Origin of the sequence: Pseudomonas fluorescens, assembly GCF_902497855.1 — a bacterium.
GTDB classification, from domain to species: Bacteria; Pseudomonadota; Gammaproteobacteria; order Pseudomonadales; family Pseudomonadaceae; genus Aquipseudomonas; species Aquipseudomonas fluorescens_BI.
Map to the genome: position 1 here is coordinate 228796 of NZ_CABVHU010000011.1, position 47902 is coordinate 276697.

Annotated in this window: 45 protein-coding genes and 1 pseudogene (1 of these 46 cut by a window edge); 36 read left to right on the forward strand and 10 right to left on the reverse strand. The window is 56.7% G+C overall.

The window, feature by feature from the left end; genetic code table 11:
• The 15 genes from F8N96_RS22180 to fabF all read left to right on the forward strand — a co-directional run.
• Positions 1 to 70, forward strand: the 3' portion of a protein-coding gene (locus F8N96_RS22180) for an LPS O-antigen chain length determinant protein WzzB (protein WP_318187383.1). The gene continues 1022 nt to the left of window position 1, outside the view; 70 of the gene's 1092 nt are visible here — the last part of the coding sequence; its start codon lies beyond the left edge, outside the window; its stop codon occupies positions 68 to 70.
• 685 nt (positions 71 to 755) lie between these two features.
• A complete protein-coding gene (locus F8N96_RS22185) occupies positions 756 to 2057 on the forward strand; it encodes a flippase (protein WP_150799627.1) in 1302 nt (433 codons plus the stop codon).
• Entirely contained in the window at positions 2042 to 2860 is an 819-nt protein-coding gene (locus F8N96_RS22190) for a glycosyltransferase (RefSeq protein WP_150799628.1), read from the forward strand. Before F8N96_RS22185 ends, F8N96_RS22190 begins: the two co-directional genes overlap by 16 nt.
• Positions 2853 to 4070 (forward strand): putative nucleotide-diphospho-sugar transferase, encoded by a 1218-nt coding sequence (locus tag F8N96_RS22195; protein WP_150799629.1) that lies wholly within the window; start codon positions 2853 to 2855, stop codon positions 4068 to 4070. The genes F8N96_RS22190 and F8N96_RS22195 overlap by 8 nt, the downstream gene beginning before the upstream one ends.
• 151 nt (positions 4071 to 4221) lie before the next feature.
• Positions 4222 to 5490, forward strand: coding sequence for a hypothetical protein (locus F8N96_RS22200; RefSeq protein ID WP_150799630.1), 1269 nt, complete (start codon positions 4222 to 4224; stop codon positions 5488 to 5490).
• 39 nt (positions 5491 to 5529) lie between these two features.
• Positions 5530 to 6564: a polysaccharide biosynthesis protein gene (locus F8N96_RS22205; protein ID WP_150799631.1), complete on the forward strand. Its 1035-nt coding sequence runs from the start codon at positions 5530 to 5532 to the stop codon at positions 6562 to 6564.
• 3 nt (positions 6565 to 6567) lie between these two features.
• The gene (gene wbjC / locus F8N96_RS22210) at positions 6568 to 7686 is read left to right on the forward strand and encodes a UDP-2-acetamido-2,6-beta-L-arabino-hexul-4-ose reductase (protein ID WP_150799632.1); all 1119 of its coding nucleotides are present in this window, start codon (positions 6568 to 6570) and stop codon (positions 7684 to 7686) included.
• A gap of 23 nt (positions 7687 to 7709) precedes the next feature.
• Complete coding sequence (wecB, locus tag F8N96_RS22215; RefSeq protein ID WP_150799633.1) at positions 7710 to 8840, forward strand: non-hydrolyzing UDP-N-acetylglucosamine 2-epimerase; 1131 nt, start codon at positions 7710 to 7712, stop codon at positions 8838 to 8840.
• 14 nt (positions 8841 to 8854) lie between these two features.
• The gene (locus tag F8N96_RS22220; RefSeq protein WP_150799634.1) at positions 8855 to 10108 is read left to right on the forward strand and encodes a glycosyltransferase family 4 protein; all 1254 of its coding nucleotides are present in this window, start codon (positions 8855 to 8857) and stop codon (positions 10106 to 10108) included.
• Positions 10108 to 11070, forward strand: coding sequence for a UDP-glucose 4-epimerase family protein (locus tag F8N96_RS22225; RefSeq protein ID WP_150799635.1), 963 nt, complete (start codon positions 10108 to 10110; stop codon positions 11068 to 11070). The genes F8N96_RS22220 and F8N96_RS22225 overlap by 1 nt, the downstream gene beginning before the upstream one ends.
• Positions 11071 to 11072: 2 nt before the next feature.
• The gene (locus F8N96_RS22230) at positions 11073 to 12107 is read left to right on the forward strand and encodes an MraY family glycosyltransferase (RefSeq protein WP_150799636.1); all 1035 of its coding nucleotides are present in this window, start codon (positions 11073 to 11075) and stop codon (positions 12105 to 12107) included.
• A gap of 99 nt (positions 12108 to 12206) precedes the next feature.
• Positions 12207 to 14201 (forward strand): polysaccharide biosynthesis protein, encoded by a 1995-nt coding sequence (locus F8N96_RS22235; RefSeq protein WP_150799667.1) that lies wholly within the window; start codon positions 12207 to 12209, stop codon positions 14199 to 14201.
• 113 nt (positions 14202 to 14314) lie between these two features.
• Positions 14315 to 14650: a ComEA family DNA-binding protein gene (locus tag F8N96_RS22240; RefSeq protein ID WP_150799637.1), complete on the forward strand. Its 336-nt coding sequence runs from the start codon at positions 14315 to 14317 to the stop codon at positions 14648 to 14650.
• A gap of 211 nt (positions 14651 to 14861) precedes the next feature.
• Entirely contained in the window at positions 14862 to 15656 is a 795-nt protein-coding gene (locus tag F8N96_RS22245) for an SDR family NAD(P)-dependent oxidoreductase (protein ID WP_150799638.1), read from the forward strand.
• Between the two features lie 32 nt (positions 15657 to 15688).
• Complete coding sequence (gene fabF / locus F8N96_RS22250; RefSeq protein WP_150799639.1) at positions 15689 to 16963, forward strand: beta-ketoacyl-ACP synthase II; 1275 nt, start codon at positions 15689 to 15691, stop codon at positions 16961 to 16963.
• On the opposite strand, the gene F8N96_RS22255 is transcribed toward fabF, so the two are convergent.
• On the reverse strand, positions 16960 to 17517 hold the full coding sequence (locus F8N96_RS22255; RefSeq protein WP_150799640.1) for a TetR/AcrR family transcriptional regulator: 558 nt from the start codon (positions 17515 to 17517) through the stop codon (positions 16960 to 16962). The two genes, fabF and F8N96_RS22255, sit on opposite strands and share 4 nt — an antisense overlap.
• A gap of 177 nt (positions 17518 to 17694) precedes the next feature.
• Between F8N96_RS22255 and F8N96_RS22260 the strand changes: the two genes are divergently transcribed.
• Both F8N96_RS22260 and F8N96_RS22265 read left to right on the forward strand, forming a co-directional pair.
• Positions 17695 to 18348, forward strand: a complete 654-nt coding sequence (locus tag F8N96_RS22260) for a GntR family transcriptional regulator (RefSeq protein WP_150799641.1) — start codon at positions 17695 to 17697, stop codon at positions 18346 to 18348.
• Between the two features lie 15 nt (positions 18349 to 18363).
• Positions 18364 to 19215 carry an urea carboxylase-associated family protein gene (locus F8N96_RS22265; protein ID WP_150799642.1) on the forward strand — a complete coding sequence of 284 codons (852 nt, stop codon included), beginning with the start codon at positions 18364 to 18366 and terminating at the stop codon, positions 19213 to 19215.
• Positions 19216 to 19311: 96 nt separating this feature from the next.
• Here F8N96_RS22265 and F8N96_RS22270 read toward each other — a convergent pair whose 3' ends face one another.
• Positions 19312 to 19479 (reverse strand): DUF2897 family protein, encoded by a 168-nt coding sequence (locus tag F8N96_RS22270; RefSeq protein WP_150799643.1) that lies wholly within the window; start codon positions 19477 to 19479, stop codon positions 19312 to 19314.
• Positions 19480 to 19613: 134 nt separating this feature from the next.
• Positions 19614 to 20159, reverse strand: coding sequence for a dTDP-4-dehydrorhamnose 3,5-epimerase (gene rfbC / locus F8N96_RS22275; RefSeq protein WP_150799644.1), 546 nt, complete (start codon positions 20157 to 20159; stop codon positions 19614 to 19616).
• Positions 20160 to 20424: 265 nt separating this feature from the next.
• Here rfbC and kdpF point away from each other — a divergent pair, with 265 nt between their 5' ends.
• The 6 genes from kdpF to F8N96_RS22305 all read left to right on the forward strand — a co-directional run bounded on the left by kdpF (position 20425) and on the right by F8N96_RS22305 (position 28549).
• Entirely contained in the window at positions 20425 to 20514 is a 90-nt protein-coding gene (kdpF, locus tag F8N96_RS22280; RefSeq protein ID WP_007899818.1) for a K(+)-transporting ATPase subunit F, read from the forward strand.
• A gap of 8 nt (positions 20515 to 20522) precedes the next feature.
• Entirely contained in the window at positions 20523 to 22217 is a 1695-nt protein-coding gene (gene kdpA, locus F8N96_RS22285; protein WP_150799645.1) for a potassium-transporting ATPase subunit KdpA, read from the forward strand.
• A 22-nt stretch (positions 22218 to 22239) separates the two neighbouring features.
• Positions 22240 to 24300 carry a potassium-transporting ATPase subunit KdpB gene (gene kdpB / locus F8N96_RS22290; protein ID WP_412071820.1) on the forward strand — a complete coding sequence of 687 codons (2061 nt, stop codon included), beginning with the start codon at positions 22240 to 22242 and terminating at the stop codon, positions 24298 to 24300.
• Between the two features lie 145 nt (positions 24301 to 24445).
• Positions 24446 to 24991, forward strand: coding sequence for a potassium-transporting ATPase subunit KdpC (gene kdpC / locus F8N96_RS22295; RefSeq protein ID WP_150799647.1), 546 nt, complete (start codon positions 24446 to 24448; stop codon positions 24989 to 24991).
• Between the two features lie 171 nt (positions 24992 to 25162).
• Complete coding sequence (locus F8N96_RS22300; RefSeq protein ID WP_150799648.1) at positions 25163 to 27814, forward strand: sensor histidine kinase; 2652 nt, start codon at positions 25163 to 25165, stop codon at positions 27812 to 27814.
• A 36-nt stretch (positions 27815 to 27850) separates the two neighbouring features.
• A complete protein-coding gene (locus F8N96_RS22305; protein ID WP_150799649.1) occupies positions 27851 to 28549 on the forward strand; it encodes a response regulator in 699 nt (232 codons plus the stop codon).
• A 46-nt stretch (positions 28550 to 28595) separates the two neighbouring features.
• Here F8N96_RS22305 and F8N96_RS22310 read toward each other — a convergent pair whose 3' ends face one another.
• Positions 28596 to 29642 (reverse strand): patatin-like phospholipase family protein, encoded by a 1047-nt coding sequence (locus tag F8N96_RS22310; protein ID WP_150799650.1) that lies wholly within the window; start codon positions 29640 to 29642, stop codon positions 28596 to 28598.
• A gap of 222 nt (positions 29643 to 29864) precedes the next feature.
• On the opposite strand from F8N96_RS22310, the gene F8N96_RS22315 reads away from it, so the two are divergent.
• The 3 genes from F8N96_RS22315 (at position 29865) to F8N96_RS22325 (ending at position 32038) form a co-directional block, all read left to right on the forward strand.
• Positions 29865 to 30143: a hypothetical protein gene (locus F8N96_RS22315; protein WP_064678948.1), complete on the forward strand. Its 279-nt coding sequence runs from the start codon at positions 29865 to 29867 to the stop codon at positions 30141 to 30143.
• A 44-nt stretch (positions 30144 to 30187) separates the two neighbouring features.
• On the forward strand, positions 30188 to 30955 hold the full coding sequence (locus F8N96_RS22320) for a CHAD domain-containing protein (protein WP_150799651.1): 768 nt from the start codon (positions 30188 to 30190) through the stop codon (positions 30953 to 30955).
• A 285-nt stretch (positions 30956 to 31240) separates the two neighbouring features.
• Positions 31241 to 32038 (forward strand): acyl-CoA thioesterase, encoded by a 798-nt coding sequence (locus F8N96_RS22325; RefSeq protein WP_150799652.1) that lies wholly within the window; start codon positions 31241 to 31243, stop codon positions 32036 to 32038.
• A 1-nt stretch (position 32039) separates the two neighbouring features.
• Here the strand turns inward: F8N96_RS22325 and F8N96_RS22330 are convergent, their stop codons facing one another.
• From F8N96_RS22330 to F8N96_RS35890, 3 genes and pseudogenes are all read right to left on the reverse strand, one after another.
• Positions 32040 to 32405 carry an Mpo1-like protein gene (locus F8N96_RS22330; RefSeq protein WP_150764370.1) on the reverse strand — a complete coding sequence of 122 codons (366 nt, stop codon included), beginning with the start codon at positions 32403 to 32405 and terminating at the stop codon, positions 32040 to 32042.
• Positions 32406 to 32802: 397 nt separating this feature from the next.
• Positions 32803 to 33687, reverse strand: coding sequence for a methyl-accepting chemotaxis protein (locus tag F8N96_RS35885; RefSeq protein ID WP_412071821.1), 885 nt, complete (start codon positions 33685 to 33687; stop codon positions 32803 to 32805).
• A 33-nt stretch (positions 33688 to 33720) separates the two neighbouring features.
• Positions 33721 to 34284 (reverse strand): annotated as a pseudogene (locus F8N96_RS35890) (methyl-accepting chemotaxis protein); the annotation flags it as partial.
• A 179-nt stretch (positions 34285 to 34463) separates the two neighbouring features.
• Here F8N96_RS35890 and F8N96_RS22340 point away from each other — a divergent pair.
• The 7 genes from F8N96_RS22340 (at position 34464) to F8N96_RS22370 (ending at position 39816) form a co-directional block, all read left to right on the forward strand.
• Positions 34464 to 34994, forward strand: a complete 531-nt coding sequence (locus F8N96_RS22340; protein ID WP_150799654.1) for a hypothetical protein — start codon at positions 34464 to 34466, stop codon at positions 34992 to 34994.
• A gap of 83 nt (positions 34995 to 35077) precedes the next feature.
• On the forward strand, positions 35078 to 35269 hold the full coding sequence (locus tag F8N96_RS22345) for a PLDc N-terminal domain-containing protein (RefSeq protein WP_064678942.1): 192 nt from the start codon (positions 35078 to 35080) through the stop codon (positions 35267 to 35269).
• Positions 35270 to 35496: 227 nt separating this feature from the next.
• Complete coding sequence (locus tag F8N96_RS22350) at positions 35497 to 35730, forward strand: hypothetical protein (protein WP_150799655.1); 234 nt, start codon at positions 35497 to 35499, stop codon at positions 35728 to 35730.
• A gap of 219 nt (positions 35731 to 35949) precedes the next feature.
• On the forward strand, positions 35950 to 36291 hold the full coding sequence (locus tag F8N96_RS22355; RefSeq protein ID WP_064678940.1) for a ribonuclease E inhibitor RraB: 342 nt from the start codon (positions 35950 to 35952) through the stop codon (positions 36289 to 36291).
• A gap of 346 nt (positions 36292 to 36637) precedes the next feature.
• Positions 36638 to 38047 carry a circularly permuted type 2 ATP-grasp protein gene (locus tag F8N96_RS22360; protein ID WP_150799656.1) on the forward strand — a complete coding sequence of 470 codons (1410 nt, stop codon included), beginning with the start codon at positions 36638 to 36640 and terminating at the stop codon, positions 38045 to 38047.
• Between the two features lie 12 nt (positions 38048 to 38059).
• Complete coding sequence (locus F8N96_RS22365; protein ID WP_128873371.1) at positions 38060 to 39010, forward strand: alpha-E domain-containing protein; 951 nt, start codon at positions 38060 to 38062, stop codon at positions 39008 to 39010.
• Positions 39007 to 39816 (forward strand): transglutaminase family protein, encoded by an 810-nt coding sequence (locus F8N96_RS22370; protein WP_150799657.1) that lies wholly within the window; start codon positions 39007 to 39009, stop codon positions 39814 to 39816. Before F8N96_RS22365 ends, F8N96_RS22370 begins: the two co-directional genes overlap by 4 nt.
• Positions 39817 to 39932: 116 nt before the next feature.
• On the opposite strand, the gene F8N96_RS22375 is transcribed toward F8N96_RS22370, so the two are convergent.
• On the reverse strand, positions 39933 to 40754 hold the full coding sequence (locus F8N96_RS22375; RefSeq protein WP_150799658.1) for a c-type cytochrome: 822 nt from the start codon (positions 40752 to 40754) through the stop codon (positions 39933 to 39935).
• Between the two features lie 594 nt (positions 40755 to 41348).
• Between F8N96_RS22375 and F8N96_RS22380 the strand changes: the two genes are divergently transcribed.
• The 3 genes from F8N96_RS22380 (at position 41349) to F8N96_RS22390 (ending at position 45540) form a co-directional block, all read left to right on the forward strand.
• Positions 41349 to 42554, forward strand: coding sequence for an acetyl-CoA C-acetyltransferase (locus F8N96_RS22380; RefSeq protein ID WP_150799659.1), 1206 nt, complete (start codon positions 41349 to 41351; stop codon positions 42552 to 42554).
• Positions 42555 to 42579: 25 nt separating this feature from the next.
• Positions 42580 to 44724, forward strand: coding sequence for a 3-hydroxyacyl-CoA dehydrogenase NAD-binding domain-containing protein (locus F8N96_RS22385; RefSeq protein ID WP_150799660.1), 2145 nt, complete (start codon positions 42580 to 42582; stop codon positions 44722 to 44724).
• A gap of 93 nt (positions 44725 to 44817) precedes the next feature.
• Positions 44818 to 45540, forward strand: coding sequence for an amidotransferase (locus F8N96_RS22390; RefSeq protein ID WP_150799661.1), 723 nt, complete (start codon positions 44818 to 44820; stop codon positions 45538 to 45540).
• A 97-nt stretch (positions 45541 to 45637) separates the two neighbouring features.
• On the opposite strand, the gene F8N96_RS22395 is transcribed toward F8N96_RS22390, so the two are convergent.
• Entirely contained in the window at positions 45638 to 46609 is a 972-nt protein-coding gene (locus F8N96_RS22395; protein ID WP_150799662.1) for a magnesium and cobalt transport protein CorA, read from the reverse strand.
• Between the two features lie 146 nt (positions 46610 to 46755).
• The gene (locus tag F8N96_RS22400; protein WP_150799663.1) at positions 46756 to 47478 is read right to left on the reverse strand and encodes a lysophospholipid acyltransferase family protein; all 723 of its coding nucleotides are present in this window, start codon (positions 47476 to 47478) and stop codon (positions 46756 to 46758) included.
• Positions 47479 to 47902 lie beyond the last annotated feature (424 nt).

Here is a 47902-nt window from a genome sequence, read left to right on the forward strand (position 1 = left end):
GGGCAGCATGCTGGGCTTCATGATCGCGCTGGTTCGCCATTTGGTTCTGGTCAAGCTAAGCAGGGTTTGAAATATTGGGAGTGAAATGCTCATTCCGGGTCGTTCTGAGAGGTAGCGTGGGCTCAACCCGATCCTGAATGCTACCAAAAGCAGCGGGGATAGTGTCCATGCGATCCGGACTGGGGCTGCCGTTATCCGCTAAGTCGGCTAGATCGGAGTGAGACTGATACCAGACATAAAAGTTGACGCTTTGCGCATGGGAACCACAAGGTTTGGTAGAATTTCCAGCCGACATGGCGGTTGGTTGTGAGAGATGAGGCGCGGGCTGCGGTATCGAGTAGGCCTAAAAATAGCACCGGCCGGGCTTAGGAAAACCTATACCTCTCAAAAGTCAGCGACAGAATTGCTTACAGTTTATAGACATTGCGGCAACGAGTGAGTGACTTCGGTCCTAATGTCCTTGGTCGGGTGTGTTAGTGAACACGGCGTTCTCAGGAAACCGACGGTAAATCCTGGGGCGGTAGCGTGTTTTTTATTTTCTTTCCATGGTGTCCGCTCTTTTTTGGGCAGGAAGCTCAAAGGTCAGAATAACGCGGGAAGATACCTACTACCGGCGAGGCAGGTCTGTCAGTTTGGCAGTTATCGTCAAATCATCCGGTTTACCGCCAACTCGACGATGCGACTGGAATAATCAACCGGCGTCGGCAACCTTGAGTCAATTGCAGAGTCGAGAAAGGTTCACATGAGTTATTAGAATGTCTCTCAGAAAAAATACGTTATGGAATTTGTTGGGCAGCGGCGCACCATTTTTGTTAGGAGCAGTCACGATACCTTTCTTGCTCAATAGAGCGGGTGTTGAGGTCTTTGGGATTTTAACGCTCGTTTGGGTCTTGATTGGATATTTTAGCTTGTTTGATTTTGGTCTCGGTCGTGCGTTAACGCAAACCGTAGCTCAAAAACTTGCGAGAGGTACAATCGATGAAGTGTCAAGAGTTATAAATCTTGGTCTTATCATGGTTTTAGTCGCTGGCTTATTTGGAGGTGCACTTCTCGCAGTTGCTGCCATACCTTTAGGGGGTACCTGGTTAAGTGTAAGTGTTGGACTACGGCATGATGTCATTGTATCTCTCTTCATCGCATCAATAGGTATACCTCTTACTACCCTTACTTCTGGGCTGCGGGGTGTCCTAGAAGCTTATGAAGAGTTTGGGAAGGTTAATATACTGAGGGTGTTGTTGGGGCTTGCAAATTTTGGTATGCCCGCTATCACGGTATTAATTTGGGGCCCGGCTCTGCAATGGATGGTCGCGAGTTTGGTCTTGGCAAGGTTTATTGTTTTCTTAGCGCATGTTTATTTGGTGTATCAGAAAACAGAGTTTTTTTGGATACCGCCAAAGTCGCATCCAGAGGAGGCCAAAGGTTTGCTGACTTTTGGATCTTGGATGACATTATCGAATCTAATAAGTCCATTGATGGTGACGGCGGACAGGTTTGTGATTTCATCTGTAGTTGGCGCTAGTTTGGTGGCCTATTACACTGTTCCATTTGAAGTTCTGATCAGGTTTCTGATCTTGCCTGCGGCACTAACTGCCGCCCTGTTTCCAAAATTGGCAGCACTAATTGTGGTGGATATTGCCAGTGCGGAGAAGCTTTTTAAGAAGTCTGTATTGTTGATAGCAGGAGTAATGTTAGTTGTTTGTGCAATCGCTTCAGTGGGTTCATTATGGGGGATGACACTATGGTTGGGGCAAGATTTCGCGGGCCGCTCTTGGCATTTGGCATCAATAATGGCAGTTGGAATCCTGTTTAATTCAATAGCACAAGTTCCTCATGCTGCTGTGCAAGCTGCAGGAAATGTAAAAGGCACTGCCCTTGTTCATTTGGCGGAGTTTTGTATCTACTTTCCGTTGTTATTCATATCTGTACATAAATTTGGCTTGGTGGGAGCTGTCTTGGTCTGGGTATTGAGAGCCTTTATCGACATGTCTCTAATGTTTTTTCTAGCGCACAACGTATTTTCAGGGAATAAGAAGGAAGCCATATGCGCCATGAAGTAGCCGTTGGTATTGTCGTGTATAACGCAGGCGACAACCTGCTTGATCGCTTGAAGATCACCGTGTCGGCAGGCTACAGCGTCTATATTTTTGATAATTCACCTTCTAATGGTACAGTCAAAGAGTTGGCTAAACGGTACGAAGGTATTAACTATTTTACCTGCGGTAGCAACGTAGGCCTGGGATATGGTATCTCAACTGTGTGCGCCCAGGCTGAAGTAGACGATTTTAAGGCGATGGTATTTTTCGATCAAGATACGGGGTTCAGTGAAGAAACCTTAGATTTTATTGAGCAATTTTACTTAGATAGGAAAGAGCTTGCCAATAAGTACAGTGCCTTTCTTTTCAATGCAAAAGACAATGTCGGTCAGCCTCAGAATGTGGAAGGGTTGAGGGATGTCAGCTTGGCGATAAATAGTGGAAGTCTCTACTTTCTTGAGAATCTCAAGCGGCAGGGGTGGCATGATTGCAGCTATTTTGTAGATGGTGTGGATTATAAGTTCTGTCTGGATTCGGCCAGGCATCATATGAAAATAGGGGAGTGCTCTTACACGCCAGGATTTGATCATGTAACGGAGCAAGAAGATAGCATATATTCTCTGTTTGGGAAGGATTATCAACTTAGGCCTTATTCTTGGCGGCGCATCATGGATACCTCAATTTCGAGTATGAGGTTAATCGGATCTTCGGTGCTTAGTGGAGAGTGGAAGTTTTCCAAGATTTTAGTTCGGCTGTTTTCGATATACCTCGTCACCCAAATTTATGTTAGGGTTGTTAATTTCTGGAGGCGCAAGAAAAATGTCTGATTCGGGCAATGCAGAAAATATAAATTATACTGTTTTTACAGTCTGCAATTTGGCGTATTTGCCGAAGGCATTAGTTTTAGCCGAGTCATTAGCGGCCTTCAACCATCCGAAGTTGAAAATCTTTTTATTTGATAAGAAAGTTGAGGGCGAACTACCACATGAGTTGGCAGAGTTTGAGTGGGTAGAAGATCTTGGGTTAACAAATTTTAATCAATATGCATTTAAGTACGATATTACCGAGCTTAGTACAAGTCTCAAGCCGTGGTTGACGTTGAGGCTTCTAGAATCAACCAAAAAAGTAATATTTTTAGATCCTGATACATGTTTGTTCAGTTCGCTAGATCCGATTTTGGGTTTGCTCGAAGAAAAAGAAATAATACTGACGCCACATTATGTTACGCCTCATACAGACGGCGATATAGGTATGATGAGGTTTGGTTCTTTTAATTTGGGTTTTTTTGCGGTTAATAGTTCTTTAGAGAGCCTGCGATTTTTAAAGTGGTGGAATGAACGATGTCTTGATCTTTGTTATTTTGAAACTCAATTTGGCTTGTCTACAGATCAGAAATGGGTAAGCATTGCGCCGTGTTTTTTTCCGACACTACATATTTCTTTTGATCTTGGCTATAATGTTGCATTTTGGAATGCGCATGAGCGTATAATTTCAGTCAACCCTAATGGCGGATATCTGGTTAATAACAAATACCCCTTGATATTCTTTCATTTTAGCTCATTTGATGAGAAAAATCCGAACTTGTTGAGTAAGCGTGCGTTTGCCGACAGAGAATCGGGGCGTACAGATTATACAGAACTGGCTAACAGCTATAATAATTCGCTGCAGCGATTGAAGATCAAGATTTCAAAAACAAAGTATGGGTTTGACTTCATGTCTAACGGTGATTATATATCACCGACACTCCGGCGTGCCTACGCTAGTGTATTAAGTGACCTGCCGCTCGGGCATGATCCGTTCGACTCAAATGGTATAGTCGCGGATTTTGCAAAAAAGAATTATCTTGTTAGCGATAAATCAGGATATCAACCTAGTGGTTTCGGTGACGTTGAAAGTAATAAAAGAAAATTTTATTTGGTTAATAAATTGATGAAGATGGCGCTCTATGCACTCGGGCCAAACCGGTTTATGAATTTTTCTCGTTTGCTCGTTTATCTTTCAAGCTTCAGGCTGAATCGTGATATGTGGAAGCTATAGTGTTTTAATAGAATCCTAGTGGTGAGAGTTGGTTCAATCAAAGCTGGCTCCGAGAGCTGTTAGGTAATGTGGGCGCGCCGAAGGGATTCAACACATTCCCTGCGCGCTCAAGTTGCGAAGTTTTTACTATCAGAATCGTGCGGATCTGACATTGTATAATCAAATCGAAAATTCCAAAGCACCGAAGCTAGGCATACTATCAGTTTATTTATTGTGGATTGCGTGCCTGTTTGATCCGATTGGACAAATTTATCATATTAAATTTATCGCTATAGGTTTGGTTTATGTTGTTCTTGGTGTAACCGTAGCTCTCGAAAGCGCCAGAATGCGCATTGATATTTTCTATATTTTTTCTTTGGTATTGTTTGTTCTTTATCTTCCTGGATATGGTTTGTTATTGGCTGTATTGCGAGGAGGAGTTCCAGGTGAGTTTATAGACACCTCGTATATATCTGCCTCGGTCTATATGGTTTGCTCTTTGTTGTATTTGGCTCCTGGATATATGTGGTGGGCCTATCGTGCTCTCGTAGTATCGTTGCGTCTGTTATGTGTTGTGATTTTAGTAAGTTTTCTTTTTACCGCCGTCGATATTTTTACAGACTTCGTTTTCTTTTTTGTTGAGAATGGTGTGGCTTACATTGGTGAGCGAGAATATGCGGGCGTATCTTTTTACTATATCTACTTTATTGCATCGCCTATGCTGGTTTTTTTACTGTGTCATGAAACATGGAAAATGTTGGAAAGACCCTCTTTAAAATCATGCGTAGCTCTGCTTTTACCGGTATTTGCATTGTTCTTGTCCGGTACCCGGGCTAGCATAATACTATCATTCTGCGCGCCCTTTTTTGTGTGGATGTGGTATCGGTTTGGTCGAGGGGCAATTGTTCTTGTTTTTTGCACCATTGTATTGGCGATGACGGCGTTGTTATTTATCGATGTGCCTATAATATCCGAAATGTTTGGTGCTAGAGAGCAGAGTAACGCTACAAAAATAGGATATCTCAGCAGTTACAGTGAAATTTTCGCTAGTCCTCTAACAGTGCTATTTGGGCAGGGGTTCAATGCACATGTATGGTCCCCAGTTTTACAAAATATGTTGCCAGAAGGCGCCAGTAAAACAGAACTTACTTATATAGAATTGCTTAGGGTGTTTGGGTTGTTCGGTAGTGGAATGTTGGCATTTTTGCTTGCTTATCTTTCACTCAGCGGGAAAGTAGCGAGGTCAAGCTACCCATGGATTGCTCCTTCTATATTTCTATATTCTGCTGTATCTGCTATTAATCCCTACATATTTTCTTCGAATGGGATGCTTTTGATCGGTTTTGCGACTGCTGCCATTGCATTCACGCCGCCTGGAGCCATCGGAGACTCATTGCAGGATAATAGTGGCGATGGAACGATTGTTCCTAATAGGCTATGATCATACGATTAGTACTTTTGACTTTATAAGGGTTTGGCAATGTTCGAGAATAAAACGCTCCTTATTACCGGTGGGACGGGTTCCTTTGGGAACGCCGTGTTAAAGAGATTTTTGTCTACTGAGATTAATGAAATTCGGATTTTTAGCAGGGATGAAAAAAAACAAGATGATATGCGCAAGCGTTATGCCAGTTCAAAACTCAAATTTTATATTGGTGACGTTCGTGACTATCAGAGTGTTTTAAATGCAACCCGAGGCGTTGATTACATTTTTCATGCAGCAGCGCTCAAGCAAGTCCCTTCTTGCGAGTTTCACCCAATGGAGGCAGTTAAAACCAATGTCATCGGGACTGACAACGTGCTCGAAGCTTCGATCCAAAATGAAGTAAGACGTGTTGTATGTCTGAGCACGGATAAGGCTGTATATCCTATTAATGCGATGGGCATCTCAAAAGCCATGATGGAAAAGGTCATGGTCGCAAAGTCACGAAATGTCGATGAAGCCAAAACAGTTATTTGTGGTACACGCTACGGCAATGTCATGGCTTCGCGCGGTTCGGTCATCCCTTTGTTTATTGATCAAATTAGAGCAGGTCAATCGCTGTCAATTACAGATCCAAACATGACTCGCTTTATGATGACTCTGGCTGATGCAGTCGATCTTGTTCTGTACGCTTTTGAAAATGGTAACAATGGAGATCTCTTCGTTCAGAAGGCGCCGGCTGCGACGGTGGAAACCCTTGCTCTCGCTTTGACGTCCATGTTGGGGCAGCCCGAACATCCGATCCAGATAATCGGTACGCGACACGGTGAAAAACTATATGAAGCTCTCTTGAGCCGAGAAGAAATGGCGTGTGCAGAAGATATGGGCGATTACTTTCGAGTACCACCAGATTTGCGAGATTTGAATTACAGTAAATTTGTGGAGCAAGGTGAAGAGAAAATTTCTACTATGGAAGATTATAATTCGCATAATACTGAGCGTTTGGACGTTGAGGGCATGAAAAAATTACTCTTGAAACTTGATTTTATGCGTGCCATTCAGCGCGGCGAGCACGCGGTACCTGAGGAGTAAAGCATGAAAGTATTGATCACCGGTGCCAATGGATTTGTTGGCAAGAACCTTATTGCTCATCTGCAAGAGCGAAAAGACATCGAGGTGTTGCGATTCTGTCGTGAAGATGAAATCGCCAGTCTGCATTCACTCGTATCTGAGGTGGACTTTATTTTCCACTTGGCCGGTGTCAATCGTCCTCAGCATGTCGAAGAATTTAAGGTCGGTAACGCCGATTTGACTCAAACGTTATGCGCAGCGGTCGCGGCGAGTGGACGTAATGTTCCTCTACTGTATACCTCCTCAATACAAGCTGAGTTGGGCAACGCTTACGGCGATAGTAAACGCGAAGCTGAGGACGCTCTGCTGAACCTTTCTACGAAATTCGGCAATAGTGTGCATTTGTTCAGATTGCCAAACGTATTTGGGAAGTGGGCTCGGCCTAACTACAATTCGGCCGTAGCGACTTTCTGTCATAACATTGCAAATAATTTGCCTGTCAGTATCAACGACGCCAATGCGAAAATTTCACTGGTTTACATTGACGACGTAATAAGCAGTTTTATTTCTGTAATGGACGGTGAGCAGTCAGGTAATCCGTTTGTACAGGTCGAACCAAATTACTCGATAACCGTAGGTGAGCTCTCCGCGCAACTGTATGCATTTAAAGAGAGTCGGCAGTCGATGGTGACTGCACGCGTGGGTACTGGTCTCGTGCGGGCGTTGTACTCGACCTATCTCAGCTATTTAAGGCCGGAAGAGTTCACTTACGAAGTTCCTAAGTACGGAGACGCTCGCGGCGTTTTCGTGGAGATGCTCAAAACCAAGGATTCGGGTCAGTTTTCATACTTCACCGCGCACCCGGGTATTACTCGAGGCGGTCATTATCATCATACGAAAACAGAAAAGTTTCTGGTTATTTCTGGTAAAGCCTGCTTCCGATTTCGCCACATAATATCGGGCGAATTCTATGAGTTATTCACAGATGGTGAATCACCAAAAATTGTTGAGACCGTGCCAGGTTGGAGCCATGACATCACCAACGTTGGCGAAAGTGAAATGATCGTCATGCTGTGGGCGAACGAGATTTTTGATCGTGAGCTCCCGGACACCTACACTATGCCAGTGGGCACCGAAGCCTGATCGTATTAGGAATGAGTATTACAATGAAAAAGTTAAAGATCGTTACTGTTGTGGGTACCCGTCCTGAAATCATTCGCTTGTCGCGCGTCATCACCGCGCTGGATAAGTATTGCGATCACGTACTGGTTCACACAGGTCAAAATTACGATTATGAGTTGAATGAAATATTCTTCCAGGATCTAGGGATCCGCAAACCGGATCATTTTCTCAATGCCGCGGGCAGCAATGGTGCTGAGACCATAGGGAATGTGATCATTTCTGTGGACCGAGTCCTTGCTTCTGTTCAGCCTGAAGCTTTGCTGGTTTTGGGCGATACCAATAGTTGCATGGCTGTCATTCCTGCCAAGCGTCGCAAGATTCCAACTTTTCACATGGAAGCTGGTAATCGTTGTTTTGATATGCGAGTGCCTGAGGAAATCAACCGGCGGATCGTAGATCATACTGCTGACATTAATCTGACTTACAGCACTATTGCGCGCGATTACTTGCTCAAAGAAGGTCTTTCACCTGATATGGTTATCAAGACTGGTAGCCCGATGTTTGAAGTCCTGAATTATTATCGCGATGGAATCGAATCTTCGGACGTGTTGAAACGTTTGGGGCTTGAGGCTGGTAAGTTTTTTGTAGTAAGCGCACACCGCGAAGAGAATATCGATTCTGACAAAAATCTCCTGAAATTAGTCGATGTTCTCAATACCGTAGCGACAACCTTCGGTTATCCGGTCATTGTTTCTACTCATCCACGCACTCAGAAGCGTGTTGATGCCATGGGAATTGTATTTCACGAAAACGTGAAACTTCTTAAACCTTTGGGTTTCAAAGATTACAACAAGCTGCAGTTGGAATCCAAAGCGGTGCTTTCTGACAGCGGTACCATCAGCGAAGAGTCTTCGATACTTAATTTTCCTGCGTTGAATATACGTGAGGCCCACGAGCGTCCAGAAGGAATGGAGGAGGCTGCGGTGATGATGGTGGGGCTCGAGGTCGAGCGAGTACTGCAAGGACTGATGGTTCTGGATACGCAAGCTTCCGGTACGGAGCGTACCCTGCGCCTGGTCGAAGATTACAACATGCCCAATGTGTCCGAAAAAGTAGCCCGGATCGTTCACAGTTATACCGACTATGTAAATCGTATCGTCTGGAAGCGCTACTAATTCGAGTTGTGATTATGCCTGAGAAGAAACTGAGAATCTTGGTGGTTACGCAATATTTTTGGCCGGAAAATATGCGTATAAACGATCTGGTTCGTGATTTTATCGATAAAGGACATTCGGTCACCGTGTTGACGGGTCTGCCTAATTACCCGGAAGGAGCAGTATTCGATGAATTTCTGGCAGCGCCTGAGCGTTTCAATGACTACTTTGATGCCAGAATTGTCCGGGTACCGATGCTTCCGCGAGGTAAGCGCAGCATTAATTTGGCATTGAATTATCTCAGTTTCTTTACTAGCGCCTCAGTCGTTGGTGCCTACAAGTTGCGTGGCGAGCAGTTCGACGCAGTCTTCGTATATGCAGTATCACCGATCATGGCTGCCATTCCGGCATTGGTGATTGGTCGGTTGAAAAAAACCCCCGTATTTGTGTGGGTTCTTGATCTCTGGCCTGAAACACTCAGAGCTGTAGGCGTTTTGAAAAAACCTGCGCTGCTGTCGTTGGTCGGTAAAATGGTTTCATGGATTTACAACCGTACTGATTATTTGCTTCTGCAGTCGCATGGTTTTTTTGACAATGTTCAAAAATATTGTACGAAAGATATATCTCCCCAGCGACTAGTCTATTTTCCAAGTTGGGCTGAAGATGATTTTTCTGCAGTCGAAGATCGAGACTCAACCTTGCTGGCACGTGACAATACGGTCTTTACTGTATTGTTCGCGGGCAATCTAGGAGAAGCACAAGATCTTCCCGCTGTGTTGGATGCGGCCGAAGCTTTGGTTGACAAGGTAGCTGTGCGCTGGGTAATTGTTGGCGATGGGCGCATGAGCCATTGGCTAAGTCAACAAGTCCAGTCCAGAGGGCTAGGTAACGTGTTGCTATTAGGTCGACATCCTCTGGAGGAGATGCCAGCTCTTTTCGCTTGTGCAGATGCTTTGCTCGTGTCACTTAAGACCAACGACGTTTTTGAGAAGACAATACCTGGAAAAGTACAGGCTTATCTTGCCTCAGGCAGGCCGCTGTTAGGGATGATCAACGGAGAGGCAGCAAGAGTGATTGGAGACTCGGGTGCCGGTCTCACATGCTCTTCTGGTGATTCGAAAGGCTTGGCAGAGATTACGTTGGCGCTGGCGCAATCGGACGCAAATCAGTTGAAGGCAATGGGTGAATCCGGTCGGCAATATTACTTGAGTAATTATTCGAAACCCCTCCTTCTAGCCCGACTGGAAGATCTTTTCAGAAGCGCCACCTTAAGAAAGGCCAGCCATTGATGCAGTATTCTATTTTGTTGACTGGGGCGACGGGGTTCGTTGGCGGCGCCATTCTCAAGCGCTTATACAACGAAAAAAAATATCCTGTTGCTGCGGTTGTCCGAGGTGAATCCCAGCTTCCGGTACAGGACATTCCGACGGTACGCATCGGCTCCTTTGATGGCGAAACCCAGTGGAAGGAAAATCTCATAAAATTTAACGTGATTATTCACTCTGCTGCACGGGTTCACGTCATGAATGAGGCCGAGTCCGATCCGTTGGCGGCGTTTCGCAAAGTGAATGTTGAAGGTACTTTGAATCTTGCTCGTCAGGCGGCCGCCTCTGGTGTGCGGAGATTCATTTTTATCAGTTCTATTAAGGTCAATGGAGAGGGGACGACTGCGGGCGCTGCCTACACTGGCGATGATGCTCCCGCTCCGGTAGATCCCTACGGTATTTCGAAAATGGAGGCTGAACAGGGACTTCGACAGCTTTCTGCGGAAACCGGGATGGAGGTGGTTATTATCCGGCCGGTCTTGGTCTATGGACCGGGAGTCAAAGCAAATTTTCTGAGCATGATGCGCTGGCTGGACAAGGGAATTCCCCTACCTTTCGGCGCAATTTACAATAATCGTAGTCTCGTTGCTCTCGATAATCTGGTAGATCTGGTAGTGACCTGTATTAGTCACCCAGCAGCTGCCAATCAGACCTTTCTTGTGAGCGATGGGGAGGATTTATCCACGACCGCATTGCTTAGCAGGATGGCGAAAGCGCTTCACAAGCCGGCGCGACTTATTCCTGTACCCAGCTGGGTGCTTCAGGGTGGCGCAGCGTTGTTGGGTAAGAAAGCACTCTCCCAGCGTCTATGTGGATCGCTGCAAGTCGATATTTCCAAGACCCGCACTCTTTTAGGCTGGACGCCGCCAGTCAGTGTTGATGAGGCTTTGGCGGCAACTGCATTACATTTTCGGGAACATCAATAACAATGATTTACTTGTGGCTAATTCCAACTGTTGCCGTTCTTTCATTGGGGCTCACTGCAGCTTTACGTCGTTATGCTCTGAGTCGAAGCATTATCGATATCCCTAATGCGCGAAGCTCTCACTCCATCCCAACCCCACGCGGTGGTGGAGTGGCAATCGTCATCGCTTTTCTCGTATCGCTACCCGTTCTTGGTTATGCAGGGTTAGTTCCATGGTCGCAGCTCATTGCTGTAGGCGGCGCGGGTGTTTTAGTCGCCGTAATAGGGTTTATGGATGATCATGGTCATATAGCAGCTCGTTGGCGGTTGCTTGGTCATTTCAGTGCAGCTGTATGGGCGTTGTTATGGACAGGAGGCTTTCCTCCTATAGTCCTTTTTGGTCTGAGCGTAGACCTGCACTGGATTGGCCATATTCTTGCGGCAATTTATCTGGTTTGGGTTCTCAATCTCTGCAACTTCATGGATGGGATTGACGGAATTGCCAGCGTTGAAGCTTTGTGCGTGTGCCTTGGCGCCTGCTTGCTTTATTGGATCAACGGCGTTCCAACACTGATCTGGGGCCCGCTGGTTTTGGCAATGGCGGTTCTCGGTTTCCTTTATTGGAATTTCCCTCCTGCGCGCATTTTTATGGGGGATGCGGGGAGTGGTTTCCTGGGGGTTGCCCTGGGTGTGTTGTCTCTACAGGCCGCCTGGCAATCGTCAGAACTATTCTGGGCATGGTTGATTCTTTTAGGCGTCTTCATAGTCGATGCCACGTTTACTCTGTTACGTCGATTGATCCGCGGCGACAAAATTTACGAGGCGCATCGTAGTCACGCCTATCAGTTCGCCTCTCGACAGTTTGGCAAACATTTACCTGTGACCTTGGCTGTAGGTGCAATCAATCTGTTCTGGTTGCTCCCCATTGCTTACTGGGTGACCTACTGGGGACTTGATGGCGCTCTTGGTTTGGCTGTGGCGTACTTCCCATTGATCATTCTCGCTGTGAAATTCCACGCAGGGCAGCTCGAAAGCTCCGTCTCGGCGTCATCCAGTTAAGCTTTGGAGACTGATTTAGCAGGTGTCGGTTGGGTTCGGAAAGGTACAATGATCGAGTCATATCCAGTTTAGGAGCGGGACAAGGTGTTTGAAGCGTTTATGGATAGGTTACGAGCTCTTTTACTGGGGCTACCACGCCGCCAAAAGCGACTGATTCAGGTTTCGACCGACGTTGTTTTGGTATGGGCTGCTCTGTGGCTGGCGTTTGTGGTTCGTCTTGGCATTGACGAGATGGTGAACCCATTTCTCGTCCATCCTTGGCTTTTCCTGATTGCTCCAATTGTTGCAATACCGTTGTTTATCCGCTTCGGCATGTATCGTGCGGTGATGCGCTATTTCGGCAATGATGCGCTAATCGCCATTATCAAGGCCGTGAGCTTGTCATCGCTGATTCTTGGGGTAATCGTTTATTGGTACAGCAACCATCAGAATATCGTCCCTCGTTCGATCATCTTCAATTATTGGTGGTTGAGCATGATCATGATTGGCGGCTTGCGATTGGCAATGCGGCAGTATTTCCTGGGGGACTGGTTTGCTGCAGTCCAGCATGTGCCATTTGCCAGCCGGGACGATGGACTGCCAAGAGTGGCTGTTTATGGCGCCGGTGCTGCGGGGAACCAGCTTGTTGCCGCATTGCGCATGGGGCGGGCCATGCGGCCGGTCGCGTTTATTGATGATGACAATGGCATTGCCGAGCGGATTATCTCAGGTCTGCACGTCTACAAGCCAAAGCACATTCAACGAATGATCGACGTCACCGGAGCGCAAGAAGTTCTCCTCGCGATTCCATCGTCTAACAGAGGCCGTCGCCGCGAGATCCTTACTTTCCTTGAGGGTTTCCCGTTGCATGTTCGAAGTGTGCCGGGTTTTATGGATCTGGCCAGTGGCAGAGTTAAGGTCGATGACATTCAGGAAGTCGATATCGCCGACTTGTTGGGTCGTGACTCCGTGCCAGCGCAAGGAGAATTGCTCGAACATTGCATCAAGGGGCAGTCGGTCCTTGTCACCGGGGCAGGAGGCTCCATTGGTTCTGAGCTTTGCCGTCAAATACTGGCGTTGCGGCCCACAACACTTTTACTGCTTGATCATAGCGAGTTTAATCTCTACAACATCTTGTCAGAACTGGAGCAGCGCATCGCGCGCGAATCCTTGCCGGTTCGTCTGCTACCAATTCTTGGTTCCGTTCGCAATCCGGACAAGCTGCTGGATGTGATGAAAACCTGGCGCGTAGACACGGTCTACCATGCTGCCGCTTACAAACACGTGCCTATGGTCGAGCACAACATTGCCGAAGGCGTTCTGAACAATGTGATCGGGACGCTCAATACCGCTCAGGCTGCCCTTCAGGCCGGTGTTGCCAACTTTGTGTTGATCTCCACGGACAAGGCCGTGCGGCCGACCAATGTGATGGGCAGTACCAAGCGCCTTGCCGAGTTGACGCTGCAAGCACTGAGCCGTGAGGTTGCCCCGGTGCTCTTTAGTGACACGGGCAATGTGTCGCGGGTTAATAAAACCCGCTTCACCATGGTCCGGTTTGGCAATGTGTTGGGGTCTTCCGGCTCGGTGATCCCGTTGTTCCACAAGCAGATCAAGTCGGGTGGACCGCTGACCGTTACTCATCCGAAGATCACTCGCTATTTCATGACGATTCCTGAAGCTGCCCAGTTAGTGATCCAAGCGGGTTCCATGGGGCAGGGAGGGGATGTGTTCGTGCTGGACATGGGTGAGCCTGTGAAAATCGTCGAGTTAGCAGAGAAGATGATTCACTTGTCCGGGTTGAGCGTTCGTTCGGACAAGAATCCCCATGGCGATATCTCGATTGAATTCACCGGTCTACGGCCTGGCGAAAAGCTTTACGAAGAGTTGCTGATCGGGGACAACGTAGCAGCGACTCAACATCCAATGATTATGACTGCAAATGAAGACCATCTGGCTTGGGATGTACTCAAGGCTAAGCTGACCGAACTACTCAATGCTGTTGAAAAGGATGACTACGCTCGCGTCCGCCAACTCCTGCGCGAAACCGTCAGCGGCTACACCCCTGACGGCGAAATCGTCGACTGGATCTACCAGCAGCGTCGCCTCGAACCCTGATTGTTTCACATCCTGCAACAGACACATTTTTGACAGTCTCCATCCATCGCCTAAGTTTGGAAGGCAGCTTCGGAAAAAGCTGCTTTCCCAATCGATGTCATGGAGCGTCATTTATGCGTACTGGCTACTTCTATTCTCTGGTTTTCGCCCTGCTCACCAGCGCCTCTATCGCCGCTGTTGCTGCGCCAGCAGTCAAGCCCGAAGCTGGCAATGCACCCCAGGTGCAACAAATGTCCCCCGAGGCACAGTCCGGTAAAGTCGATCTCAACAAGGCGGATGCGTCGACCCTGCAGAGTGAGCTGTCCGGTATCGGGGAGGCCAAGGCCCAGGCGATTGTTGCGTATCGTGAGAGTAATGGGGCGTTTTCGTCAGTGGACGAGTTGCTTGAGGTCAAAGGGATCGGCAAAGCCCTGCTCGATAGGAATCGCGAGAAGCTTGTAGTGAACTAAGCTACTAAGACAACGCCAGAGGCCGGTCATTTGACCGGCCTTTTTGCATTTGGCGAACGGCCAAGACAGTGCACCTTCTGTCAGCCCGAGGAAAATTACGACTATCATATTCATATAATATTATGTATATAATAAATTGATCGCCCACTGACGGGTTTTGAACCCGGGCGCTTGTCTTTCCTTCGAGCCTCTTTTATCCAGGAGCACTGTCATGAACTCTGTCCAATCCCAGGGAACAGCCCTCGTCACCGGTGCCTCCTCCGGCATCGGTGCGATCTACGCCGAGCGATTGGCGGCGCGTGGTTTCGATTTGTTGCTGGTGGCTCGCGATCAGGAGCGGCTGGAAGCGGCGGCGAGCACGTTGCGCGCCGAACATGGCGTTCAGGTTGAGGTGCTCAGGGCTGATCTGACGCAAAAGAATGATGTGCTCAAACTTGAGCAGCGCCTGCGTAGCGACTCCAGTATCAGTTTGCTGCTGAACAACGCCGGTGTTGCAGCGGATGGCTTGCTGGCCAATGCCGATATGGATCAGTTGGAGCAATTGATCCAGCTGAACGTTACAACGGTGACGCGGCTGGCGTCGGCGGCGGCGGCTGGTTTTGCCAAGGCGGGCAGGGGAACGATCATCAATATCGCCTCTGTGGTGGCCTTGTTTCCCGAGCGCTTCAACGCAACTTACAGCGCCAGCAAGGCTTATGTGTTAAGTCTGACCCAGTCGTTGAACGCCGAGCTGGATGGCACCGGGGTCCAGGTTCAAGCCGTGTTGCCTGGTGTAACACGCACCGAGATCTGGGAACGCTCCGGTATCGATGCTACCCAGATCCCGGCGGATATGGTGATGGAGGCGGGGGAGATGGTGGATGCGGCGTTGTCGGGGCTGGACCAGGGTGAGTTGGTCACCATTCCTTCGTTGCCGGATGCCGCCGACTGGGATGCCTTTGTTGCAGCGCGTCACGTGATGGCGCCGAATCTTTCCAAAAGCAAGGCCGCCTCGCGTTACAAGTGAGGTGCCATCCATTGGTTTGAGGTAATTGCGGTATGAGTGATCGTCGAGTGGTTGTAACAGGCATGGGCCTGGTGTCGCCGTTGGGTAGCGGTGTAGAAGCCGTCTGGCAGCGTTTGTTGGCGGGACGTTCCGGGGTGCGCAATTTGCCCGACGAGGTGGTTGCCGATCTGGCGACCAGGGTCGGTGGTGCAGTGCCGACCCTGGCTGAAGATGCCGAGGCCGGTTTTGACCCGGACCGGGCCACGTCGCCCAAAGAGCAGAAGAAGATGGACCGCTTTATTCTGTTTGCCATGGAGGCGGCTCGTCAGGCAATCGAGCAAGCGGGTTGGCAGGCGCTGGACGCCAATGCCCAGGAGCGTACGGCGACCATTATCGGTTCCGGCGTGGGCGGTTTCGGCGCGATTGCCGATGCGGTGCGGACCACGGACAGCCGGGGCCCGCGGCGATTGTCGCCGTTCACCATTCCTTCGTTTCTGGTCAACCTCGCGGCCGGTCATGTGTCGATTCAGCACGGTTTCAAGGGGCCGTTGGGTGCTCCGGTGACGGCGTGCGCGGCCGGGGTCCAGGCGATTGGCGATGCGGCGCGGCTGATTCGTTGCGGTGAAGCGGACATTGCGGTGTGCGGCGGTGCGGAAGCGGCGATCGATCGCGTCAGTCTGGCCGGATTTGCCGCGGCTCGCGCCTTGTCCAGTGCGTACAACGACACCCCGGAGCGTGCTTCGCGGCCGTTCGACAGCGGTCGCGATGGCTTCGTCATGGGTGAGGGCTCCGGTCTTCTGGTGATCGAATCCCTGGAGCATGCCCTGGCTCGCGGCGCGCAACCGTTGGCCGAGCTGGTGGGTTACGGCACCAGCGCCGATGCCTTTCACCTGACTGCCGGACCAGAGGATGGCGGCGGTGCACAGCGAGCCATGTTGCTGGCATTGGCACAGGCGGGTATTTCACCTGCGCAGGTGCAGCATCTCAATGCCCACGCAACCTCGACGCCGATTGGAGATCTTAGTGAGCTGGCCGCCATCAAGGCGGTGTTCGGTACGGATAACAACATTGCGGTGTCCTCGACCAAATCTGCCACCGGGCATTTGCTCGGTGCGGCAGGCGGAATCGAGGCGATCTTCACGCTGTTGGCGATTCGTGATCAGGTAGTGCCGGCTACCCTCAATTTCGATAACCCGGACCCCGCTAGCCAAGGCGTCGACATCGTCCATGGTCAGGCACGGCCGATGGCCATTGAATACGCATTGTCCAATGGCTTCGGCTTTGGCGGGGTCAATGCCAGCGTGCTGTTCAAGCGCTGGCAGGGTTAATCCCCGGTTCGTTTGAGATAGGCGCGGGTGATGTCGAGAATCCGCTGGGCGAACTGCGGATTTTCGACACTGCGCGATAGCAGCAGCGCCCCGACCAGGGTCGACATGATGACAATGGCGCGGTCGGCGGCATCCTCGCTTTCGAGGGTGGCTTGCACTTGGTCGAGCCGTGCATTGAGCACCGCGTCAGAGGTCGGGCTTGGCTGACCGCGCAGGCCGAGTTCCGACGACATGGTCGGCAGCGGACAACCTTCATCCGGTGAAGTCTGGTGCCATTCGGACAAATAGGCATCAATGAATGTTTCCAGCGGTTGATCCTGGGCAAACAGTTCGGCGCAAATAACGTCTACCTGATCTCCCGCCGCTTGCAGGGCTTTTTCTACCAGTTCGTCCTTGGACTTGAAATGCGAGTAGAAGCCGCCGTGAGTCAAACCCAACGCTTTCATCAGCGGCTGCAGGCCGGTCGCGCCAATCCCATCGCGACGAAAACGCGCTGATGCTTCCTCGATGATACGTCGGTGGGTCTGAGCTTTATGGTCCTGCGAGTAACGCATTTCGAATCTCCGCAACAATGCACCATATTAACCAATGAAAATTAAATGGTGACTGTACTTCTACTGCTAAAAAGCATGCAGATGCGTCAAACTTAGTCTTAGCTACATTGTTTTAGCTGGCACGAATAGTGATTACTTGTTAACCGACGATTGTTGAACAATCAGGAGGTAACAAGCATGAGCAGCGAATTGTCCCTGGCTGACCACATTACATTTGAGCTGCGCGCCGACATTATCGGTGGGCGTTTGCTGCCTGGCATGGCGCTGGTGGAAAACGATCTGGTATCAGCCTACTGCGCATCCCGTAACACTATTCGAGAAGCGTTACATCGCCTGGGGCAGGAAGGTCTGACCCGTTATGTGCGCAACAAAGGCGTCATGGTTCGCCAACTGGGCGTCGAGGACGTGCGGGACCTGTTTAATGTGCGTCGCACTCTGGAATTGCAAGCCATCAGCGCGAGTCGGCCGTTGCGCGACGCTCAATCTGATCGGATGCTCCAAGCCCTGGAAGCCACCGAGCTGGCCCGGGAACGCGAAGATTGGCGTGCCGTCGGTACCCACAGCCTGGCGTTTCATCAACACATCGTCGGGTTGCTGCGCAGCCCTTTGTTCGATGAGTTTTTTACCAATGTCGTCGCGCAGTTGCGCCTGGTGTTCAGCACCGCCCCTGACGAATCACGATTTCAGGCGCCGTGGCTGGTGCGCGATCGACAGATACATGAGTGGCTGGTCGAAGGCGACAAACGCGCGGCCGAGGACGCCATGAGCCTGTATCTCGACGATTCCGAACAGCTCTTGCTGCAGATGCTTGCCCCAATCTCCCAACACTGATCGAGGATTCGTGCCATGTACAAAGACTATCCGGCGGCCTACCAGGTCAGCAAGGGTTCGGCCTTGCAGGTGGACACAGCGTTTTACGAGCGGATCCGCGATACGAAGGATGGGCGCACGCTGATTGAAGCCTTTGAGGTGCCGATCCGCACCGGTCGCGCGTGGAAGGTGCCAGCCGGGCATGTGTTCCGGGTCACGACGCCAGTGGGCCCGCAGGTCGGGGATTTCAATGTGTGGAATGCCAATGACCCGCGCGAACGCTTGTGGGCGGCCCGGACCCGACAGCTGCAAGGCGCGCATGTCAGTACCCATGACCGGCTCTGGTCGAACCTGCCGTTTTTACGGCCGCTGATGACCATCACCGATGACAGCCTGGCCGGTTACGGTATCGATGAGCATGGTGGTCGCTTGCACGATTTGCTCGGCACCCGATGCGACCCCTATGTGAACAAAATGCTCACCGGGGAAGACTTCCATCATCACTGTCATTCGAACCTGACCCGTGCGGTGTTGCCCCATGGTTTGACCGAGTTCGACGTGCATGACGTGTTGAATATTTTCCAGTGCACCGGCCTGAATCACGACGACATGTACTTCATGAAGGCCTGTCCGGCACAGAAGGGGGACTACCTGGAGTTCTTTGCCGAAATCGATCTGCTGTGTGCGTTGTCAACCTGTCCGGGCGGCGATCTTTCGCTGGCCATGTGGGGGCCGGATGCGCAGGATCCGCTGAGCGTATGTCGACCGCTTGGGGTGGAGATTTATCGGTTGGAGGATTCGCTGCTTGCGGGCTGGAGCCAGCCGGAGCGTGCGGCGTACAAAGGGCTGCATGGCTTGCACATTGCCAAGGCGGATTGGGAGAAATAAAAAGCGAAAAAGATCGCAGCCTGCGGCAGCTCCTACGGATTGTGAATCCCTCGCAGGTTGCGATCTTCAGATCTTCAGATCTTTTGATCTTTAGATCTAGCGGTCCTGCGCATCCTTGGCATCCGCTTGCGCGTTGCGTTCAGCGACGCGTTTGCGTTGCTCTTCGGTCAGTTCGACCTTGTGCGCGGTGTCGCGCAGCATCATCAAACCGCCAACGATCGAGCCGATTGCAACGACCAGAATCAACCAGGCATACCAGGGCATAGGGCTCTCCTTGAGGGCAGGCCGGTTGGCGGGTTTCGCCAATCGATCGTGCATACCACTTTGAGCGATTTATTTTCGCGGTGGTTCCATTCTATGCCTGTTATGCCCGATGCATCTGCGCCAATCGCTTAGGGTTACGCAAAAACCTCCGCGTCCTTTAAGAACTTCGCAGCCTGATCCTTTGCAGACAGTTGCGGAGCTTCGTCCAGTTGCCAGTCAATGGCCATGTCCGGATCGTCCCAACGGATGCTGCGCTCGGCAGATGGCGTGTAGTAGTTGGTGGTCTTGTAGAGAAACTCGGCGAAATCACTCAACACCACAAAACCGTGGGCAAAACCTTCCGGGATCCAGAGCTGGCGATGGTTGTCGGCGGACAGGCGCACAGCAACCCATTTACCGAAGTGCGGCGAGCTGCGGCGAATATCCACGGCTACATCGAGTACTTCACCGGCCGTCACGCGAACCAGTTTGCCCTGGGCGTTTTCCAGTTGGTAATGCAGCCCACGCAATACGCCTTTTCGCGAGCGCGAATGATTGTCCTGCACAAATTGAGTGTTAAGGCCAGTGGCATCCTCAAAAGCCTTGGCGTTGAAGCTCTCGTAAAAGAACCCTCGTTCATCACCGAAGACTTTCGGTTCGATGATCAGAACACCGGGCAAATCGGTGGCAATTACATTCATGGGTATTATTCCGGCAATAGTCTTCAATGGCCGACATTCTTGCTTAAAGCGTGCGCTGATGCGAGTAGCAGGTGTGGACACTGCTGACTATTTGGCGTTGACCGGTCCGGAGTCGCGGGTTGATCGCGCAGAGCTCCGCCCGAACACCACCGTAATCTTTACGCTTTCTTTATACCCCGCCACCCCCCTCGATCTCGTTCCTTTACAGCCTCCCTGCCGACAATGACTGCACACGCGGCAATACGCCGTAACACGGAGAATTTCCATGAGCGTTCTGGATGGAGTGTCGCTGCTGCTGGCAGTGGGGCTGTTCATTTATCTGTTGGTTGCGCTGTTGCGCGCGGATCGGAACTAGGGGCGGCCATGCACAGTTATGACTATTGGCTGATTCTCGCCTTCCTGGCCGTGGTGCTGATCCCGGCGCCGTTTCTCGGGCGGTTTTTTTACCAGGTCATGGAGGGGCAGCGCACTTGGCTGACCCCGATCCTCGGACCGGTCGAGCGCGGGTGCTACAAAGTGGCCGGTGTGGATCCGCAGGCCGAACAGAGCTGGCAGACCTACACCCTGGCCTTGCTCGCCTTCAACCTCGCGGGCTTCTTGTTGTTGTTCATGATCCTGTTGTTTCAGGACCATTTGCCGCTCAATCCGCAGCACTTGCCGGGTCAGGAATGGACCCTGGCGTTCAATACCGCCATCAGTTTCATGACTAACACCAACTGGCAGGCTTACAGCGGTGAAGCGTCCCTCAGCTACCTGAGCCAGATGGCCGGCCTCACCGTGCAGAACTTCGTCAGCGCCGCGACCGGCCTGGCGGTATTGGTGGCGCTGTGTCGCGGTATCGGTCGCAAGTCGACCGCAACCCTGGGCAACTTCTGGGTCGACATGACCCGCGCGACCCTCTACGGCCTCCTGCCGCTGTGCGTGCTGCTGGCGCTGTTTCTGGTCTGGCAGGGCGTGCCACAAACCTTCGCCCAGTACGTGAATGCGGTGACGATGCAGGGCGTCGATCAGGTGATCCCGCTCGGCCCGGCGGCCAGCCAGATTGCGATCAAGCAACTGGGTACCAACGGCGGTGGCTTCTTCGGCGTCAACTCGGCGCATCCGTTCGAGAACCCGACGGCCTGGAGCAACCTGTTCGAGATGGCGTCGATCATCCTGATCCCGGTGGCGCTGGTGTTCACTTTCGGTCACTACGTCAAGGACCTGCGTCAGAGCCGCGCGATCATCGCCTGCATGCTGGCGCTGTTCCTGATCGGCGGCACGACTTCGCTGTGGGCCGAGTATCAGCCCAATCCGACCCTGGACAACGTCGCCGTCGAACAGACCGCGCCGCTGGAAGGCAAGGAAGCGCGGTTCGGCACCACGGCCACAGTGCTGTGGTCGGTGACCACCACCGCGGCGTCCAACGGTTCGGTCAATGGCATGCACGACAGCCTCAACCCGCTGAGCGGGATGGTGGCGCTGGTCAACATGATGGTCGGCGAGGTGATCTTCGGCGGCGTCGGCGCCGGGCTGTACGGCATGTTGCTCAACGTGCTGATCGCGGTGTTCCTCGCCGGGCTGATGATTGGTCGCACGCCGGAATACCTCGGCAAGAAGCTGCAGGCCAGGGAGGTGCAACTGCTGGTGGTGACCTTGCTGGTGATGCCGGTCGGCGTGCTGGTGCTCGGCGCCATTGCGGCCAGTCTGCCCGGCCCTGGCGCCGCGGTGAGCAATCCCGGCGCCCATGGTTTCAGTCAGTTGCTGTACGCCTACACCTCGGCCAGTGCCAACAACGGCTCCGCGTTCGGCGGCTTCGGTGCGAACAGCGCGTTCCATAACCTGATGCTGGGCCTGGGCATGTTGATCGGTCGTTTCGGTTACATCCTGCCCGTACTGGCTTTGGCCGGCAGCCTGGCGATGAAGAAGACCGCGCCGATCGGCCAGAACAGCTTCCCGACCCATGGCCCGCTGTTTGTGACTTTGCTGACCGTGACCATTTTGCTGGTGGGTGGCTTGACCTTCTTGCCGACCCTGGCGTTGGGCCCGATTGCCGAACACCTGAGCATGGGCTTCTGAGCCTCTTTATTTTAGGAGCAGGATGATGAATATGCCCGTCACTGAAACCGCCACCGTCAAGGCCCCTGAACAACCGAAAACCGCAATCTCGGCCCTGTGGCGCCCGGCGCTGGTGCAAGCCTTCGTCAAGCTCGACCCACGGCAATTGCAGCGTGCGCCGGTGATGCTGGTGGTCGAACTGGCCGCCGTCCTGACCACCGTGTTGTGCTTCATTCCCGACAGCGCCGTGCCGACCTTTGTCGCTGCGCAAATCGCGCTGTGGCTGTGGTTCACCGTGCTCTTCGCCAACTTCGCCGAAGCCCTGGCCGAAGGTCGCGGCAAGGCTCGCGCCGACAGCCTCAAGGCCGGCAGCGAAGGTTTGAGCGCCCGGCGCCAAACCGCCAGCGGCGCCTTCCAGGTCGTGCCCGCGGCCAGCTTGCGCAAGGGCGATGTGGTGCGCGTCGAAGCCGGGGAAATGATCCCCGGTGACGGCGAGGTGATCGAAGGCATCGCCGCGGTCAACGAAGCGGCGATTACCGGTGAGTCCGCGCCGGTGATTCGCGAGTCCGGCGGCGACCGTTCGGCCGTCACCGGCAACACCCGCCTGGTCTCCGACTGGCTGCTGGTGCGCATCACCGCCAACCCCGGTGAGTCGACCCTGGATCGCATGATCGCCCTGGTCGAAGGCGCCAAACGCCAGAAAACCCCGAACGAGGTGGCGCTCGACATCCTGCTGATCGGTCTGACGCTGATCTTCCTGCTGGTGGTCGTCACTCTGCAACCCTTCGCCCACTTCGCCAATGGCAGCCTGCCGCTGGTGTTCCTGGTGGCGTTGTTGGTCACGCTGATTCCGACCACCATCGGCGGGTTGCTGTCCGCCATCGGGATTGCCGGGATGGATCGTCTGGTGCGTTTGAACGTGATTGCCAAATCCGGTCGCGCGGTGGAAGCGGCGGGGGACGTGCACGTCCTGCTGCTGGACAAGACCGGCACCATCACCTTCGGTAATCGGCGTTGCACCGCGGTCCATACCGCGCCGGGTGTCAGCGCCAGGGAACTGGCCGAAGGCGCGCTGTTCGCCTCGCTGGCCGATGACACGGCGGAAGGCAAATCTATTGCCGAGTATCTGCGCCTGACTTATCCACAGCCCGAGCCGGCCCTCGAGCTGCTGACAGCGGTGCCGTTCAGTGCCGAGACTCGCCTGTCCGGTGTCGATTATCAGGGACGGGTCTATCGCAAGGGCGCGGTGGATTCGCTGCTGGCGTTCGTTGGCGTTAAACGCGGCGATCTCGCTCCCGCGCTGTCCCGTGAAATCGACAGGATCGCCCAGAGTGGTGGCACCCCGTTGCTGGTCTGCGCCGAAGGTAAATTGCTCGGTGCGATCCACCTCAAGGACGTGGTCAAGCCCGGCATCCGCGAGCGTTTCGCCGAGCTGCGCAAACTGGGGATCCGCACCGTCATGGTGACCGGCGACAACCCGCTGACGGCGGCGGCGATTGCGGCCGAGGCCGGCGTGGATGACGTGTTGGCCGAAGCCACGCCGGAGAAGAAACTGGCGCGCATTCGCCATGAGCAGAACGACGGTCGCCTGGTCGCCATGTGCGGTGACGGCGCCAACGATGCCCCGGCCCTGGCCCAGGCGGATGTCGGCATGGCGATGAACGACGGCACGCAAGCCGCGCGCGAGGCGGCCAACATGGTCGACCTCGACAGCGACCCGACCAAGCTGCTGGACGTGGTGCAGATCGGCAAGGAATTGCTGGTGACCCGCGGCGCCTTGACGACCTTTTCCATCGCCAACGACGTGGCCAAGTATTTCGCGATCCTGCCGGCGCTGTTCGCCTCGATCTACCCGCAACTCGGCGTGCTCAACGTCATGCACCTGAGCAGTCCGCAGAGCGCGATCCTCTCGGCGATCGTATTCAACGCCTTGATCATCGTGGTGCTGATCCCGTTGGCCTTGCGCGGTGTGCGGGTGCAGGCGGCGAGTGCGGCGGCGTTGCTGCGGCGCAATCTGCTGATCTACGGGCTGGGCGGGATTGTGGTGCCGTTCGTGGGGATCAAGGCGATCGATATGTTGTTGACGGGGTTGCATCTGGTTTGACCGAACACCCCCTGTAGGAGCGAGCTTGCTCGCGATGGTGGTTAACGATAACGCGCCCTTTCTGACACAACACAGCGCTTTCAAGTCCATCGCGAGCAAGCTCGCTCCTACAGGGTGGGATATCCATGAATTCGAGGAGTTTGAAATGTCCACTCTGATACGTCCGGCCTTGAGCCTGTTGGTCCTGATGACCCTGATCACCGGCGTCGCCTACCCCTTGGTGGTCACCGGTGTCGCCCAGGTCGCGTTCCCGGATCAGGCCAATGGCAGCCTGGTGCGCGACGCCGACGGCAAGGTCCGTGGCTCGGCGTTGATCGCCCAGGATTTCGTCGGTGACGCCTGGTTCCATCCTCGGCCGTCGGCGGGTGCATTTGCCACCGTGTCGAGCAGCGCCAGCAACCTCTCGGCGAGCAACCCGGCCCTGGCCACGCGGGTGATCGATGAGGCCGATAAACTGCTGGTGCCGGGCCAGGGTGCGGTGCCGTTGGCGCTGCTGACCACCTCCGGCAGCGGCCTTGATCCGCACTTGCCTCCGGCGGCGATTGCCTATCAACTGGCGCGAGTGGCGGCGGCGCGCCATTTGCCGGTGTCCGGGCTGCAGCAGTTGCTGGAGGCGCACATCGAGCGGCCGTTGGTGGGGCCGCCTGTGGTGAATGTGTTGGCGTTGAACAGGGCGCTTGAGAACCTGTAGATCGGCGGTGGCGCATTCGCGAGCAAGTCGGATCGCCGCACCGCCGCTCCCACAGGAATCAACAGTGGTCACAAATTTTGTATCCACCATTGTCCCCTGTGGGAGCGGGCTTGCCCGCGAAGAGGGCGTCACAGACACCAAATCACTACCTGAAAAAAGAGATCCGAAAGCATGAGCAACTCCGGCCGCGCCGACGCGCTGTTAGCAGACCTGCCCCGGGATGGCCGTGGCCGGCTCAAGGTTTTTCTCGGCGCCGCGCCTGGCGTCGGCAAGACCTACGCCATGTTGCAAGCGGCCCATACCCAACTGCGCCAGGGTGTGAAAGTCATCGCCGGGGTGGTCGAAACCCATGGCCGCGCCGAAACCGAAGCACTGCTCGGCAGCTTGCCGCAGCAGCCACTGGTGCGTTCGGAGTATCGCGGGGTGATGCTCGAAGAAATGGACCTCGACGGGCTGCTGGCGGCCCGGCCGAAACTGGCGCTGGTGGATGAACTGGCCCATAGCAACGCCCCCGGCAGTCGCCACGCCAAGCGCTGGCAAGACATCCAGGAGCTGCTCGCCGCCGGCATCGACGTGTTCACCACGGTCAACGTCCAACACCTGGAAAGCCTTAACGATCAGGTGCGCGGCATCACCGGCGTGCAGGTTCGGGAAACCTTGCCGGACTGGGTGTTGCAAGAGGCCTACGAATTGCTCCTGGTCGATCTGCCGCCGCGCGAGCTGCTCGAGCGCCTGCGCGAGGGCAAGGTCTACGTGCCGGAGCAGGCGCGGGCGGCCATTGATGCGTTCTTTACCCAGACCAATCTCACCGCCCTGCGCGAACTGGCGATGCAGACCGCTGCCGCCCAGGTCGATAACGATCTGGCCCAGGGCTATCGCCAGCTCGGCCAGGCAGCACCGGCGGTGCGCGGTCGTTTGCTGGTGGGCGTCGACGGCGATGCCCAGGCCGAACGGCTGGTGCGTCACGCCAGCCGCGTCGCCCAGCGGCGGCATCTGCCGTGGAGCCTGGTGCATGTGGACAACGGCAGCGTGCGCGACGAGCAATCGCGCCTGCGCCTGCAAAGCGCCCAGCAACTGGCCGAACGTCTCGGCGGTGAAGTGGTGTTGCTGCGCGCCGGCGAGGTGGCGAAAACCCTGATCCAGCACGCCGCCGAACGACGTGCCAGCCTGGTGCTGGTGGGCCAGTCCCGGCAGCGTTGGCATCGGCGCCTGTTCGGCGGTGGTCTGGCGTCACGCTTGCTGCGCAATGCCCGCGGCCTGGAAATCAACGTCCTCGACAGCGAGCAACAAGCGCATCAGCCGCGCCAGCGTTCGGCGCAGTCGCTGGTCTGGTTCGACTACGCCCTGGCGCTCGTGGCGACGGTGCTCGCCAGTGCGCTGGCCTGGGCAGTGGCGAGTGTTCTGCCGCTGCCGAATATCTCGCTGGTGTTCCTTGCCGCCGTGTTGCTGGTGGCGGTGCGCAGCAGCCTCGGCCCGGCGCTGGCCTGTGCGGCGCTATCGTTTCTGACCTATGACTTTCTGTTCATTCCGCCGAATTTCTCACTGAGCATCCAGCGCGAAGAAGACGTCCTGACCTTGCTGTTCTTCCTGCTGATGGCGGCGCTCACCGGCAATCTCGCGGCCCGGCAGCGCCGGCAATTGCGGGCGTTGCGCGACACCCAGGAAGAGACCACGGAACTGCTCGACCTGTCGCGCAAGCTGACTGCCGCCACCGATCGCCAGGCCGTGGTCAACGCGGCGGCCCAGCACCTCAACGGCTGGACCGATCTGAAGGTGTGCCTGCTCAATCGCGACGGGAACAGTGGCTGGACAGTCGAAACCGGTGGCCCGCTTGAGTTTTCCGAAGCTGAACGCGCCGCTGCCGATTGGGCCTGGCAACACGACCAACCGGCTGGTGCAGGCACCGGCACCTTACCGTTCGGCCGTTGGTGGTGGTGGCCGCTGTCGGTGGAGGATGGACCGCTGGCGCTGCTCGGGGTATGTGCCAGGGAAGGTCAGGCCTTGGGCGGCCAGCGTCGGCGTTTGTTGACCGCGTTGAGCCAGCCGCTGGCCCAGGCGCTGGCCCGTGCGCAACTGGCCGAGGACCTGGAAGCGGCGCGGCTGCACGGCGAAACCGAACAATTGCGCAGTGCCTTGCTGGCGTCGGTGTCCCATGATTTGCGCACGCCGTTGACCTCCATGCGCGGTAGCATCGACAGCCTGCTGGCCCTCGGGGAAGCCATCCCGCTGGAGGATCGCCGAGAGCTGCTCGAGGGCACTCGCGATGAGGCTGAACGTCTCGATCGCTACATCCAGAACCTGCTGGACATGACGCGCCTCGGGCACGGCGCCCTGAAGCTGGCACGGGACTGGGTATCGCCGGCCGACATCGTCGGCAGTGCGCTCAATCGCCTGCGGGCGGTGCTGGCACCCTTGCAGGTCTGCACCGAAGTGCCTGTGCAGTTGCCATTGCTGTTCGTCCACGCCGCGCTGATCGAGCAGGCGCTGGTCAACGTGCTGGAGAACGCTGCACGCTTTTCACCGGCTCAGGGGCGCCTGCAATTGCGCGTCGGCGCCGACGACAGCGAACTGTTTTTTTCGGTGAGCGATGAAGGGCCCGGGATCCCGGAAGAGGAACGGGCGAAAATTTTCGACATGTTCTACACCGCTGCGCGGGGCGATCGTGGCGGACAGGGCACAGGGCTGGGGCTGGCGATCTGTCAGGGCATGGTCGGTGCCCATGGCGGGCGGATCAGCGTCGCCGACGGCATCGAAGGGCGCGGCACCTGTATCACCCTGCACTTGCCGGTGCAGGAACAACCGGGCTTTGAAAGTGAAGCCTGATACCCTTTGCTTCTCACCTTGCCGCGATCGCACACCATGAGCCAGACCGCGACCATTCTGGTCATCGACGACGAACCGCAGATTCGCAAATTCCTGCGCATCAGCCTCGCTTCCCAGGGCTACAAAGTGCTGGAAGCCGGCACCGGTAGCGAAGGCCTGGCGCAGGCCGCGCTGAACAAACCGGATTTGCTGGTGCTCGACCTCGGTTTGCCGGACATGGACGGTCAGCACGTGCTGCGCGAGTTTCGCCAATGGTCGGCGGTGCCGGTGCTGGTGCTGTCGGTGCGTGCCGGCGAAGGGCAGAAAGTCGAGGCCCTCGATGGCGGTGCCAACGACTATGTGACCAAGCCGTTCGGCATCCAGGAATTTCTGGCGCGGGTGCGCGCCTTGTTGCGTCAGGCGCCGGCCGGTGAAGCGCAGCAGGCGGCACTGACATTCGGCCCGTTGACCGTGGACCTGGCGTATCGCCGGGTGCTGCTCGATGGCCTCGAAGTGGCGTTGACCCGCAAGGAATACGCGGTGCTGGCGCAACTGGCGCGGCATCCGGGGCGGGTCATCACCCAGCAGCAATTGCTCAAGGATATCTGGGGGCCGACCCATGTCGAAGACAGTCACTATTTGCGGATTGTGGTGGGGCATCTGCGGCAGAAGCTGGCGGATGATCCGACCCGGCCGCGGTTTATCGTGACCGAGGCGGGGGTGGGGTATCGGCTTTTGAGTGAGGATAACCTGTAGGAGCGAGGCTTGCCCGCGAAGAGGCCTTTAGATCCACCCGAGAACTTCAGGAATCACGCTTCTGCTCATTCTCATACCGATCCAGCGTATCCCGCGCAATCTCCCGCCCCAGCGCGATCAGCTCCGGCGCCTTGTAGAACTCGAAAAACCGGCATACCCGCTTCGGTACGTTGATCAGGATATCCGGCGGATAACCGGCAATCTTGTACTGCGCCAACGAGGTCTGCATCACCTCGAAACTCTGGTTGATCAAGTCCAGCAACGACGCCGGGCCCACATTGTCGATGATGAACGAACCGGTGGCGGACTTCGGCGCGCCGTCGCGTTCAGGCGCGGCCGCCGGTTGCTGCGCTTCGGGCTCGGCGGATTCGATCCAGGGGTTGATGTCAGCCCCTTCGGCCAGCAACGCTTCCTTTTCCAGCAACAGCAATTGTTCCGCCTGTTTGCGGCGAAATGGCAGTTTCGATCCGAGCGAATTGATCAGGCTGTCGAATCGGGTCTTGAACGCGGCCGGGCGCTGGATCACCGGCAGTTGATAGTGGCGCTGGTTGGTGGAGTTGAGGTTGACCGCAATGATCAGGTCGCAATGGCTCGACACCACCGGCACGATCGGCAAAGGGTTGAGGATGCCGCCGTCCACCAGCATGCGATTGCCTTGCATCACCGGGGTGAACAGGCTGGGGATCGCCGCCGAGGCGCGCATGGCCTGGTGCAGGCAGCCTTCCTGGAACCAGATTTCCTGCTGGTTGGTCAGGTCGGTGGCCACCGCGGTGTACGGAATGCGCAGGTCTTCGATATTGATTTCGCCGACGATCTTGCGGATTTGCCCAAAGACCTTCTCCCCGCGAATCGCACCCAGACGAAAACTCACGTCGACCAGGCGCAACACATCCAGGTAATCGAGGCTCTCGATCCAGTCGCGATAATCGTCGAGTTTGCCGGCGGCGTAGATCCCGCCGACCACGGCGCCCATCGAGCAACCGGCAATGCAGGCGATGTCATAGCCACGCCGCTCGATCTCTTCAATGACCCCGATATGGGCATAACCCCGTGCTCCACCCGAGCCCAGTACCAGTGCGACACGCTTTTTCATGAATCGCCCTCGTCTGACAAGGTTCAACAATGCACCTATCGAGGGTCGCGCTTCAATCGCCAAGGTCGCTCGGTGGGGCAATCGCGTCGTTTTTTCGACACTCCATGGCGGCAGATGGGTATTCTTCCCAGCGCTGTCGTTTCCGTGACGGGGTCAAGGCACTTTTCCCGTGCCATACCGTCTTACCTGCACGACTGTTTACCTATCTTTGAGGTGTGAGTGATGAAAGCCTGGATCTGTGTGCCCCTGATTGCGCTGGCACTCGCCGGATGCGCCGGCAAAACCGCCTATCGCGACAGCTGTGCCAGCGGAATCGATGCCGCGTGGCGCGAACTGGACCTGGCCAAGGCTGAAGGGTTTGCCGGGACCGTCAGTTATTCCAAGGCGCTGTCGCTGTTGACCGGCGCCAAGACACAGCAGCAATTCGAAGCGTTCGAAGGCTGCTCGAAGAAGGCCGAGAAGGCACGTTTCTATATTCGTGAGTCGCGCGCCGGCCGTTGAGGCATGATGCGCCACTGGGGAAATTCGATTCCGGGAGCTAAATGATGTCTGCCTTGGTTGATCGGTTGGTGGCTCGGGTCCTGGGCCTGGAAGTTCGTTTGCTGGCCTGCCAGGCGCGCCTGAGTGCCCGCACCGACCCTGAAGCGTTGCATGACCTGCGCACCACGGTTCGCCGTTTGCGCAGTCTGCTGCGGCCATTGCGCGGCTTGCCCGGCGTCGAACAGCTGGAAGCGGCGGCGTCTGCGGTGGGTGATTTGTCCACGCCATTGCGCGATCGCGAAGTGTTGGCGGCGTATTTGCTCGAGCACGGTCAACCCGAGGCGGCGCACCGGCGCATGGCGCAAATGGCCGAAGCCTATCCGGCAGTGGCGGCCAGTCCCGAGCTGGGGCAATTGCTGATGATTCTCGACGCTTTCCCGCGGTTTTTGCGGGCTTCCCAGCGCCAAGGCTTGCTCAAGGGCTTGCGCACACGCATTGAAAAGCGCCTGGCCAAACAATGGAAAAAACTGGATAAGGCGCTGCATGACCCGGCCCATGATCGCCACCGTCTGCGCCTGCTGATCAAGCGCGTGCGTTACGGCATCGAAGCGTATCCCGAGCTGGACCGTTTACCGAAGGCGGCCATGCCCAGGTTGAAGGCCGCCCAGGGTGCCTTGGGCGATTGGCACGATTGCTGGCAATGGCTGGCCAGGGCCGAAGAGGACGCGGATTTGCAGCCTTGTGTGGCCGGTTGGAAAACCGATCTGGCCAAGGCCGAAGAACGCGCCGATCTTGTTCTCGACAAACTCGACGCCGCCTGTTTCAAATCCTGAAAACCCCGCGGAGTAAAAGGGCCTTGCCACAATAGGTGCGGGAAATACGGACCCCCTGTAGGAGCTGGCTTGCCAGCGAAGGCGGTCTGTCAGTTGATATTGATGTTGCTTGGCACACCGCTTTCGCTGGCAAGCCAGCTCCTACATTAGTTTTGTGTTGGGCATGAAGTCGGTGTTCAAACCGAGCGCGGCTTATCTGTCAGTCAATTTGGCCAGAATAAGCCCTGTGCCGTCCTCGCCGGCTGGTTAAGATCCCTGCATCCTTTTCCCGTTCTTGAGGTTTCCATGCGCTTTTCCGATCTGCTCGACACCGTCCGCAGCCAGCCGCGCGAGCTGTCTATCCCGGCCGAATGGGCTCAAGGCCGGGCCAGTTTTGGTGGCCTGGTGGCCGCTTTGCAATACGAAGCCATGCGCGCCAAGGTGCCGGCGGATCGTCCGGTGCGTTCCTTGGCGATCACCTTTGTCGGGCCGGTCGAGCCGGAAGTGCCGGTCAGCTTTGAAGTCGATGTGTTGCGAGAAGGCAAGGCCGTCAGCCAGGTATTGGGCCGGGCAATGCAAAAGGGCCAGGTCGTGACCTTGATCCAGGGCAGTTTCGGTGCCTCGCGTCCGTCCGAAGTGGCTGTGACCGCCGACCCGGCACCGCAGATGAAACACTGGGACGATTGCCAGGAATTGCCCTATATCAAAGGTGTGACACCAGAGTTCATGCGTCATCTGGCGATGCGCTGGAGTGTCGGCGGGCTGCCGTTTACCGGTAATAAATCCCGCGAGATGGGCGGCTGGGTGCGTTTGCGTGGGGATGTGAAGGAAGAGGCGGTCAGTGAGTCGCATATTCTGGCACTGGTCGACGCCTGGCCGCCGGCGCTGCTACCGCACCTGAGCAAACCGGCGATGGGCAGTACGCTGACCTGGACCATCGAATTCGTTCAGCCGTTGCTTGAACTGAGCACGCTGGACTGGTGCAAATACCTGGTTGAAATCGAACATGCCGCTGACGGCTACGGTCATGCCGCCGCGAAGCTATGGAATGCAGACGGGCAGTTGATCGCCATGAGCCGACAGACCGTGACGATTTTTGCCTGAATCAATGACGACGGTGGCGCTCACGCCAGGCGCGCCACCAGCCGCCGCTCAGGAAGAACCGGGGAAAGGTCAGGAATTGCTCGACCAGCAAGCGTGATACCGCATCCTTGCGATCACTGAACGGCTCGGAGGCTTGCGCCTCCAGGCTGTGACCATGGCGTTGCAGGACCAACGCAGCCAACAGGCCGATAATGCCGATGGCGAAATTGCCCAGGTTCAGGCTGAACACCCCGCAAATCAGCAGCAGGACACCGACGATGAACAGCGGCACGGCAATCAGGTGCAACACCAGGTTGGTCGGGTGCTGATGATTGTTCGGGTACGCTCGCCATTGCCAGGCGGGTAGGTTGGGGTGACGTTTGCCCATGATGCCGATCCTCGATCCATGCGTGACTCATGATTGAAGAATAGGCCCGGCGCCTGCGGGGGGCGAATCAAAGGTGGCTATCGAAGTGATAGGGATCATGGTCAATATTGATGTTGGCCGGGCTGACGCCATCGTCGGATCGCCGCCCGGGGCAAGCCCGCTCCCACAGGTCTGTGTCTTGCCCACATTTTTTGGCCATTGAAGATCACTGTGGGAGCTGGCTTGCCAGCGATGGTCGTTAACGATTACGCGTGCATATAGGTTGAACGCGTCGCCCTCAGGTTTTTCGCTGGCAAGCCAGCTCCTACACGGGACTGGCGTGTGCCTGGATCCTGCGATCGGCACGGCAGCCTATGGGAGCGGGCTTGCTCCGGGCGGCGATCTGACGATGAGGCCCTCAGAGCTTGAGCTGCCCTATAGCCCTGTTCAATTCCCCCGCCAATGCCGCCAGTTCATTACTGGTAGTCGCCGACCCCACCGTCTGCTGCACCGTGTTCTCGGTTACATCGCGAATGCTCACCACCGCCCGATTCATCTCCTCCGCCACCTTACTCTGCTGCTCGGCCGCCACCGCGATCTGCGTGTTGCTTTCGCGCATCTGCGCCACCGCGCTGGTGATTTCGGCCAAGGCTGCACCGGCCTCTTGTGCCTGGCGCACGCAATCATCGGCCTTGAACGAGCTTTCCTGCATGAAATCCACCGCATCCCGCGTCCCGGCCTGCAACGCCGTCACCATGAGCGTGATTTCGTCGGTGGAGGTCTGCACGCGCTTGGCCAGGTTACGCACTTCATCGGCGACCACCGCAAAGCCACGTCCCATTTCACCGGCCCGGGCCGCTTCGATCGCGGCATTCAGCGCCAGCAGATTGGTTTGCTCGGCGATGCTATGGATAACACCGACCACGCCGTTGATCTTCTGACTGTCCTCGGCCAGGCGCTGAATCATCTCGGCCGTCTGCTGCACCCCGGTGGACAACCCGCTGATCGACTGCTGTACCCGGCTGACCACTGCCTGGCCGCTGCCGGCGAGGGTATCGGCGGTTTGCGAGAGGTCGCGGGTGGCGCCGGCGTGCTGGGCGATGTGGTAGACGGTGGCAGTCATTTCGTTGATCGCGGTGGCGGCCTGGTCGGTTTCGCTTTGCTGGCCCAGCATGCCGAGGCGCACCTCGTTCATGCTCGACGCCAGTCGCGCCGCGCCGACATCCAGTTGCCGGGCGGTGCTGGCGACGGTGCCGACCACCCGTTGGTAACCCGCCTGCATCGCGTTGAACGCGTTGGCCATCTGCCCGACTTCGTCTTTGCAGGCCAGCGGGACACGGGCTGACAGATCGCCGGTTTTCTCGACGTGGAGCATCACGTCCTTCAAGGTGTTGAGCTGACTGAGCAGGAAGCGGATCAACAGTTGCGAAGCCCCGAGCATCGCCACCATCAGGATGAACACCGCCGCCGCATAGTGGGCGAAACGTTCGCCGAACACCTGGGACAGGCTCGGCCCATAGGCCATTACCGCGACCTGCTGACCATCGGCCCGCCTGAATGCCTCGGCGCCCATTAACGGGTTGTCGCCGAACAGGGGCATGGCATTGATCTCGACCCAGCCGTTGGCATCGGCCAGTTCCAGTACCGGTTGGCCATTAATCAGCGGCGCCTGTCCGGGATTGAAGGTCAGCAGGTTTTCGGCCTGCGGTAACGGTTGTCCGGCAGGCCACGCTGTGAGCAGTCGTGCCTGGGCCTGGGCGGAATCCCGGGCATCCTGGCTGCGCGACTGTTGTTCAAGCTGTACGGCGTACAACACCAACAACAAGGTGGTCACGAAAGCGACGGCGTTGACCGCCCAGAATTTGTACTTCAACGAGATATTGCTAAGCCAGGCACCCATGGAGGTCTTCTCTGATAGCGGAAACAGTTTCGGCAAGGTGCCAGCATTGTGCCGCTACCAATTCTGCCGGACCTTGATATGGGTCAACATCCCCCGACAGTGCTCCCGTTCAGCCACGGCGGGGCGGAATGCGCTATCCTTCGCGCCTTCAAAATTCCCTCGCTACAGGATTCCGCCCCATGAAAGCCGCACTCGTCGAACTCATCAGCAAAATCAGCTCCGGGTGCATGAGCGATGACGAAATCCTGAAAATCGCTGACGAAGCGGCCCAGGCCTACGCCGATCCAGCGGCTTTCCTGGCGGCCAACCCGGATATCAACTACGACGACAGCTTCCCGATTCCCCTGGGCGAGTGGGTGGTCGTCGGCAGCCTGCCGGAGACCGTGCTGTTCCAGGCCGACACCTATATGGATCTGTTCGCCCGGATCGTTGCATCGTTCGGCCCCGGCGTTGATTTCAATATCAAGCCCAAGCAATTGGCCAAGACCGAAGCCCTGACCGCGCTCAATCGCATTCAGGTGCAGATGAGCAGCATGAACAAGGAAAACGGCGGCTACGTGCTGATGAACTTCAGCCAGTTGCTCGACGACGAGCTGCAAGTGGTGCTGGTCTACGGCAATGACGTGCCGCGGGTGCTCGAGTTGTGTGCCGAGGTCGGCATCGCTGCCGCCCCTTCGCTGGAAGCCCTGAAAGTGGCGATCCACGTCTGACGCCCACCCTGGGCTGAATAAAACGGAACCCTCGCAGGGGAGAGCTATCCTAAGAGTGCACACCATTCTTAGGGAGCGACACCATGGGTTCCACGTTCAATGGTCTGGTTGGCCTGATCATTCTTGCCCTGGACATCTGGGCAATCATCAACGTGCTCAAAAGTGGCACCGACACCGGGATGAAAATCGTCTGGGTGCTGTTGATCCTGCTGCTGCCGGTCCTGGGTCTGATTATCTGGGCCATCGCCGGACCGCGGGGTAATGTGCGGGTCTGATTGCGTTCCGAAAACGACACCGACCCTTGTAGGAGCTGGCTTGCCAGCGAAGGCGGCCTGATAGTCACCTACGATGTGACTGACACACCGACTTCGCCGGCAAGCCGGCTCCTACAGGGTAATTCGTCAGCATCAGGCTGACGCGCTGTAAACCCGTTGAACGAACAGGCAAGGCAAAAGTCCAGATACATGTAAGCCCATTTGCGGGTTTGTTCGAGGAGGCACTGATGCAAAAGTGGAAAATCACTTTCGTGGATGATCACGGTGAAACGGTCGACGAAGTCTTCGAGTGCGACGAATGCCCGGACAACGAGCACGCCGCCAAACTGATCAAGGCCCGTCTCCTTCCTGTCGCTGCCGAACTGGATCTTAATGATCTGGAAGGGCGAACCGCAGATGCGAGCGTCAAAAGTCTCAAGAACCAGTACAGCATACAAATCCTCGGCATTACTCCCGTCTGAAATACTTCCTGACACATTCGTGAAACAACCAGACCTTGGCAGCGCCTCTCTCTTGGGGCTACTCTGCAAGCGAGATCAGCGAACGGATCGCTAAGGTCTGGTCTTGTCAGCTACATGCTTGCTTCCCACCGGCAATAGTGTTGCCGCATCACGCGCACCATTCGATTGCGTGTGCCGGGAATACGGAAAGTCTATCCATCAATGTGAGGGGGACGTTTCATGAGCACAGCCTATCAAGAAGACATCAGCAGCAGCGTGCTGCGCCGCATGAAAGAAGGCGGTTTCGACTTTTCACGGTTCCATCCCATCGAGTTCTACGCCATTTTTCCCGACGAGGAGCGGGCGCGCAGGGCGGCAGGGCATTATTGTGGTGAATCCTTGAATGCCCAGATCAGCGTGCGCGATGACGGCGCGTGGTATCTGGAATTGAGTAAAGTGATGTACGCCACCTACGACGGTATCGGCGACTTCGAGCAGGACTTCGAGGCAGTGGTGGAGCCCCTGGGCGGGATCATCGAAGGGTGGGGCGTCAAGCAGGAGGTACGAGGGCGACTCGCATAACATTATGAACAGCGACAATATCCACTAACGGCTGACCTTCGGGTTGGCCGTTTTCGTTTTCGGGTTTGTGAAAAGCAAGAGCAAAAGAGCGCAGCCTCGTTGCACTCGACAGCTCCTACAGGCAACGAGGCTGCGATCTTTTGATCTTGTTCGTGATTTGACTATGCTGCTGAAGGACAAGGACATTGCTTCGCAATGAAGCGGGGGCGATCAGCTTGGGGCATTTACCGCACAGGATTGGTGCGGTGGTTGCGGCTTCATTATCCAACTGATTGATATCTAAGCGTTTATGCCGATGGCACGGGCCTTGCGAAGGCCTGGAGGTCCGGGTGACAAGGAGTACGGCATGATCCGCACCTATTTTGATGAAATGTACGATGCCGGCGGCCAGGTCCGCCCGCATTACCGGGAGTTTGCCCGTTGGCTGGCCGAAACGCCTGATGAGCTGTTGGCCCAACGGCGACGCGAGGCCGATCTGCTGTTTCATCGCGCCGGGATTACCTTCACGCTCTACGGTGACGAGCAAGGGACAGAGCGCCTGATTCCCTTCGACACCATTCCCCGCAGCATTCCCGCCAGTGAATGGCGAGTCGTCGAACGGGGCTGTATCCAGCGGGTCAAGGCGCTGAACATGTTTCTCGCCGACCTCTATCACGAACAGCGCATCATCAAGGCCGGCATCATCCCGGCCGAGCAAGTGCTGGCCAACGAGCAATACCAGCTGGCGATGCAAGGGCTGGACCTGCACCGGGATATCTATTCGCACATTTCCGGTGTCGATCTGGTGCGCGATGGCGACGGCACGTACTACGTGCTCGAGGACAACCTTCGTACACCGAGCGGCGTGAGCTACATGCTCGAAGACCGCAAGATGATGATGCGCCTGTTCCCCGAATTGTTCGCGGCGCAACGCATTGCACCGATCGATCACTATCCGAACCTGTTGCTCGATACCCTGAAAAGCTCAAGCCCGATCGATAACCCCAGCGTGGTGGTGCTGACGCCGGGCCGCTTCAACAGTGCGTTTTTCGAACATGCCTTTCTCGCTCGGGAAATGGGCGTGGAACTGGTGGAAGGCGCGGACCTGTTCGTGCGTGACGACAAGGTGTTCATGCGCACCACGGACGGGCCGAAAGCCGTCGACGTGATCTACCGGCGCCTCGACGATGCGTTCCTCGACCCGCTGGCATTCAATCCGGACTCGATGCTTGGCGTTCCGGGGCTGTTGTCCTCCTACCGTTCCGGCAACGTGGTACTGGCGAATGCCATCGGCACCGGGGTGGCGGACGACAAGTCGGTGTACCCCTTCGTCACGGACATGATCCGCTTCTACCTCGACGAAGAGCCGATCCTGAAGAATGTGCCGACGTGGCAGTGTCGTAATCCCTCGGAACTGTCCCACGTACTGGCCAATCTTCCAGAGCTGGTGGTCAAGGAAACCCAGGGCTCCGGCGGCTACGGAATGCTGGTGGGGCCGGCGGCGACGACGGCGGAAATCGACGCTTTCCGCGCGCGGATCAAAGCCAAGCCCCACGCATACATCGCGCAACCGACCTTGTCGTTGTCGACCTGTCCGACCTTTGTCGAAAACGGCATCGCTCCACGCCATATCGACCTGCGTCCGTTTGTATTGTCTGGCCGCGAAACCCGGGTCGTACCCGGCGGCTTGACCCGTGTCGCCCTGCGAGAAGGCTCCCTGGTGGTGAATTCCTCCCAGGGCGGCGGAACCAAGGACACCTGGGTGGTCGAGGATTGAAGGAAGCCTGCCATGTTAAGTAGAACTGCCTCGGATTTGTATTGGATGTCGCGTTACCTGGAGCGGGCGGAAAACCTCGCACGGATGCTCGATATCAGTTATTCGCTGTCGCTGATGCCACAGGATGGTCGCGGTGACGGTTTGCACGAACTCGCCATGCCGTTGCTGATTACCGGCACCCTGGACGATTACCTGGAGCGCCATGGTGACCTGCATGCCGAGCGGCTGCTGCATTTCTTCGCCCTGGACGCCGCCAACCCGGCAAGCATCTACAGTTGCCTCGGTGCCGCGCGGGCCAGTGCCCATGCGGTACGGGGGCGAATCACCGCCGACATGTGGGAAAACATCAACGCCACCTGGCTGGAAATTCGCGGGATCGCCGACCAGGGCTTGAGTCGCTACGGCATGAGTCGTTTCTGCGAGTGGATCAAGGAACGTTCCCACCTGTTCCGCGGCGCGTCCTACGGCACCATCATGCGTAACGACGCATTCCGCTTCATTCGCCTGGGCACCTTTATCGAAAGGGCGGACAACACCTTGCGCCTGCTCGATGCACGCTACGAAATGGCCGGCGACCAGGCCGAAGCGGTCAGCGACGGCACGGCCCACGCCTATTACCAGTGGAGTGCCTTGTTGAGGGCCTTGTCCTCGTTCGAGGCCTACACCGAAATCTACCGCGACGCGCCCGGTGCCCGGCATGTCGCCGAGCTGTTGCTACTGCGTGCCGACGTCCCGCGTTCGTTGCGGGCCTGTACCGAAGAGATCGACCAGATCCTCGCCCAGCTGCCGGGGGCCAACGGCCGACCGGCACAACGCCTGGCGGCGGAAATGGACGCGCGCCTGCGCTACACCGGCATCAGCGAAATTCTCGACGAAGGCCTGCACACCTGGCTGACCGAGTTCATCCCGCTGGTGCGCCAGTTGGGCAACGCCATTCACAGTTCTTACCTGGAGGCTGCATGAGACTTTCCATTAGCCACGAGACCACCTATCGCTACGAAGACCAGGTGCGGGCGAGCATCCAGTACCTGCGACTGACCCCCCACGACAGCGAACGCCAACACGTGCTCAGCTGGCAGCTCGACCTGCCGCGTCCAGTGCGCGCACAACTCGACCCGTTCGGCAACATCCTGCATGTGCTGACCATGGACGAGCCCCACGAGGCCATCATCATCGGTGCCCGGGGCCAGGTGGACATCGATGAGCTGCGCGAAGCCGAGCATGAGAGCCAGTCGGCGCTGCCGTTCCTGCGTTTCACCCGGTTGACCGAAGCCGACGAAGCCCTGCGCGCGTTTGCCCGCAAGCACTGCAAGCAACGTCGGGATCGTACGGCGCTGATCGACTTGATGCACGGCTTGAACCAGCACATGACCTACACGCCGGGCTCCACCGCAGTGGACACCAGCGCCGCCCAGGCCTTCGCCGGACGTTCGGGCGTATGCCAGGACCACACCCATGCATTCCTCGCCTGCGCCCGCAGCCTGGGGATTGCGTCGCGTTATGTGTCGGGCTATCTGTACAGCGAGGACTGCGAGCACCTGGCCAGCCACGCGTGGGCTGAAGCCTGGCTCGATGACGCCTGGTACAGCTTCGACGTGACCAACGAACTGGCGCGGCCGGAGCGGCATTTGAAATTGGCGGTAGGGCTGGATTATCTGGATGCCTGCCCGGTGCGCGGCATGCGTCGGGGTGGGGGGAGTGAGCAGATGCATGCGAAGGTGTTTGTTTCGCCGACACCGATGCCGATTATCTCAGTCCAACAACAATAATCTGATCACAGCATAGCCCTGTAGGAGCCAGGCTTGCCGGCGAAGGCGGCCTCAAGCCTTGCACCGCCCATGAAGACGCCTTCGCCGGCAAGCCTGGCTTCCTACAGGGGTATGTGTCAGGGCTTCACTTTGCGCCCGGCCATATGCTTCAAATACCCCACCAACATCTCCAGGTCCCCGTCCGGCAACACAGCCGCCGTAAACCCGGGCATCTTCGCCTGCGGCCACTGCCGCAAACTCTGCGGGTCACGAATGTAACGCGTGAGGAAGTCCGCCCCGAAGTACTCGGTCGGGTTGAACGGAATATTCAAATCCGGCCCGAACTGCGCATCCCCGGCCCCATTGAGCCGATGACAGGCCAGGCAGTTCTTCTGAAACAGTGCAAAGCCCTTGTTCACCGGGTCATCCACCGCCAGGGCAGGGTCGGGCAGCAGGGCAGGGAAGCGCTGAGCCACCGGCGCCATGCGCTTGATGCTCGCCACTTCAAATGGCCATTGCTCAGGACTGATATTGCCCGCTTGCGGCTCGGTCCAGACCAGATAGAACGGCCCGGCGCTGTGCTTGCCCTCGGACAATGCCGGCCAGGGGTTGGCCGGGTCTTCAATCGCCAGCCACGCCCGCGCGCCCTTGGCATTGAGCAGCGGCGCCGCCGACAACTCTGCCGCAAACCCGTCCAGCGCCACGGCTTGCAAGTGATCTTCAGGCTGGATACCCGTCAACAATGCCGCCAACGGAACAGCGCGATAGCTCATGTCCCGTTTGTAGGAAACGTCATTGGTGATGGTGATGGTCTGAACCTGAGGATGCGTGAGCAATTCCCCGGTCTGCCAGTTGCGACTGTTCGCGCCCAGCTCCAGGTTCAGCTGTGCGGCAAGGAGGGGGGTGCTCAGCAGCAAGGCCCCGAACAGAACAAGCGTTTTCAAGTGATCGCCTTCCATGTCGTGCAAGTGCCACAAAGATTGGCACACCCACGCTGGCCCGGGTAGCGAGCCAGTCACATTTTTAATGAGGCGATATGAAAATAAAAAACCGACGCCGTATTCTTAAAGAGTAATTAGCCGATCACCTTGGTCAGGTTCGGCAAAATCAACAATAGTGTGGTGGCAAATAGAATGAGCCCGGCTTGACGTACTTTCGATTGCTTGAACATGGCTGACCGCCTTTTTGTTGTTATTTCCTGATGCCTGCCTGCATAGCTCCACGACGGCAAGGCGTTGCACTTCCTGTAGGACGAGCGCCTCGGCAAAACCCGACGACAACTTCGTACAACTTCACATTAGAGCCCGCGTCACGCTTGGTTTAGATCCATTTCATATGGTGTGGTGACTATTTGCTGTTAAAAAGATATGAGGCCTATTGCCAGCTTCTTGGGCGCCCGTTTGCTAGACAGCTTGGTGTCCTGAATCGGTTAATAGATGGCGAACTACCGTCCGTCTGAGCGTGAACGTCAACGCGACTGAGCGTTGCGGTCATTGAATCGGTTACGGCTCGGCATAAGGTGAGTACCACTCACCTACAGGTTCGAGAACATCATGACCCAGGCTTTGATTTTTGACGCGTTACGCACGCCCCGCGGCAAGGGCAAATCCGATGGCGCCCTGCACAGCGTCAAACCGGTGAACCTGGTGGCCGGGCTGCTCACGGCATTGCAACAGCGCACCTCGCTCGACACCCGCCAGGTCGATGATGTGGTGCTCGGCTGCGTAACGCCGATCGGCGATCAAGGCTGCGACATCGCCAAAATCGCGACGCAGGTGGCCGATTGGGATGTCAGCGTGGCAGGTGTGCAGATCAACCGCTTCTGCGCCTCAGGGCTGGAAGCCGTGAACCTCGGTGCGATGAAAGTCCGTTCCGGTTTCGAAGAGCTGGTCGTGGTCGGCGGCGTCGAATCGATGTCGCGTGTGCCAATGGGCAGCGACGGCGGTGCGTGGGCCTTGGACCCGGAAACCAACCTGCAGAGTCATTTCACCCCTCAAGGCGTGGGCGCCGACCTGATCGCCACGATCGAAGGCTTCAGTCGTCAGGACGTCGATGCCTATGCGCTGCACTCCCAGCAGAAGGCCGCACGGGCGCGGGCGGACGGTTCGTTCAGCAAGTCACTGGTGCCGGTGCAGGATCAGAACGGCATCATCCTGCTCGATCACGATGAATTCATCCGCGCCGAATCGACCCTGGAAGCCTTGGGCAAGCTCAAGCCGAGCTTCGAGACGATCGGGCAAATGGGCTTCGACGCCACCGCATTGCGGGTCTACAGCCACGTGGAACGAATCAACCACGTCCATACGCCGGGCAACAGTTCCGGGATCGTCGATGGCGCGGCCTTGATGCTGATCGGTTCCGAAGCCAAAGGCCGGGCGTTGGGCCTGCAACCACGGGCACGGATAGTGGCCGCGGCGGTCACCGGCACCGATCCGACCATCATGCTCACCGGTCCTGCGCCGGCCACGCGCAAGGCCTTGGCCAAGGCCGGGTTGCGGGTCCAGGACATCGACCTGTTCGAAGTCAACGAAGCCTTCGCCTCCGTGGTGCTCAAATTCATCAAGGACATGGCCATCGACCCGGACAAGGTCAATGTCAATGGCGGCTCCATCGCCATGGGCCACCCGCTCGGAGCCACCGGGTGCGCGATCCTCGGCACGCTGCTCGATGAACTGGAAACCCGCCGCCTGCGTTATGGCCTGGCGACCCTGTGTGTCGGCGGCGGCATGGGCATTGCCACCATCATCGAACGCCTCTGAGCCCCGACTTCAAGGAACTACTGCAATGAGTGAAGCCATTCGTTACGAAAAGGGGCAGGACCAGATCGTCGTCCTGACCATGGACATGCCGGGCCAGAGCGCCAATACCATGAACGCGGTCTACCGTGACGCCATGGCCGCCTGCGTCGCCCGACTGATCGCCGACAAGGACGCCATTGCCGGCGTCATCATTACCTCGGCCAAGAAAACCTTCTTCGCCGGCGGCGACCTCAATGAGCTGATCAAGGTCGGCAAGCCCGAAGCCCAGGCTTTCTACACCATGGTGCTGAACCTCAAGGGGCAACTGCGCACCCTGGAAACCCTCGGCAAACCGGTGGTTGCCGCGATCAATGGCGCGGCGCTGGGCGGTGGTTGGGAAATCTGCCTGGCCTGCCATCATCGCGTGGCGCTGGACCATCCATCCGTGCAACTCGGCCTGCCCGAAGTGACCCTCGGCCTGCTGCCCGGCGGCGGGGGAGTGACGCGCATGGTGCGCATGCTGGGCATCGAGCAAGCCCTGCCGTACCTGCTTGAAGGCAAGAAAATCCGGCCGCAACAGGCGTTGCAGGCGGGTTTGATCGATGAGTTGGCGCAAGATCGCGACGAGTTGCTGAGCAAGGCGCGCGCCTGGATTCTGGCCAACCCGGCAGCGGTTCAGCGCTGGGACGTGAAGGGGTATCAGATCCCCGGAGGCACACCTTCGAACCCGAAAGTCGCGCAAATGCTGGCCATCGCGCCATCGATCCTGCGCAGCAAGACCCAGGGCTGTCTGCCTGCGCCGGAGAAGATCCTCTGCGCCGCGGTTGAAGGCGCCCAGGTGGATTTCGACACCGCGCACCTGATCGAAAGCCGATACTTCACCGAACTGACCACCGGCCAGGTAGCGAAGAATCTGATCGGCACCTTCTGGTTTCAACTCAACGAAATCAATGCCGGCGGTTCGCGGCCCCAGGGGTTTTCGCCCTATGTGACACAAAAAGTCGGTGTGCTCGGCGCCGGGATGATGGGCGCCGGCATCGCTTTCGTCAGCGCATCGGCCGGCATCGAAGTGGTGCTCAAGGACATCAGCCTCGCCGCCGCGCAGAAGGGCAAGGCGCATTCGGCGGCGCTGCTGGACAAGAAAGTCGCGCGCGGTCAGATGAGTACAAAACAACGCGATGACATTCTGGCGCGAATCCATGCCACGCAAAGCGATGCGGACCTGACCGGGTGCGACCTGATCATCGAGGCGGTGTTTGAAGACCGGGAATTGAAGGCCAAGGTCTCACTGGCGGCGCAAAAAATCGTCGGTGCCGACGCGGTGATCGCCTCCAACACGTCAACCCTGCCGATCAGCGGGCTGGCCACGGCAGTGCCGGACCAGAGCAAGTTCATCGGCCTGCATTTCTTCAGCCCCGTAGAAAAAATGCCCCTGGTGGAAATCATCAAGGGCGCCAACACCAGCGACGAAACCTTGGCGCGTGGGTTCGATTTCGTCCTGCAAATCAAGAAGACCCCAATTGTGGTCAACGACAGTCGCGGGTTCTTCACGTCACGGGTGTTCGGCACGTTCACCAATGAAGGCATTGCCATGCTGGGCGAAGGCATCAGCGCGCCGATGATCGAGACAGAAGCCCGCAAGGCCGGCATGCCTGTCGGACCTCTGGCAATCTCCGACGACGTTTCCCTCAGCCTCATGAGCCATATCCGCCAGCAAACCGCCAAAGACCTGCAGGCGGAGGGGAAACCGCTGATCGAGCACCCGGCGTTCGCCGTGATTGACTTGCTGCTCAACGAGTACAAGCGTCCGGGCAAGGCCGCTGGAGGTGGTTTTTACGAGTATCCGGCCAATGGCCAGAAGCATTTGTGGCCGCAACTGAAAACCCGCTTTGAAAAGGCTGAAGGGCAGATTTCGCCAAAGGACGTGCGCGACCGGCTGTTGTTCGTGCAAGCCATCGAAACCGTGCGCTGCCTGGAAGAGGGTGTGCTGACCTCGACGGCGGATGCCAACGTTGGCTCGATCTTCGGGATCGGCTTCGCGGCCTGGACCGGCGGCGCACTGCAGTTCATCAACCAGTACGGCCTGAAGGATTTCGTCGCCCGCGCCCAGTACCTGGCCGGGCAATATGGCGAGCGATTCAATCCACCTGTGTTATTGCTGGAGAAAGCCGCAAAAGGGCTGACGTTCTAAGGGACCGATGACGCATTCCGGACTTGCCTCGCCACCCTGTTTCGAGGCACGCTCTGGGTGTGCATTATTCCCATCATGTGTCAGGTATTTTTTATGTCGTTACGCATCTGCATTCTGGAAACCGACATCCTGCGTCCAGAACTGGTCGATCAGTATCAGGGTTACGGGCAGATGTTCCAGCGTCTGTTTTCGCAGCAACCCATCGAGGCCGAGTTCACCGTCTATAACGTGATGCAAGGCGAATATCCCGGCGATGAGCTGACCTTCGACGCTTACCTGGTCACGGGCAGCAAGGCCGATTCCTTCGGTACCGACCCCTGGATCGAAACCCTCAGGGCTTACCTGCTCAAGCGCTATGAGCGCGGCGACAAGCTGCTGGGCGTGTGCTTCGGCCATCAATTGCTGGCGTTGCTGCTGGGCGGCAAGAGCGAGCGCGCGACCCAGGGCTGGGGCGTCGGCACGCATAACTACAAGCTCGCTGCCAAGGCGCCCTGGATGAGCCCGGTGAGGGAGGAACTGACGTTGTTGATCAGTCACCAGGACCAGGTTACGGCGCTACCGGAAAATGCCACGGTTATTGCCTCGAGCGACTTCTGTCCGTTCGCCGCGTACCACATCAACGACCAGGTGCTGTGCTTCCAGGGGCATCCGGAGTTCATTCACGATTACTCGCGGGCGTTGCTGGATATCCGTCAGGAAGCGCTGGGCGAGCAGATTTACAGTAAAGGCATGGCGAGCCTGGAGCATGAGCACCACGGCGCTACGGTTGCGGAGTGGATGATGCGGTTTGTGGCGCACAAGCCAGAAGCTGTTTGAAGCTGAAAGCTTCGCTGGCAAGCCAGCTCCTACAGGGGACCGCGTTCCATTGTAGGAGCTGGCTTGCCGGCGAATGTTACAGACGCCTCGGTCTCGGCTACAACCACCCTGATTTTTTGAAACTCGCCCACAAACTCACACACCCCACCGCAATAAACCCCAATACCCCGAAATACCCGTAGTGCCAGGTCAACTCCGGCATGTTCTGGAAGTTCATCCCGTAGATGCCAGCCACCGCCGTCGGGAAAGCCAGGATCGCCGCCCACGCCGCAAACTTGCGCTGCACCACGCTCTGGCGTGACGCCTCCAGCAACACCCCGACCTCGATCGTCTGACTGGCAATGTCCGCCAGGGTCGTCAGGTCTTCCATCTGCCGTGTCACGTGGATCTGCACATCGCGAAAATAGGGGCGCATGTTCTTGTCGATGAACGGGAAACTCAACTTCTGCAGTTCCTCGCCGATTTCCACCATCGGTGCCGCGTAACGCCGCAGGCGCAGGACATCACGGCGCAGACTGTGGAGTTTTTGAATGTCGCGCTCGTTCAGGGAGCCGCACATGACGTTGCGTTCCAGCTCGTCGATCTCGGCATGGATCGCTTCGCCCATGGGCTGGTAGTTTTCGATCACGAAGTCGAGGATGGCATAGAGCACGAAGTCTTCGCCGTGCTCCAGCAGCAGCGGACGCGCCTCGCAGCGCTGGCGGACATAGGCGTAGGACGCGGAGTGTCCATTGCGGGCGGTAATGATGTAGCCGTTGCCGGCAAAGATGTGAGTCTCGATGAACTCCAGTTTGCCTTCATGGCGGATCGGCGAATAAGTGACGATAAACAGTGCGTCGCCGAAAGTTTCGAGTTTCGGCCGACTGTGTTTTTCAAGCGCGTCTTCGATGGCCAGTTCATGCAGGTTGAACTGGCGCTGCAGATTGAACAGCTCCTGGGCGTTCGGCTCTTCGAGTCCGATCCACACAAAGTGGCCCGGCTTTGCCGCCCAGGCCGCGCCTTCGTCGAGGGTGATATTGGTGACTTTCTTACCGGCGCTGTAAACCGCAGCAGCAACAACTCTACCCATGATGGTGGTTCACTTCTTATAAGCAGATGGCAGTGGCAGGCAATGTTCAGCTTAGCCTTGTCTGCTGCTTGAGAGTCAGCAAAGTCTGCAGAGTTCGTAGGCAAAAGCTCGCGGGCAAAAGAAAACCCGCACCAGGCGGGTTTCATTCAAGCGGCCTGCAGCTGCCGGTCCATCGAGGCGATGCACTCGCGCATCTGCTCGCGGCACTGCTCAATCAGCAGCGGCATGTCATCCAGGCTCAATCCCGCCGTAGGAATCGCCGGCAGCGAGCGGATCAGAATTTTCCCGCTGCGCCAGCGGTTCAAGCGCATGTGTTTGACGTAAGTGCTGACACACACCGGCACGATCGGCACGCCCGCAGCAATCGCCATCTGGAACGCGCCTTTCTTGAACGGCAGCAATTCTTCGCCGAGGTTGCGCGTGCCTTCCGGGAACACCCAGATCGAGGTGTCTTCATTTTGCAGGGTATGGGTGGTGGTCAGCATCGACTGCCGCGCCTTCTGCGCATTGCCACGATCAATCAACACATTGCCCGCCAGCCAGAACAGCTGGCCGAACAGCGGCACCCACTTCAAGCTTTTTTTGCCAATGCACACGGTGCGGCGCGGCACGACATTGCCGAACACGAACAGGTCGTAGTTGGACTGGTGGTTGGCAATGATCACGCAGCTGTCGGGTTTATCCATCAGCGGCCCGACCTCGGCCTTCACCCGCAAACGCAAGATACACATCGCCGGCCACGCATATAGGCGCGCGCACAAACGGCTGTTATCCGGGTTGAACGGGCGACACAGGCCCAGCAGTACGCCAAGCACCCCGGCCAGAATAAAGTGCAGCCCCATCAATAACATACGAAACACAAACAGCATTACAGGCCCCACCGGGACAAAAGGTGGCGCAGTGTACGGATGTGCACTGTTTTCGGCAATTGCCGCTAAAGAGTCAGGAGATGGCCGATGTTTGAGTGCATGTTTCTGGCTTGTCGGTCAGGTGCGGTTTAGGGCTGCTAACAGGCTTTTAAACAGGAGCGAGATGATCGATGTGGATTGTGTGTATATCCGTTTCTGCGGTAACGGCCGCTTTTGGTTCCGCCCTTACGGCGGGTCACTTGGAAAAGCGCCAAGTAACCAAGCGCTCTTGCCACTTTCGTTCGGTGCCTCGCCCAGGCTCGGCATGCCCTCGCTCCGGTCCTGCTCCGTGGGCCCGCCGCCATCGGCCATCCATGGCCGGGGGCGGCTAACCCGGCATCCATGCCGGGTTGCCCACTGCGCAGAACCTCCACTCGGCCTCTCG

What these genes read in the sequence shown, in the direction of transcription:
- F8N96_RS22185 (WP_150799627.1), top strand. Translation starts at nt 756, where the DNA reads ATGTCTCTCAGAAAAAATACGTTATGGAATTTGTTGGGCAGCGGCGCA.
- F8N96_RS22190 (WP_150799628.1), top strand. Translation starts at nt 2,042, where the DNA reads ATGCGCCATGAAGTAGCCGTTGGTATTGTCGTGTATAACGCAGGCGAC.
- F8N96_RS22195 (WP_150799629.1), top strand. Translation starts at nt 2,853, where the DNA reads ATGTCTGATTCGGGCAATGCAGAAAATATAAATTATACTGTTTTTACA.
- F8N96_RS22205 (WP_150799631.1), top strand. Translation starts at nt 5,530, where the DNA reads ATGTTCGAGAATAAAACGCTCCTTATTACCGGTGGGACGGGTTCCTTT.
- wbjC (WP_150799632.1), top strand. Translation starts at nt 6,568, where the DNA reads ATGAAAGTATTGATCACCGGTGCCAATGGATTTGTTGGCAAGAACCTT.
- wecB (WP_150799633.1), top strand. Translation starts at nt 7,710, where the DNA reads ATGAAAAAGTTAAAGATCGTTACTGTTGTGGGTACCCGTCCTGAAATC.
- F8N96_RS22220 (WP_150799634.1), top strand. Translation starts at nt 8,855, where the DNA reads ATGCCTGAGAAGAAACTGAGAATCTTGGTGGTTACGCAATATTTTTGG.
- F8N96_RS22225 (WP_150799635.1), top strand. Translation starts at nt 10,108, where the DNA reads ATGCAGTATTCTATTTTGTTGACTGGGGCGACGGGGTTCGTTGGCGGC.
- F8N96_RS22230 (WP_150799636.1), top strand. Translation starts at nt 11,073, where the DNA reads ATGATTTACTTGTGGCTAATTCCAACTGTTGCCGTTCTTTCATTGGGG.
- F8N96_RS22235 (WP_150799667.1), top strand. Translation starts at nt 12,207, where the DNA reads ATGGATAGGTTACGAGCTCTTTTACTGGGGCTACCACGCCGCCAAAAG.
- F8N96_RS22240 (WP_150799637.1), top strand. Translation starts at nt 14,315, where the DNA reads ATGCGTACTGGCTACTTCTATTCTCTGGTTTTCGCCCTGCTCACCAGC.
- F8N96_RS22245 (WP_150799638.1), top strand. Translation starts at nt 14,862, where the DNA reads ATGAACTCTGTCCAATCCCAGGGAACAGCCCTCGTCACCGGTGCCTCC.
- fabF (WP_150799639.1), top strand. Translation starts at nt 15,689, where the DNA reads ATGAGTGATCGTCGAGTGGTTGTAACAGGCATGGGCCTGGTGTCGCCG.
- F8N96_RS22255 (WP_150799640.1), bottom strand. Translation starts at nt 17,517, where the DNA reads ATGCGTTACTCGCAGGACCATAAAGCTCAGACCCACCGACGTATCATC.
- F8N96_RS22260 (WP_150799641.1), top strand. Translation starts at nt 17,695, where the DNA reads ATGAGCAGCGAATTGTCCCTGGCTGACCACATTACATTTGAGCTGCGC.
- F8N96_RS22265 (WP_150799642.1), top strand. Translation starts at nt 18,364, where the DNA reads ATGTACAAAGACTATCCGGCGGCCTACCAGGTCAGCAAGGGTTCGGCC.
- F8N96_RS22270 (WP_150799643.1), bottom strand. Translation starts at nt 19,479, where the DNA reads ATGCCCTGGTATGCCTGGTTGATTCTGGTCGTTGCAATCGGCTCGATC.
- rfbC (WP_150799644.1), bottom strand. Translation starts at nt 20,159, where the DNA reads ATGAATGTAATTGCCACCGATTTGCCCGGTGTTCTGATCATCGAACCG.
- kdpF (WP_007899818.1), top strand. Translation starts at nt 20,425, where the DNA reads ATGAGCGTTCTGGATGGAGTGTCGCTGCTGCTGGCAGTGGGGCTGTTC.
- kdpA (WP_150799645.1), top strand. Translation starts at nt 20,523, where the DNA reads ATGCACAGTTATGACTATTGGCTGATTCTCGCCTTCCTGGCCGTGGTG.
- kdpB (WP_412071820.1), top strand. Translation starts at nt 22,240, where the DNA reads ATGATGAATATGCCCGTCACTGAAACCGCCACCGTCAAGGCCCCTGAA.
- kdpC (WP_150799647.1), top strand. Translation starts at nt 24,446, where the DNA reads ATGTCCACTCTGATACGTCCGGCCTTGAGCCTGTTGGTCCTGATGACC.
- F8N96_RS22300 (WP_150799648.1), top strand. Translation starts at nt 25,163, where the DNA reads ATGAGCAACTCCGGCCGCGCCGACGCGCTGTTAGCAGACCTGCCCCGG.
- F8N96_RS22305 (WP_150799649.1), top strand. Translation starts at nt 27,851, where the DNA reads ATGAGCCAGACCGCGACCATTCTGGTCATCGACGACGAACCGCAGATT.
- F8N96_RS22310 (WP_150799650.1), bottom strand. Translation starts at nt 29,642, where the DNA reads ATGAAAAAGCGTGTCGCACTGGTACTGGGCTCGGGTGGAGCACGGGGT.
- F8N96_RS22315 (WP_064678948.1), top strand. Translation starts at nt 29,865, where the DNA reads ATGAAAGCCTGGATCTGTGTGCCCCTGATTGCGCTGGCACTCGCCGGA.
- F8N96_RS22320 (WP_150799651.1), top strand. Translation starts at nt 30,188, where the DNA reads ATGTCTGCCTTGGTTGATCGGTTGGTGGCTCGGGTCCTGGGCCTGGAA.
- F8N96_RS22325 (WP_150799652.1), top strand. Translation starts at nt 31,241, where the DNA reads ATGCGCTTTTCCGATCTGCTCGACACCGTCCGCAGCCAGCCGCGCGAG.
- F8N96_RS22330 (WP_150764370.1), bottom strand. Translation starts at nt 32,405, where the DNA reads ATGGGCAAACGTCACCCCAACCTACCCGCCTGGCAATGGCGAGCGTAC.
- F8N96_RS35885 (WP_412071821.1), bottom strand. Translation starts at nt 33,687, where the DNA reads ATGGCCAACGCGTTCAACGCGATGCAGGCGGGTTACCAACGGGTGGTC.
- F8N96_RS22340 (WP_150799654.1), top strand. Translation starts at nt 34,464, where the DNA reads ATGAAAGCCGCACTCGTCGAACTCATCAGCAAAATCAGCTCCGGGTGC.
- F8N96_RS22345 (WP_064678942.1), top strand. Translation starts at nt 35,078, where the DNA reads ATGGGTTCCACGTTCAATGGTCTGGTTGGCCTGATCATTCTTGCCCTG.
- F8N96_RS22350 (WP_150799655.1), top strand. Translation starts at nt 35,497, where the DNA reads ATGCAAAAGTGGAAAATCACTTTCGTGGATGATCACGGTGAAACGGTC.
- F8N96_RS22355 (WP_064678940.1), top strand. Translation starts at nt 35,950, where the DNA reads ATGAGCACAGCCTATCAAGAAGACATCAGCAGCAGCGTGCTGCGCCGC.
- F8N96_RS22360 (WP_150799656.1), top strand. Translation starts at nt 36,638, where the DNA reads ATGATCCGCACCTATTTTGATGAAATGTACGATGCCGGCGGCCAGGTC.
- F8N96_RS22365 (WP_128873371.1), top strand. Translation starts at nt 38,060, where the DNA reads ATGTTAAGTAGAACTGCCTCGGATTTGTATTGGATGTCGCGTTACCTG.
- F8N96_RS22370 (WP_150799657.1), top strand. Translation starts at nt 39,007, where the DNA reads ATGAGACTTTCCATTAGCCACGAGACCACCTATCGCTACGAAGACCAG.
- F8N96_RS22375 (WP_150799658.1), bottom strand. Translation starts at nt 40,754, where the DNA reads ATGGAAGGCGATCACTTGAAAACGCTTGTTCTGTTCGGGGCCTTGCTG.
- F8N96_RS22380 (WP_150799659.1), top strand. Translation starts at nt 41,349, where the DNA reads ATGACCCAGGCTTTGATTTTTGACGCGTTACGCACGCCCCGCGGCAAG.
- F8N96_RS22385 (WP_150799660.1), top strand. Translation starts at nt 42,580, where the DNA reads ATGAGTGAAGCCATTCGTTACGAAAAGGGGCAGGACCAGATCGTCGTC.
- F8N96_RS22390 (WP_150799661.1), top strand. Translation starts at nt 44,818, where the DNA reads ATGTCGTTACGCATCTGCATTCTGGAAACCGACATCCTGCGTCCAGAA.
- F8N96_RS22395 (WP_150799662.1), bottom strand. Translation starts at nt 46,609, where the DNA reads ATGGGTAGAGTTGTTGCTGCTGCGGTTTACAGCGCCGGTAAGAAAGTC.
- F8N96_RS22400 (WP_150799663.1), bottom strand. Translation starts at nt 47,478, where the DNA reads ATGCTGTTTGTGTTTCGTATGTTATTGATGGGGCTGCACTTTATTCTG.